We start from the raw sequence: 57,671 nt of genomic DNA on the forward strand, positions 1-57,671 counted from the left end.
CGGGACGGGAAATCTGTTATTCCAAGGCGCCGCTATAGGAATACACCTCAAGAAAGAGTCGATTGGTGCTTATATCGGTATCGACATTTAGTGGAGAATGCTTTTGGAAGAATTAAGCACTATCGAGCAATATCAACAAGATATGACAAGCTAGCAAGAAATTACGCCAGTATGGTGTCACTGGCGTTTATGTTAATGTGGCTGCCGATGTATTGCTGAACAACATTTGTACAGCAAAGATCAACAGACCCTAGTAACACTGAAAAATTGTGCTCATCAGAATCTAAAGTCATTACCTCATTTTTGATAAATCCGAGTGATTCAGGAATCGTTTTACCATTGATTGATAAAGCGACATTGATAACTGCGCTGGGAAACACATCGGGCTGTACAAAGGAATCTACTAAATATTGCCCTTCAATAATCACAGCGGCGCCGTGTTTAGATTTAGGGTCCCATTTAGATGACACTATCGCGGGCACCTCAGGCATAAAAGGCGTGCCCGTAATAATAAACTGGTTAGATATTTCAAGATTTTCGGTAGCACTAACAATGCTCAGGGGAGTATCAATATCACCAGTTTTAGATGAGCAATAAACATGTTGTGAATCATATATTAAAGCCGAGCGAAAGTAGGGTTGGAACAACATTTAGTTGTATAACTCTTGACACTCAGAATCCTTCAATGCCAATGCATAATGGCTGATTTCATTAGCATGGGACACCAAAGTATCAATATGACTCACATAAATAGCCCCCACACCTTTGACTTTATCTTCAACAAAATACTGTGCAGAGAGATAACTTGCGACAGCAGCAATTCCAATTGGAAACAATATGACTGCCAGCCATTGCCATAATGACAGATTTAATTTTGCTAACTTTTTTCGCATATATCCTTAACTCGCACAGCGCTCGGTTAAAAATGGTATCAAAATCTATGGAGCAAGACGTGTGTACATTTGTATCTCAGCGAATGTTTGCTTGATATAAACACACTGAATCGAGTTCTATTTTAGTCTAAAAAACCATCACACCTTCTATTAATTTAGTCTATTCCCACATCACCAAAATAGCGGCGATAGCGATCAAGACTAACCCTAGCATATCTTTTATCTTTACTTTTTCCTTCAGCCAAAAGGTGGCAATCAAGATCATAAAGAAAACTTCAACTTGACCTAAGGTTTTAACATAGGGCACAGCCTGCAACGACATAGCACTAAACCAACCGATAGAACCTAAACAACTGGCGATGCTTGTCAGTAAAGTCAACTTAGGTCGTTGCCATAATGCTATCAGCGTAAATTTATCCTTAAGCAACAAATAACTGACTAACAGCAAAGTTTGTAGGCCTATCACAAATAGCAACACCCAAGCTGCGCTATGGGGGAAACCAATATTCAAACATAAACTCGCTTCTCGTACCCAAAGCGATGTCAGCGCAAACGAAGTACCACAGGCTAAACCAATCAATACCGTATTGAGCGACAGACTTCGCAGGCCTTGTTTGGCACTCATGAGAAAAATTGCCACACCACCCAACAACACTCCCGACCAACCTAAAAGGGATAAATGCGTCCCAAAAAACACTGTGCCTAAGATCGCCGCGACCACAGCTTCACTCTTGGCTAGCCCAGCACCAACGGCAAAGTTCTGTTGCTTGAACAGTTTCACCATCAAGCCCGTCGCGAGGATTTGCATCGCCGATGCTCCAAGAATAAAACCGATAAAACGGTCGCTAAAATCGGGGATTCCGACATCCTGCCAAAGATATAAGCTCGCCAGATACACGGCGGCAATCGGCCCAGCCCAAATAAAACGCGCTAAGGTCACGCCCGCAACACTCACTTCTTTACTCAGCTGGCTTTGAAACGCATTACGCCAAGCCTGCATAAATGCCGCCAGCAAAGTGAGTAAGATCCACATAAAGGTATTCCGTAAAGAATCTAGTCGGCTATAAAAACAAGATCGTTAGGCAAAGCCCATCATAAAACATTAATGTTTCAGATAGCTACGGGGCTATACCAATCACATTCCTCGACTGAAAAACAAAAACCCCGAACGAGTCGAGGCTTTGGGATTAAGTCACTAATTCATTAAGTCTTAGCTTGCGATTACTTACTGGTATCGATTGGCTCGAAGGATTTCACCAAATCGTCAATTGCTTTCATTTGCTTCAGATAATTTTCTAACTGATGCAAAGGCAGCGCACATGGGCCATCACACTTAGCGTTATCAGGATCGGGGTGCGCCTCAATAAATAGACCAGCTAAACCCAGCGCCATACCACTGCGCGCTAACTCGGTTGCCTGTGCGCGACGTCCACCCGCTGAATCTGCACGACCACCAGGGCGTTGCAGCGCATGGGTCGCATCGAAAATCACCGGATAGCCAGATTGCTTCATCTCGTCCATACCCAACATATCAACGACTAAGTTGTTATATCCAAAGCTTGAACCACGTTCACACAGGATGATCTCGTCATTACCCGCTTCGTTAAACTTAGTGATGATATGGCGCATTTCATGTGGTGCTAAAAACTGTGGCTTTTTCACATTGATGATAGCGCCAGTTTTTGCCATCGCGACAACCAAATCTGTCTGGCGGGCTAGAAATGCAGGTAACTGAATAATATCAACTACTTCTGCCACTGGCGCACACTGATGCACTTCATGCACATCGGTGATCAAAGGTAAATTAAAGGTCTTTTTAATCTCTTCAAAAATCTTTAAGCCTTCCTCCATACCTGGACCGCGGTAAGAGTTGATCGAAGAACGATTCGCCTTATCAAAAGACGCCTTAAATATATAAGGGATCCCCAGCTTTTGAGTCACTTCGGCATAGGTTTCAGCAATCGACATAGCGAGATCGCGAGACTCAAGCACGTTCATGCCACCAAACAACACGAAAGGTTTATCGTTGGCAATCTCGATTGAACCTAGGTTTATGATTTTATTACTCATCGCAACTTCTCTCTAAAATGCTGGAACCTTTCCCAGCGGTGAATAGGAGCTAAGGCGGTTATACCGCAACTAACTGTAAAATTTGACCACAAATCCATGCCATATAGGTTCCTAACGCATAACCTAATACGGCTAACAGTACGCCCACGGGTGCTAAAGCGGGGTGAAATGCCGCCGCAACTACAGGGGCTGACGCAGCGCCACCCACATTCGCTTGGCTGCCTACGGCCATATAAAATAACGGGGCTTTAATCAGCTTAGCCACCAATAACATAAAGCTTGCGTGAACTATCATCCACACAATACCAATTAAAAAGTACAGTGGCGTATCGAGCACCTTACTCACATCCATATGTAGACCAATGGTCGCAACTAAGATGTAAAGGAAGGCTGAAGCCACTTTTGATGCCCCCGCCGCCTCTAAATGACGCACTGGGCTGAATGACATCGCCAAACCAATCGTTGTGACTATCACCACTAACCAGAAGAATTTAGAGGTTAAACTGTAATCTGCGGTCCAAGGATAGTTCACTTCAAAAAATGGCCCCAGAAAATCAGCGGCAATATGAGCAATACCTGTGATACCAAAGCCTACAGCGACAATCAGCATAAGATCGCGCAGATTAGGAATGCGTGCATTTTCAGCGTGATACTTTTCAACTTTATCTTTTAACGCTTCAATAGCAGAAGTATCCGCACCGGTTTTAGCATCGATCTCTTTCGCTTTTGAGGCCAGAAACAGCAGTACTGCCATCCAAATATTGGCGACTATCACATCGACTGTCACCATCACAGAGAAAATATTACCGCCTACGTCATAAATCTCTTTCATTGCAGCTTGGTTTGCGCCGCCACCAATCCAGCTCCCCGCTAAGGTCGTCATACCACGCCATACCGCATCGGGGCCATCGACCCCAATTAAAGAAGGTTCAATAACCGACACCAGCAACAAGGCGATAGGGCCGCCGATAACGATACCGACAGTGCCGGTTAAAAACATGATCAAAGCTTTCGGCCCTAAACTTAAAATAGCTTTTAAATCAACACTTAAAATCAATAAGACTAAACAAGCTGGCAGCAAATAACGGGATGCCACAAAATACAGTTGTGAGGTATTACCATCGATTACCCCAAAGGTATTCAATAACGATGGCAAGAAATAGCACAATAAAAGGGCGGGAATAAAACGATAAAACTTCTGCCAAAAAGGATGACTACTGCTACTGGTATAAAATACAAAACCTAGAATTGTCGCGAGTATTCCTAACGCCGTGGCATCGTTCGTCACTAAAGCCGTGCTTGTCATGCTAATTTCTCCCTGTTGATACAGTTATTATTTTTATTAGAGACTTAACTTTTAAGTCCCTGGGTCAAACTTCCATCTGCCCAGTGTTATTATTTTTTGCGGATTGAATTCGTTAATAAAAGTTGAATAAATAAGAAGAGCCCCGAAAGGCTCTGCTTTAGTGATAAACCTCGGCGTGTTCGTTTAATTCTTTGAGCTGCATCTTCACTATCTCGATCACGGGATCGTGAGGACTATTATCAACAAAATGCTGCAGATCGGCGGCAGCCACATTAATACAACCCAACTGTTGTGCAATAAACGCCCGCTCACGATTCAAATGCACATCGTCAACATGCCATTGCAACAGCAGACTGCAACACTCCATCGCTGCCTCAAATTGATGCGACACTATGCAACCCGCCTTAAGCTCATGCAGCATACGCGTCAGCAGTTTTTTCACCGTTGCAGGCTTTAAGTAACTTGCCTTAAGTTCAGCAGCATTACCTAACTCGCCGCGCACTAACACGTGCAACTGGTGACGGGTGAGTTCCTTGCCCGTTAAAGGATCCAAATAACTCACTTCACCGCTAATCTTACAACGCAGAACCGTATTGCCAGGTAGCAATATGGGTTCGAATTCAAGATCTAACTGCTTCGCCAGCAACATCAATACCGTCGCCAGCGTTGTACTATTACCTTGGCGACTAATTAAGCAAGTACCTAAATCTGCCGCCTCTGTACTGAAGTAGTTCTCACGAACACAAAAACCTAAATCCTCGTAAAACCAGTGCAACAGCGCATTAAAACGCTGTTGTTGATCAACCAAGTAATGACTTAATACGGCTCCCGCCATTTCAAACCAAGCCCATTTAGCGGCTTCAAGTTTAGAAAATCCAAGGTGCGCACCTACATCCAATGCCGACTCGGGCAATGAAATGCCATCTTGCAGAGTGTAGTTACCCATTAACCCAATAATACCGCTTGTTTAAAATGAGCCAATTTAGCAGCATAAACCAACCAACCTATCGCGCCTAAGTAAGCAAACACTTTGAACAATTTGTTTCTGTTCGCTTTTATGGCAATGGCGCCTAGGACAATGTAAGCAACTACAGCACCGATTTTTTCGGTCATCCAAGGATCCACAAAAGGAAATTGCTGGATCATAAAACACAAAGTTAAGCCCGACAGCAGTAGGAAAGTGTCGATAACATGGGGCGCTATCTTGAGCAGTTTCTTCTCCATCAGAGCCGATTGGCGCAGATGCAGAACAAAGCGCACGGTAAGCAGCAACACGCTCAACGCGATAAAGGTAAAATGCAGATGTTTAACCGCAGGATATAGACTGTAAAAAGTTTCCATTACGATACTTATGGCCAGTGACAAAGGCGCTAGTTTACCCTAATCCTTGACGGCATACCAATGCCTATCAGCCTAGATATTCAGAGCTAACATCATAAAAAATCAAACGAGAAGTGACGATGAATTTAAGCTTAATTAATGATGAATCAACCGAGTTCTCCGACGCTGTAAAACAAAAAATTGTCGAGTTCAACCAAGTCCAATGGCAGGGGCTTAGCCGTAAAAATCTCGGACTCAAACTACAGGACTCCGAAGGTAAACTGTTAGCAGGGATCAGCGGTAAAACCTTCGGCAATTGGTTGTTAATCGATTATCTGTGGGTCGATGATTCTTTAAGACACCAAAAAATCGGCACGCACTTGCTATTAGAAGCAGAAAGCCAAGCAAAAGCGCGCGGCTGCCAATTTGCTCTACTCGATACCTTAGATTTTCAAGCTAAGCCCTTTTATGAGCGCCACGACTATCGCGTGCAGTGGATACAACAAGCCTATCCAGAAACCGGCAGTAAATTTTTTATGGTAAAAGTGTTGTGATGTTTAAGGTTTAGGATCTTCACCTTACACCAACTTAAGGTCGCCCTATAGAAGACAAAAACGCCATTGGCAATAACCAATGGCGTTCGATAAATCGGCATAACTAGGTAAATATCTTCACTTAAAGCAGAGTTATTACTCCGCCCATTTACCCATAGTGCATCTGTCATTACTGCCAAAGTCTCGCACTGTGGCGACATTCTCATAGCCCAGTTCAATAAGCTTAGCTCTGAGTTTTACAGCTTGCTCAAAACGCTACAGTTTTACGGGTAATTCCGAGGAGAGCTCTTACCTGAATAAGGCCCAGCATGAAATCGCCCCCCCATCTTTTACGCAACTGATTATAAAATGGTTTATAAGCCACGCCAGCCTCAGTATTCATATGAATACCATTGAAGTTTCTATGTAGATCAGCTATGGCATCTACTTTGCCATCCCCCATGGCAGAGACCAGACAGGAGTGAGTGCCAGAGTACTAATATCGCAAAGTCGCTGGCAGAACCCTTGTTGCTTGGCAGTTTTATCCAACCAGATCTCATTGAAAAATCGCCTAATTTGTTAACCTGCGGTAACAATCGTTATAACTTGTGGATAGTGGTTAGTTTGTGTTTGGCGACTTAATCAGCTCACACCCAAAGCTTTTCTATCTATTTCTTATGCCTGCGCTAAAGATCCTGTCTATGGCATAATAGCATTACTAATTGTAAACTTATATTTTGAAATGCGTTTAATTTAACAATTACACTTAAGATAAAACAATCCTATCTCTTCTTGATAAAAATTAGTTTCAATCGCTAACGTTGCCACTTTGCACCTGATTATATAATAAACAAAATCTAATTCAGTCAACTTAAAACACTACGCATAAAAAGTATTAAGAACAATATCTACGATCTATTCATTCAACATCACAATAAATTATCACGGTGAAATATCGTAATAAAATCATTTAACTTGACTATACAGTTCTATATAGCAGCAAATTATCAGGCTTGCATACCAATTAAAGTAAGAGCGAGACATTTACAACATCAACTCAAACCTGTTACATTGTACATTCAAAGGATTAATGTGATTACAGGAAGTACAATGAAACGCTTATTTATACTTTTAGCTTTACTCATTTCCACTACAGCATCTAGCGCAGACGAAACCCATGGTTTCTCTGCAGGCTTGGGTTTAGGCTTAACAGAAGACTATGGGGGGATTACCCATTATGACTTTGCCTATCGCTATCAATTCACCCCAGATTGGGGAGTTGAAGTAGGTTACACACCATTTCAAAGTGAGCCTTTTACCGCAGCAATACATGGTGTTTTTGACGATTACATTTTGGAGAACTCTTATTCCTCTCGGCTTACTGGCACATATACATACCAAATATCAGCAAGACATAATGCGATATTTAAGGCCGGATTATCTCAATCTAAAGCTAATTATCAATTGAATGACTACGGAAATAGTGGTGATGATGTTATTACTATAGATGAGTATTCAGACGATGGATATGGCTTATATGCCGCATTAGGTTGGCGTTGTCGTTTTTATAATGGCTTCGAAATTATGACAACATTAGCCTACCAGGATTCTGGAGTATTTGAAATGACGAGCTTCACTGTAGGAATAGGCTACAGCTTCTAAGGCTATAAATTTAAAACCTTAATGCCAGTAAATACTGGCATTATGTTTCCAATAAAAATTTAATTTAGAATTCTAGAAAAAATCCATTTTCATCATAATTAATTACGTTATTTCTATTAACGCTATATAAAATTTATAGCAAATGCTGAAGAAAAACTTCCCATTCCACAGCTGATTAAACTATATCCTATAACTATATCTCCTAAGAATAGTCATATTATATTCACTGAAGACACTATTTTAAGAAAATACCTACACATAAAAAACGCTATTGCAGATTGGCAATAGCGTTATATTTAAGATGACAAGTTAATAAGTCTAAAGTCTCATCATTATTCTCTGGGTCATCGAATTTATTTTTAGTAACTTACTCCGCCCATTTGCCCATAGTGCATCTATCATTACTGCCAAAGTCTCGCACTGTGGCGACATTCTCATAGCCCAGTTCAATAAGCTTAGCTCTGAGTTTCACAGCCTGCTCAAAACCATGTTCGAGCAGGATATAGCCGTTAGGCTTTAAGTAATCTCGAGCTGTGTTGGCAATATAATAAAGATCGGCAAAGCCTTCCTCGGCGGCGGTTAACGCGCTTTGGGGCTCGAAACGCACGTCACCTTGGTGCAAGTGTTCGTCAGCTTCATCAATATAAGGCGGATTTGAAACGATTAAATCAAAGTCCCGCGACTTTACGGCACTGAACCAGTCACTCTGGAGAATTTCGACCTGTGGCAGCTTTAAGTTCTCGCGATTCGCGATAGCCAAAGCCACGGCATCATCGACTTTATCGACCGCGGTGATTTGCCATGACTCACGCTCAGAGGCCAATGCCAGCGCAATTGCCCCAGTGCCAGTGCCTAAATCGAGCACTTTGGCGTAGGTGGAAAGCGGCATGTTCAAGGCGGTTTCAACCAGAATTTCCGTATCAGGACGCGGGATCAAAGTGGTGTCGTTGACGATAAAAGGCAACGACCAAAATTCGCGCTCACCGACAATATGTGCCACAGGCACGCCCTTTTGGCGTTTCTGCACCATTTGCTGGAAGCGTTTCCACTGTTCAACCGTTAGGGATTTTTCAGGCCAAGTATACAAATAGCTGCGGCTTTTATTGAGGCAATATAACAACAAAACCTCTGCATCCAAATGAGCGGATTCAGAGGTTGATGCTAACTGCACATAAGCCCATTGCAGGGCTTCGGCTATGCTAGATTGATCTGACAAAATTACCCCTGCTCGTCAGCCAGTGCGGCTAACTGATCGGCTTGATGCTCTTGCATCAGAGGCAATAAAATAGCATCGAGATCGCCTTCCATTACTTCGTTCAAGCGATATAAGGTCAAGTTGATGCGGTGTTCGCTCACGCGGCCTTGCGGGAAGTTGTAAGTACGTACACGTTCGGAGCGATCGCCACTGGCAACCAGACTACGACGGGTCGATTCTTCGGCGCTGCGGCGTTTTTCGTCTTCAACAGCTTGAATACGTGCGGCCAGTACACTCATGGCTTGGGCACGGTTCTTGTGTTGCGAACGTTGATCTTGGCATTCCACCACGATCCCAGTAGGAATATGGGTGATTCGAATAGCTGAGTCAGTTTTGTTAACGTGCTGACCACCCGCGCCCGATGAACGATAAGTATCGACTTTCAGATCGGCTGGATTGATTGAAATCGCTTCCGCTTCAGGCACTTCGTGGAGTACCACAACAGTAACCGCTGAAGTATGCACACGTCCTTGGGATTCGGTTTCTGGCACACGCTGTACACGGTGGCCGCCGGATTCAAACTTAAGTTTGCCGTATACGCCGTCACCGCTGACCTTCATGATCACTTCTTTAAAGCCACCATGTTCACCTTCGTTACAGCTCATGATTTCGATCTGCCAGCGATTCGCTTCAGCATAACGGCTGTACATGCGGAATAAATCACCGGCAAAAATAGCCGCTTCATCGCCACCTGCACCAGCGCGGATCTCAACGAAGGCGTTTTTATCATCGTCAGGATCTTTTGGCAGTAATAGAATTTGCAATTCGTCTTCGAGCTGCTCGAGTTTGGCCTTAGCGGCTTTCATCTCTTCCTGCGCCATTTCACGCATTTCAGCATCGTCTTCTTCCAGCATTTCTTTGGCAGAATCGAGATCGGCCTGCGCTTGCTGATAGGCTTTAAAGCCAGCAACAACGTCTTCTAACTGGGCATATTCTTTCGATAACGCACGAAACCTGTCTTGATCAGAAATGACGCTAGCATCACCCAGCAAAGCCATGACTTCTTCATTGCGCTCGAGCAAGCCTTCCAGCTTGCGGATAACGGATTCCTTCATTTAACTCGCTAACCTTAGTTTTTATCTAATCCAAGCGCTGATCTTAACTGACCGAGAGTATTCAAATCGCCCTGACGACTCGCTGCCGTGAGGGCCTGTGTCGGTGCGTGGATAAGTTTGTTGGTCAGGCGATTGGCTAGTTCAATCAATACCTGCTCAGTGTCTGAGCCCTGAGCTAATTTATTCAAGGCGCGTTCCACTAACTCATCTTTTACCGCCATGCTCTGGCTGCGATACTCGCGAATACTGTCGACCGACTCTAAAGAACGGATCCAATCCATAAATAGGAAAGATTGTTCTTCAGTAATTACTTCAGCTTGCTCGGCGGCTTCTTTTCGAGAAGCCATATTCTGTTCAATAATGCTATGCAGGTCGTCCACTGTATACAGAAACGCGTCATCCAAATCGGCGACTTCCGGCTCAATATCCCGGGGAACTGCTATATCAACCAATAACATAGGTTGATGGCGACGCTGCTTTAGCGCTTTTTCGACCATGCCTTTACCTAGGATAGGCAGAGGGCTGGCGGTAGAGGATATCACGATATCGGCTTTTGGGAGATAATCTGGTATCTGCGCCAGTGTAATTGCTGTTGCGCCAAACTCCTCACACATGCCTTGGGCACGTTCTAACGTTCGATTTGCTACGACCATTGAAGCCACGCCGTTGTCTTTAAGATGCTTCGCAACCAATTCTATGGTTTCACCTGCGCCAATCAACAGTACTTTAGTGGTCGATATTGATGAGAAAATATGTTTCGCCATGCTTACCGCGGCAAATGCCACAGAAACTGCGGCGGCGCCAATTTCAGTGTCAGTGCGGACTTTCTTAGCGACTGAAAAAGTATTCTGAAAAAGTCTATCTATGGTTAGTGCAACCGTACCAGCCTCTTTAGCCTTAACGAACGCTTGCTTTACTTGACCGAGAATCTGCGGCTCACCAAGGATCAAAGAATCGAGCCCAGAGGCTACGCGCATCAAATGCCTGACGGCATCTTGACCGTGATAGTTATAGAGACAAGGTGCTACATCCTCATGATCTAGGCCGTGATACTCTTCAAGCCACGCAATAATGTCGGCCTCATCGCCATTGTTGCAATACAACTCAGTGCGATTACAGGTCGAGACAATAACGGCTTCACCCGAGCGTGTACGACTGGCCAGACTCTTCATAGCGTCATGAATTTTGTCCGGAGAGAAGGCTACTTTCTCACGCAGGTCTACCGTGGCTGTTTTATGGTTAATACCGATTGCTACAAGGCTCATCTGACTCTTTCTAGATTCTTGGCGACTCTCTTAATAAGGGCATTCTACTGAATTGGCCCAACTAAAAACAGAATACGCTTAACAAAACCGAATAAAGGTCTAACTTCTTACCTAAATTTTCTATCAATAATAGGTAAGGCAAAATTTGTCCCAAGGGAGCAAATCTAAGTGACCGCCGATGGAAATTTTACGTTTGGCATTGGTATTCTTTCCAAGCCCTCGTATCATAAGGACTTTGGTATATCAGTCATAGATGAATAATTTGAAGCGCCTCACAAAAACCATTTTCTCTTGTTTTACCTTAAGCGCCCTACTCTTACTGGCGGGGTGTGAAACCTTGCCGCCGATGACTGACTTAAGCCCAATCACAGTCAATAATGCGCGCCAAGCCAAAGCTTGGGAATTACAGGGAAAACTAGCGATAAAAACTCCCGACGATAAACTCAGTGCCAATATCTACTGGCGCCACAGTGAAGATCGCGATGAACTAACACTCACGACTATGCTAGGTACAACGGTGTTGACGCTTAATTCAACCTCGAACTCTGCTCATTTACATATCGATGGCAAAGATTTTCGCGACGATAATGCCCAGCGTTTACTCGAGCGCGTCAGCGGTTGGTCCATCCCCTTGGCCGATTTACCTTTATGGATCACCGGCCAAGTTGGCCCGAATGACCAAGTACTGGAAAGCGATAGCCAAGGCAAACCCAAACAGCTCACGAACACTCAAACCCCACCGCCTTGGCAGGTCACATTTTTAAGTTGGCAATCCCAGAGCGGCGCCAACGTGCCCCATCAATTAAAGCTTGAGCGTGGTGAGTTACAACTCAAACTACAATTGAATCAATGGCAAGCCCTCGGTAAGCCTGCAATCATACTCGAAGAGAAACCTTAGCATGCCCGCAGCAATTTCACGCCATTGGCCAGCACCAGCAAAGCTTAACTTATTCTTACACGTGAATGGTCGCCGCGCAGATGGTTATCATGAACTGCAAACCTTGTTTCAGTTTATTGATTACTGTGACATGCTCGATTTTAAGGTCACTGAAACCGCAGAACTGATTTTGCACTCCAATATCTCTAATGTTGTCGCCGATAGCGATAACTTAATTCTGCGAGCCGCAAAATCATTACAACAAACCACAGGCTTTACTGGCGGCGCCGAAATCTGGTTGGATAAACGTCTACCCATGGGCGGAGGTTTAGGTGGCGGCTCGTCAGATGCTGCCACCACCTTAGTGGCACTGAACACGTTATGGAACACCCAATTATCGACCGAAGAACTGGCTAAAATCGGCCTTAAATTGGGTGCCGATATTCCTGTTTTTATTCATGGTTTCGCCGCTTTTGCCGAAGGTGTAGGTGAACGCTTACAAGCGGTAAATCCGAGTGAGCCTTGGTACTTAATCATCGCACCCGATGCCCATGTTTCCACCGCTGAAGTATTCCAAGATCCACTTTTACCACGTGATACCCCGAAACTGGCCATAGATACCCTAATGAACCAACCTTGGGCAAATGATTGTCAAAAACTAGTCGTTTCTAAATACCCTCAAGTTGCCAAGGCATTAGGCTGGCTGCTAGAATATGCGCCGTCGAGAATGACAGGAACAGGCGCATGCGTGTTCGGGGAATTCACACAAAAGCAACAAGCTCTCGCAGCCTTGGCGAAATTACCGTCTGAAATGCAAGGATTTGTTGCACAAGGGATGAATCTTTCGCCGCTCATCACGCGACTCAGTCACCCTTAAACTACTTTCTTCTAGAGTAACCACTTAACGATAACGCCTCGGGTTCCTCCCGTCCCTACATCGTCGTTACTCTAGCCACTAAAATATAAAGCAAACGCCTGAGGTTCATACAGTGCCCGACATCAAGCTCTTTGCTGGGAACGCCACCCCCAGTCTCGCTAAAAAGATAGCCGATCGTCTATTTTGCAAACTCGGAGACGCAGTGGTTGGTCGTTTCAGCGATGGTGAAATCAGTGTCCAAATTAACGAAAATGTACGTGGGGCCGATGTGTTCATCATCCAATCCACTTGTGCGCCGACAAACGACAACCTGATGGAACTCATCGTGATGGTTGACGCGCTGCGCCGTGCATCTGCTGGCCGTATCACAGCGGTTATTCCTTACTTTGGTTATGCTCGTCAAGACCGTCGCGTTCGTAGCGCCCGTGTACCTATTACTGCAAAAGTGGTTGCCGATTTCCTGTCTAGCGTGGGTGTTGACCGCGTTCTGACCTGTGACCTGCACGCTGAGCAAATCCAAGGTTTCTTCGACGTTCCTGTTGATAACGTATTCGGTAGCCCAGTGCTGCTAGAAGATATGTTAGCGAAGAACTTAGATAATCCAGTCGTTGTTTCTCCAGACATCGGTGGTGTTGTTCGCGCTCGCGCAGTAGCAAAACTATTGGATGATTCTGATTTAGCGATCATTGATAAACGTCGCCCACAAGCGAACGTTGCGCAAGTTATGCACATCATTGGTGATGTTCAAGGTCGTGACTGCATTATCGTTGACGATATGATCGACACAGGCGGCACTCTGTGTAAAGCGGCTGAAGCCTTAAAAGAACATGGTGCGAACCGCGTATTTGCTTACGCAACTCACCCAGTCTTCTCTGGCAAAGCGGCTGAAAATATCGCTAACTCAGTGATTGATGAAGTGATTGTGACTGACACTGTTCCTTTAAGCCCAGAAATGTTGAAAGTGGCTAAAGTGACTCAGTTAACTATGTCTGCGGTACTGGCTGAGGCAATTCGTCGCGTAAGCAACGAAGAGTCTATTTCTGCCATGTTCCGTCACTAATAGTTCCGTCACTTATAGTTCTGTTACTGAACGTTCTGACTAATCTGAGTTGTACAATGCACAGTTTGCTGTTTTAACGAATCACTAAGCTTGCAGAGCTCATCACTCAGACATAAAAACGCACTCCTCGGAGTGCGTTTTTGTTAATGTATTTTTTAAGCTAGCTTTTGCTCATCAGATTAGAGTTGGCTTTTAAATATTAGATTTTAAAATTACTGACCGCACGGAATAAGAATTCAGCCTGCGCCTTAAGCTCATCCGATGCCGACGCATTTGCATCTGCCGCATGGGATGACTCCTCAGCGATATCGCGGATCACCACCACGTTCTTGTTCACTTCAGCCGCCACCATACTTTGCTCTTCAATAGCCGCCGCAATTTGAGTGCTCATGTCCATAATATTACGCACGTCGTTATTGATAAGCTTCAATAAAGCGCCAGCACTTGCCGCTTGTTCAGCGCTTTCAACGCCTTGTTTTTGGCTAGATTCCATCAATTGCACAATCGATCGGGTACGCGTCTGCAGGGTTTGAATGATGTTAGCAATCTCTTGGGTTGACGATTGCGTCCGCATCGCTAAGTTACGCACTTCATCGGCAACTACAGCAAAACCACGGCCCTGCTCACCCGCACGCGCCGCTTCAATCGCGGCGTTCAAGGCTAAAAGATTGGTCTGCTCAGCAATGCCGCGGATCACATCTAACACGCTACCGATAGTCTCGCTGTCACGTTCCAATTCATTAACGACCGCTGCTGAGCTATTCAACTGCTCAGCAAGTGACTGGATTTTATGTATCGTTTGCTCAACCTCTAATTGACCACTTTGGGCATTATCGTGGGTCTGACCCGCTTTTGATGCCGCTAATTCGGTTGTTTTAGCGATTTCCTCAATCGTTGCGCCCATCTCAGTGATTGCTGTTGCGACCATGTCGGTCTCATTAAGTTGTTGGCCCACACCTTCGGAGGCGAGCATGGCATTTTCTGAAACACGTTTACAGGAAGTGTTAATCGTTGCGACCGACTCAATCACTTGTTCAATCAGTTGTTGGAAGCTACTCACCATGCTATTGAAATGCTGTGCAATTTCACCAAGTTCATCTTGGGTGGAGGCATCGCACCTCAATGTCAGATCTTTACTCACCTCAATGCGAGAAATGATCTGCGTGATACGCTCAACAGGCGCGATAATACTGCGGATAATCAAGTAGGTAATAGTTGACAGCAGTAACGCAATAAAGATAAACACCGCAATACCGACATTAACGCTACGACTCTCAGCATCATCAATCGCCTTAAGAGCCAAGTTTTTCAAGTCACTCGTACTGCTCTCAGTTTGCTGGTTTGCAGCCAAAACTCGCGCCATAGTGCCATCCTTCTCTGTCAAACCGAGTTGCTGCTCTTTATTAATTAAGCTTTTAAAATCTTTATGATACTGAGTAATAAGCTCTTCAATTTTTCGTTGAGTATCAATATCGATACTCGAGGCATGAAGCTTGTCATTAAACTTACCAATATTAATATCGAAGGTTTCGACATAACTTAGCTCACGACGCAGCATAAAATCCTTTTCGTTACGCCTAAGTTGCAGCATTGCGGCTTCGAGTGCGGGCTGATCAAATTCCTTGAGTAGCGTTTCAACGTTATGCACCGCAGCTCGTAACGTACCGTACAAACCTGTTTTAGGTGTTAAGCCAATCTCTTGTTGTAGCTGCACCACTTCAGAAAAAGCGGCTTGATACTGATTTAAATTACGGTCAAAACTTTCAAGTGAGGCAGTCGACACCCCATATTCTTTAAAGACTTTCTCTAACTCAGGGACAATACTGTCGATTGCCATGTGGCTTTGCTTATGCAGCTCGACATATTTCAAATCCTTGCGAGCGAAAAAGTCCTTTTCATTTTTACGCAAAATTAAGACGTCGCGCTCTAAATCAAGCACACTTTGAGCCGCGTTAGAAAGTTCCGATTTCACCGAATTTGAATAGAGTTGTAATCCAAACATGGCAATTAGTGCCGAAATAGACACTGCAGCACTGAGTAACAACTTTGAGCGGATAAACATAGAAAGTCCCCGAATATGTAATCTATCTTAAAAAGATAGCTGGAAATTAAGCCTTTAACAGCGCAAACATAGCAATACATTAAAAGTTCACATCAAATACTTTGATAGCTTGTCGATTTAAGCTCCCATACTGTGAGTAGCGCATTATTTTTAACTTATTTTTAGCTTGGTGCTTCAGGGTGATACCCTACCGTTACTACAAAGTATTTCGTTTTAATTACGTTAAATATACCGTCTCAAAGCAGATGTAATTACCATAATATCAATTAGTATAAAATGAATTACTTCATTAGCTTAGTAGTAATTTTTCGGGCGAATTCTACTACAAATTACAAAAATATTACGCTGGATCATTGTTCTAAATAAAATATATTTTTTAAGGTTCCAAACCTTTTGTAGCGCCCACTGCGTCAAAACTACAACACTCAATCATTATGGCAGGAAATTACAGTGACAGCAGGGATCCTCCCACTCAATGGCTCAATGTCTGACTTTGAACTGGTCACCTTAGCGAGCCAAGGAGACAGAACTGCCTTCAAGTTGCTTTATCAAAGCCATTACCAACGTATTTACGCCCTATCACTGCGCCTTTGCGGCCATAGCGCTATGGCCGAAGAAATTACCCAAGAGTGTTTTATTTTAGTGTGGCAGAAGTTGCCACAATTTCGAGGTGAGAGTCAGTTTTCCACTTGGTTACACAGTATTTGTGTCAATCAAGCATTGAGCAGCATTCGTAAACAAAAGTCCTTTTGGTCACGATTTATTCCGCTGGAACAAGAAACTGAACCCTTAAGCTCTGATAGCAGCTATAGCGGATTAGATAAGTTAATTTTCAAACTGCCAGAACGCGCTCGCATGGTTTTCGTACTCTGTGCAATCGAAGGTTATCAACATGATGAAATCGCTGACTTACTCGGCATTGCCGTCGGCACCAGCAAGACCCAATACCATAGAGCTAAGCAACTACTACAGGAGATGCTGTAATGACGTTAACGCCGCTTTCCCGTGAACAACAGCTTGAGCAATTGCTCAATAGCGCGCCCAAAGAGATGTCGCCTACACATGATCTGTGGCAAGGCATTGAAAAGCGTATGGACAAACCGCTGGTTTCCCAAACACGCCAATCCCAGAGCGGCCGACAGTGGGCGATAGCCGCCTCCTTTATCATGCTAGTGGCATTGGGATATACCCAATTGCCCTATTTCAACTCATTCATAATGCAGCAGACAGAGCTTGCCCAGAACCAAGCTATGCCAGAGCAACCAGAGGATGTGGCCTTACATTTATTACTCACCCAAATTGCAACATCACACCAAGCGCAAGTGGACAACCTAGAACAGGCGCCAAATGCGCTAATGTGGCAAACGAGCAGCTTCAGCGCACCCGTTGAGCAAGGTTTAACTGAGCTAAGGCTCGCAGCAACACAGATTTACCAAGCTTTACAAGCGAATCCAACCGATAAACAACTTTGGCAACTGTGGCTTTGGGTGCAGCAGCGTGAGCTCGACCTATTACAACAGGGCCAAAAATTACCCATTAGAAACTCGACACAAGGAAACACCCTATGAGTAACCTCAATCTCACTAAAGCTAGCCTATTGGTTTCGACACTCTGTTTAGGCTTAATGGGCAATGTGTTAGCAGCACAAAGCGTTGATAAACAGTTAAGTGTCAGCAGCGACACTCAACTGCAGATCAAAGTCCAACGCGGTGATGTGACCATTCAAACATGGGATAAGAGTGAAGTGAGTGTCACTGGCACATTAGATGAATTGAGCGAAGGCTTTGTGTTTGAGCAACAGGGAAATAGTCTCAATATCGAAGACAAGATGCCTCGCCACTACAATGGCAATAATGACAAAGGATCACAGCTCACCATTAAAGTCCCAAAAACGGTTAAACTCAGTGCAGATACCATATCTGCCAATCTGCAAGTTGCCGAAACTCAAGGTGAACTAGATTTGAATACGGTAAGCGGCAATATCAACGCCAACAACTTAAGTGGTAAACCTGAGTTACATACAGTCTCTGGTGATATCACGACCAAAGCTCTTGATGGAAAAATCAAATTAGAAACCGTATCCGGCACGATTCAGGACACTGACAGTAAAGGAGAAATGAATTATCGCCTCGTTAGCGGTGACTTAAAAAGCCACACTCAAGCAGAAAAAGTCACGATTGAACAAGTCTCAGGTGAAGTGAATGCTAACTTTAGTGTCACCAAGGAAATCGAGCTCAGAACCGTCAGCGGAGATTCACAAGTGTCACTCGCTAAAAACTTCAACAAAGCGAATTTAGAAAGTGTGAGTGGCGATATTACCGTGATCTTTAATGATGTTCCCGATGCAAGCTTCAACTTAGATGGTGGTCCTGGTGGAAAAATCAACAACGGTTTAACCCAAGATGTACCGCAAAAACAAAAATATGTACCAAGCACAGAGTTATCATTCCAAACAGGCTCTGGTGCAGCCAACGTGAAGATGAATACCATCAGCGGTCATCTGATTTTAAAGAAACAGTAATAAAAGCTATTTAGCACAAATAAAAATGCCGCCAAAGTAAAACTCGGGCGGCATTTTTTATATCAAACTCATCAGACTGAAGCTATCTCTTCAGCCGTCAAATATCGCCATTCACCCAGTGCTAAGGTGGGGTCTAATTCAATTTGCCCTACACTTTCACGATGCAACCCTTGCACATGGTTGCCCACAGCGGCAAACATACGCTTCACTTGATGATACTTACCTTCGGTGATGGTTAATCGCACTAATTGTGGATCAATAATCTCCAGTAACGCTGGCTTAGTTAGACCATCTTCACCGCGCAATTCAACGCCAGCGGCAAATACCGCAATCAAACTAGCATCCACAGGCTCAGCGAGTTGCACTAAATAGCGTTTGCCACATTCTTTCTTCGGTGAGGTGATCTTATGCGACCATTGGCCATCACTGGTAATCAACACGAGACCTGTAGTATCGGCATCTAAACGACCAGCAATGTGCAAAGTTTCTGGCTTAGGCACATCCACTAAGCTCAATACCGAAGGGTAGGTTTCATCTATCGTCGAGCAAATAGTGTCTACCGGTTTGTTAAGCATTAAATAACGCTCGCCCACTAAGACAATCGGCTCGCCTTCAAGGCAAACACACATACCTTCAGTCACTTTAAAACCCGAGTCTTTAACGACTAAGCCATCACAAGTAATATCACCGCGGTGCAGGGCTTTTTTCGCTAATGAGCGAGTCAGCGAGGTACTCTCACAGATAAATTTGTCTAAACGCACGTTAATACTCAACTTCAATAAAGAAAACTGCCGTATTATGAAGCCGACCAGTTCAAAGGGCAAAGAATTGCTGCTCAACGCGAGCTGTGTTTCTATATTAGCCCTTACGCATTGACAGCAATCACCATAGGGAAAGATGCTATGACTGAATTCCAAAAGATGATCACAGGCCAAGAATATGATTGTCTTGACAGCGAACTCTTAAGTTTAAGAGCACAACAGCAGCGACTGAATCGACAATTAAATCAAACGATTGCTCAAAATAGCACTGAGTACACACAACTCTGCCAACAACTTCTGCCCCTTAAATCGCCAGTCGCAACTATCTCCACGCCGATTTTTATCAGTTATGGCATCAATCTTACTCTTGCTGACAGAGTGTTCATCAATGTCAATGTCACCTTGCAGGATAATGCCCCCATTTTTATTGATGAACAGACTATGATTGGCCCCAATGTACAGTTTTATACCTCAAGTCACCCACTTGATGCCGAGCTACGTTGCTCAGGTTTGGAAACCGCTAAAGCGATTCACATCGGTAAACGGGTATGGATTGGCGGCGGCGCAATCATAATGCCAGGAATCAATATTGGTGATGATGCCGTCATCGGTGCTGGCGCCGTAGTGACTAAAAATGTCGCAGCCAAAACAGTGGTTGCAGGTAACCCTGCAAAACTAATTAGGCAACTGAATTAACCCTATTTTAAAATGATAAATCGAAGTGCTCGCTTACCTGAAAAGGCCTGCATACGGTAACTTTACAGCTACTGACTTAAATATGCTAACTGGTAACCTTTAGTTACATATCACTCAAGATAAATCCACGATAAACACTGTAATGACCTTGTTTCGATTCCTAGTAAGGCATTAACATAGTTCATTGCGCCTGAAGCAATCCCATTTTGCCAAAATAACAGCCCCAATAATGGGCACAATAATAAACTCGAAGGAAACAACATGAGAAAAGTACTCATTGGGGGACTGTGTGCCTCACTTATCGCAGGCCTGACTGCCTGTAATGACAAGGCTGCCGAAGTTAAAGCACCTGAAACTGCTAAAACAGCCACCGCAGCGGCAGTGACTCAAGCACTAGGTTCTGGAATTGAATTTGCTAATTTTGATAAAGCGATTCGTCCACAAGACGATTTCTACAAATACGTTAACGGCACTTGGCTAAAAAACACTGAAATCCCAGCCGATCGCACTAGCATTGGCGCTTTCTACGATTTACGTGAAAAATCACGTGACGACGTAAAAGCCATTATCGAAGAAGTGGCTGCAACACCCAACCTCGCAGTTGGTACAGATGAGCAAAAAGTGGCCGATTTATATCGTTCATTTATGGATACTGAGACACTCAATAAACTGGGAGTCACACCAATCCAAGGCGAATTCGATGCTATTAATGCCTTAAAAGATAAGAATGAATTAGTGAAGTACTTCGCCCACAGCCAAATCGCTGGCGCGGGTACCCCAATAGCATTTTATATCGATATCGATGCGAAAAACTCTAGCCGTTACGCAACACATCTCTATCAATATGGTCTAAGCCTGCCAGAGAAAGACTACTACTTTAACGAATCAGAACGCTTCGTTAATATCCGTAAGGCATATGTCGCCCATATCGAAAAAATGTTTACCCTTGCGGGTCTTGCTAACCCTAAAGCCAGTGCTGAAGCTATTTTAGCCTTAGAAACGGCGATTGCTGCTAAGCATTGGGATGTGGTTGAAAATCGCGACAGCACTAAAACCTACAATCTATATCAAGTCAAAGATCTGCCAACACTGGCACCAGATATCGATTGGGCAGGCTACTTAGCCGCTCTTGGCGCTGACAAGCAAACCGATATCATAGTTAACCAACCTAGCTATATCCAAGGGTTAAACGAAGTTTTAAAAACGACTGAGTTAGCCACTTGGAAAACCTATATGCAATGGCAAGTGCTGACGCACGCGGCGAGCAATCTAAGTGAAGCGTTAGACAATGAAAACTTCGCTTTCTTCTCTAAAACCTTAAATGGTCAAGAAGAACAAGAACCTCGTTGGAAGCGTGGCGTTGCAGCCGTCAATGGCGTTCTTGGTGAAGTTGTGGGTAAAGTGTATGTCAAACGTCACTTCACTCCAGAAGCCAAAGACCGTATGCAAGCACTGGTTGAAAACCTGCGTGGTGCTTACGGCGACAGCATCAAAGAATTAACTTGGATGAGCGACAGCACTAAAGTGGCTGCGGCGGATAAATTAGCAAAATTCAACCCGAAAATCGGTTACCCGAACAAATGGGAAGATTACAGTAAGCTGACCATCAAGGCAGACGACTTAGTCGGTAACGCTATGCGTGCCAGTGAAGTTGAACATGCTAAATCATTAGCCAAACTGGGCGCGCCAATCGATAAAGACGAATGGCACATGACGCCACAAACGGTTAACGCTTACTACAACCCAACCATGAATGAAATCGTATTCCCTGCTGCAATTCTGCAACCACCCTTCTTCAATTTGGCGGCTGACGATGCAGTCAACTACGGTGGTATTGGTGCGGTAATCGGCCACGAAATGGGCCATGGTTTTGACGACCAAGGCGCTAAATTCGATGGCGAAGGCAATATGCGTGATTGGTGGACAGAGCAAGACTTGAAAGAGTTCTCTGCTCGCGGCAAAGCGCTAATCGCACAGTACGATGGTTACGCAGTGTTTGATGATCTGCATGTCAACGGCAGCTTAACCTTAGGCGAAAACATTGGTGACTTGTCAGGTGTGACTATCGCTTATCGTGCTTATAAGAAATCGCTTAACGGTAAAGATGCACCCGTTATCGATGGCTTAACGGGCGATCAACGTTTCTTCATCGGCTTCACGCAAATTTGGCGCGCAAAAGCCAAAGAAGAAGCCATGCGTAACCGCGTAGCGACCGATCCACACTCACCTGCGGAATTCCGCGCACTGGGTGCACTATCTAACATGCCTGAGTTCTACACTACATATGATGTAAAACCTGGCGATGCTATGTATATCGCACCAGAGAAACGCGTAAAAATTTGGTAAGCCAAATTTAAATCACTGTTCAGCGGCATAAGCTGGCCAACAATGGCGCTCACTGTTACAGGTGGCGCCATTTTTATTTCCTTAAACCACTGAGTTATGAATGTGAACCCATGCGCAAGATGAACAAGTCTTCATGGTTGGTTCAGCTTTAATTAAGCAATAGAAGCCTATGGTGGATGCGTGACCTGAATAACTCACCCATAAGGAAGTAGGCCGCATGACTAAGTTATTTCGTACCTTTTTTATTTTTCTACTCTTATTATCGAGCCGCGCTGGTGTAGCAAATCCTCTCGACATCAGTGACAGTAAAGCAGAACGTGGTAATTACAGTGCAAGACAGGCATCAAGCCATGACCTACAAGGTCTATATGCACTCAGCAGTCAGACCTTCGATGCGCCTCATCAATCCTCGAATGACTTATCCGTGCTCCATCACCAAGCCTATGATGCACAAGCTGAGCTCGCCCAATTACTCACCAAAATTGCCCATTATTCACAGGCACAAGTGATTGTTCCGCCAGTAAAGAGTTACCAAAGAGCAGCCGATAAAGTGGCCACAAAATTTAACGGTGATGCCAGCCAAATTACCGACCTTGCAAGGGCAAGTATTGTGACCGACAGCATTCAAGATCTGATGCAGGCCTACCAAACTTTGAATGAGCACACCCAAGTTGTGAAACAAAAAAACCGCTTTGCCGAACCTAAAGCCTCCGGCTATCGCGATCTCAATCTACTGGTACGCTTACCCCAATCAGGCATGATTGCTGAAGTGCAATTACACCTACAGGATATCGCTGATATCAAAAATGGTCCTGAACATAAGGTATATGAAAAAGTACAGAGGATTGAGGCCAATGCTCGTAAACAACAACGTTCACTAAGTGAGTTTGAACTCGCGCAGATTGCCCAATTACGTCAAGAATCACATAAGTTGTACCACAAGGCATGGCTTAACTATAAACGGGTTGATGAAGCCAGTTTATTAAGAGCATCAGTCGCTTAACTAAAAAGCTTCCACTCTTGCGCTGGTTATCTGTAAAGGTACCAGCGCCTTTTTTTATATTTTACAACGCCTGAAACATCATCTTAATAAGGTGTAAAAAAGCACTCTCTCGCATCAAAGTGCCATTTGAGTATATAATCCCGCGCCATAGCCCTATCAGCAGGAAATGCCATGCACGACATTATTGAGCAACTCCAAGAACGCAGCGAAACTGTTCCTGTACCACTCGAATTACCCACATTTGAGCAGCTCGTCGAAGTCGAAGAGCAAATCCTGATTTCATTGCCAAGGGAGCTAAAAGAATACCTGCTGTATGCCAGTGATGTGATTTACGGCACGATAGAGCCAGTAACAGCATCGGATCCCTACTCGCACACCTACCTGCCCGAAGTGACTTGCTATGCGTGGTCCATCGGTATGCCAAGGGACATGATTGCCATTTGTCAGCAGGGTGATGCTTTTTACTGTATCGACCAAGATGGTCAAGTACATTTCTGGAAAAACGGCGACTTTACCGATATCTATTGGGAGTCGTTTTGGGAATGGGTTGAAGAAATCTGGTTAAAGATCAAATACTAATTTTACTTTTATTGCATTGAGAACACGATTATGTCTAAGAACATTGGCTTGAATGCCATCGAAATGAGCTACTTACGCCAGTCACTCAGCTTAAGCGCGGCTCAAGTTGGTGCTCTGACTAACCATAGCGAAGCCGATGTCCTCGCCTGGGAAAGCGGTGAACAACTGCCACCTGAGCTGGCGCAAAAGAAACTGCTTGATATTGATGACATCATTGAGATGCAAGTGCTCAACACCTGCGATGGTATCGAAGAACTATTTAAGAAAGAACCTAAGCGTCACTTAGCCTTCGTGGTCTACCCCACTCAAGCGGTTTACACACAATACAACCCAGAATTCTTAAGTTCACTGCCTTTTACTGAGCTGTACAACACGGCCGCTTGGCGCATCAAGAAAGAGTGCAAACTGGTCCTAGAAGTCGACGTCAGCCTAGTGGCTCTCGACGTGGAGGCCTACAAAGCCTTCCGTGAACCGACCAAAATGAGTGAAAGCCGCGAAAGTCGTGCAAAGTGGGCAGCGACGCAGTTATAAACTCAACCGTCACAAGTTTAACCCTATAAAAATAAAGGCCAATATCATTATTGGCCTTTTTTATTAGAGATCACACCACCCATCATAAATGACGCACCATTCCGAATGAAATGACGCTAAGCGGTAGTTAGAAGTTCATCGTGAATTTAGTGTAAATGTAGCGGCCCATAGGATTATGTACTGAAATAACATAGCCGTAGAGATCCGTATCACCGTCACCGATAGCAAATGGTGGCTCTTCATCAAATACGTTGTTCACGCCTAGTGTCAGCTTGAACATTTCATTGAAGCGATAAGTACCAGACATGTCGACCAATAATTGAGAGTCGATCATACGAGACTTATTACTTTCAAAATCAAGTACACCATCGAAATTGATATCTGGGGTATCTTCAAATTCACCGATGTAACTCAAATTAATATTGGCGGCAAAATTATCCATAGTCCAGTTAGTGGTGAGTAACCAGCGATGTTGAGGAAACTTATACTCACCCGTGTAATCCAGACCATCTTTCTCAAAATTATGTAAGTAGCTGTACTCTAAGCCAAACTTCAAATCCCCATAGCTATCTAACTCAAAACCATAATGACTAGAGACATCCATCCCTTGTACATCTTGAGAGCTTAAGTTGATAAAGCTTGAATGGATAATACTGATCGGACCTAAAGTTTGACCTAGCTGTGGCGCTAAGCGCTCGCACACAGTGCTATTTTGATCGTTACAATTTGCAGTATAGATATCGCCTAATGGCTGTTTATCAATTTTGTTGTCTTGCGTGATGCTAAAGATATCAAAACCCACATCAAACGTCTGACTCGGCGCCCAGATCATACCGACGTTCCAAGTTTCGGATTCTTCAGCATCCAGCTCAGAGTTACCTTCAAATTCAGTGTTGTAATCTAAGGCTTCACAATCAACATTATCGGCAGCGCAACGGTAAGTATCGACAAAGAAACTACTTTCGCGAGATGGACCAAGACCGATTTGCGCTAACGAGGGAGCACGGAAGCCCGTAGACCAAGACGCGCGCGCCGTTAGCTCGTCAGTCACTCCCCATTGAAAGGCGACTTTAGGGTTAGTCGTTGAACCAAAATCGCTGTAATGATCATATCGACCAGCGAGTTGCAACTCGAAGTTATCCGTGACTGGAATAGATAATTCCATATAAGCGGCATATTGCTCACGGGATGCCGCCGCAGAGACAGCTTCAGTACCAAAAATCAATCCACGTTGGAATTGCTCATCGGGCACATCACTGACATCTTCTTCGCGATATTCAGCTCCCGCTGCCATCATGATGTCGCGACCGGCCAAGGTAAATGCTTGACCAGATATGTTAGCCGCATAAGATATCATGTTTGACAAACCTTGGCGTACTAAACTGGTGGTAATAGCGTCAATGACCTCTTGTGAGTTCATCGTGCCGCCGAAAGGATTGTAACGACCCGCATCAATTTCACGTTGCAAATAATCGGTTCTTACCCAGCCTTGGCTGCGATCACCCGTTTGAGTCGACTCACTGCGACCTTTTTGAACAGAAGCTTCCCAATCCCACTCTTTTACTACACCGCGTAAACCAGCAACTAAACGTAAACTATCTGATTCAATATCCCAACGTCGTGCGCCCGCATCAACCGTACGGAAGCGACCAATTTCAATATCTTTCCCCCAAGGATTATTCGGGTGAGATCCAGGTACAGTTAAACCAGCATCCTCGTCAAGTGGTGTCGGTGCTCCACCTGCGATTGAGGTATTGTGCTGCGCCGCTAACTCTAAAAATGCTGTTAAATCATCATTAAAATGATAGTCAAATTGGCCAATAGCCCCTACGCGCTCCGCAGCCGGCGCAACAAAATTGTATGAACCGTATTCAAATAAACAACTTCCACTCGCGGTTGCACTATCAGCAGGACAAGCAGGGTCGATAGTTTTAACACCATCAACATAGAAATACCCAGGAAAACCACGGGAAGAACGAAAATCTTCACCACCATAAGGTGATTGATTTGAAACACCAAAACGTCCTAAATCAGTCGCAGCTAAAGTGTCATTTTTGAAATAGTCGAGGATAACGGAAGCACTGCCCTTATCGGACTTCATCCCCCACACCATATTCGCTGTAGTTTCATCGTAGCCAGTGCCTGAAGCATCACCGTAGCCAAGATTGACCTCAATGCCTTCAATATCTTTTTTCAGAACTATGTTAACCACACCCGCGATCGCATCAGAACCATAAATAGCCGATGCACCGTCCTTCAGTATGTCGATACGTTCAATAGCTGATACCGGAATATTATTAATATCAACAAAGGAATTAGTGATACCTTCGGCAAAAGCACTCGCCGCAACACGACGACCGTTAATTAACACTAAGGTCGCGTCTGGGCCTAAACCACGTAGGCTGATAGATGCGCCGCCGTTGGCGGTTGAATCTTGACTGTTTCCTCGGGTAGAAAACGCGCCAGCACCATTGGCAGGCATGCGTTCAAGTAATTGCTGCAGGTTATCAAATCCCATATTGGCAATATCGTCTTTACTGATCGATTGAATAGGGGAAGGGCCTTCAATATCGGTACGTTTAATACGGGAACCCGTTACTTCAATACGTTCAACTTTTTCTGCACCTTTATCGGCAGCATGGGCCACTGTTGGCGCACATGCCATAGCAATTGCGATTGCACAAGCACTGGGTAGAATCTGAGGTCTGTTCATACATTTCCCTTGTTTTATTTATCTCATTAAAATTATTTTAACAATAAGAAAACCCTAAATTAACAATACACAAGGTAATGAGTTACAAACCAAAGTCAATGGCAGAGAAATAAAAGTTAAACTTTTGTTACATTTGAGGCAGTGTATTTTCCTCATACGAGAATCAAAGAAGGTCTAAGCACTAAAAATTCAACCTACAAGACAAGTCGCAGTATTTGAATATCAGAATTTAAGGAAGAAAGATGGAAGACAAGATTATTTATCAAGCAGAGTTTGAAACCCATTTAGGTTGGTATTGGTTGCTTTCAGGCGCCGCCTATTTCAGCCTAAGCATAATAGGTATTCCCTTGTTATTACTTTGGTTTCCAATCGGGCTCTGGGGGACTCGCCGCTATATTCGCAATATGAGTGCCGAGCTCACCAGCAATAAACTTATTGTCAGGAGGGGCATATTAACTCGTACTGAAAACACAGTGCCTTTGGACAAAATTACCGATATGGCATTGATCCAAGGCCCAATTATGCGCCTATTTGGTCTGCATAAACTCACGGTAGAAACCGCAGGGCAATCGGGTGCAGGCGCATTGATAAGCTTAGTCGGCATAGTCGATGCGCCTCGATTTAGAGCCCGCGTATTAGAACAAAAAGAACGGCTTACCCAACCCTTGCACCCAACAATCCCATCGGCACAGCCAGATAATACGCTGTTACAAATCGTAGTCGAAATGGCTGCAAGCTTAAAACGCATTGAAACTTTACTCAGCCAAAAATTAAACGGATAAATTGAATAAAACAACTTTTAGTTCAATCACTTTACCTTTAATGTTGAGCCACTCACTTAGCGTTAGCGCAGCCTTAGCATGAGGGAGTGTTCGATTCCCCAGATTAATTTTCAACAGGCATTTTTAATAACGACATGACAGAATCTTCAGTAACTTCTCCTTCATCCTCTTGGATGACACACCTAACTCTCGGCATTAAAGCCATGGGCCCAGGTGTTCTTATGGCCGCCGCGGCGATTGGCGCATCCCATTTAGTCGCCTCGACTCGGGCGGGCGCCGAATTTGGTTGGCAACTGGCTTGGGTTATTCTTGGGGTAAATTTACTTAAGTATCCCTTCTTTGCAGCTGGCGCACGCTACACAGCTGCCACAGGGGAGAGTCTACTGCACGGCTACCAAAAACAGGGCCGAGGTTACTTACTGCTGTTTACTGGGCTCAATGTGATCGCCGCCATTGCCAGTACAGCAGGGGTGTGCATGTTAACCGCCGCTATGTTGACCCAATTTATTCCGCTCCCCATCGATTGGTTAGCCCTACTGGTATTGCTGAGTTCATTGGCTTTACTGATTTTAGGCCATTATCAACTGCTTGATAGACTCACTAAGATCATCATGTTCGCCCTAACCTTAACCACCTTAATTGCCGTGGCCTTGGCTTGGGATCACGCTCAACCATTAGCGAGCAATTTTGTCTCTCCTTCACCTTGGCAATGGGCCCATGTGGGATTTTTGGTCGCCATGATGGGTTGGATGCCAGCACCGATTGAAGTCAGCGCTTGGAATTCCCTCTGGTTGCTCGAAAAACAAAAAAGCCAGACGGTCACGAAAGCGCAAGCGCTGCTCGACTTTAATTTAGGCTACATCATCACCGCGATCCTCGCGATCGTGTTTCTGTCCTTGGGCGCCTTAGTGATGCACGGCAGTGGTGAGCACTTTTCTGATTCAGGCGCACAATTTGCTAATCAATTGATCAACCTTTACAGCCAAGTGATGGGTGGTGAAAGTCGTTATCTTATTGGGATTGTGGCTTTTCTCTGTATTTTTAGCACCACAGTAACCGTTATCGATGGCTACAGCCGCACCTTAGATATGGGCTGGCAATTACTCACCTCAAAGGCCTGTTCAGACAAACGCCTCACAGGGATCATGCTCGCCATCAGTGCCTTTGGCTTATTGCTGATCCTCTTCTTTAAAGGCGCACTGTTGCCGCTACTTGAGTTTGTGATGATTTTGGCCTTTATGACCACTGTCATTTTTGCTTGGTTAAACTACCGCTTAATGACCAGCAAACAGCTCCCCGAAGCCGATAGGTATGGCACTAAGATGAAGCTACTCTCTTGGTTTGGCATAAGTTATCTGCTGATTTTCGCGGCACTGTTTATCTATTGGTACAACGTCATTAAAGGTTGATTGCTAAGATGTCATGACAGTTATTTATGCCAGAATCATAAATAGCATTCGCTACGCTGCGTTAAATTCCGGCTAAATTCTGCTTTTGAGGCGGTTTGGGTATATAATACCGCCTCTTAAACCAGACAGCGCAGCCGCGCCAAGAGATGACCATGATTAATAATGATATTTTGCGCCGTTTGCGCTTCGTGTTTGATTTCAACAATGCCAAAATGATTAAAATTTTTGCCAAAGCTGGAAGAGAAGTGCCGACAGAAGAGATCATTGCTCTACTGCACAAAGAAGAGGAAGAAGGTTACAAAGCCTGTAATGACACCACTTTATGTCAGTTCCTAGACGGCCTTATCATCGAAAAGCGTGGCCTACGTGAAGGTGCAGAAATCCCTGCGCCAGTATCGCGTTTAAACAATAACTTAATCTTCAAAAAGCTCAGAGTGGCCCTCGAAATGCGTGAAGAAGACATAGTTGCAGCCTTGGCTCTAGCCGAAGTGCAAATGTCAAAATCAGAACTGAGCGCGCTGTTCCGCAATCCGGATCATAAGAATTTTAAAGAGTGTGGCGATCAAATCCTGCGTAACTTTATTCGCGGCTTATCACTTAAGTATCGCGGTGAATAACGCAAAACCTAAGTTTGTCACATCAAACGCAGCTTAGGCTGCGTTTTTTTTATATCCAATTTAAGCTATGCCTAAAGTTGCTTAGGCATAAACAACAGCATAACAATTCCATCTGAAGTACCTCATAAATCCTGTTTAAAACAGCTGACTTTTTTACTGCTGCAAAAAAAACCACAAATACCTCGTTCCACGGACAACAAAGATCACATTTCATGATAACCTTACGTGACTTACAGCACGTATTGACCACTTAAACAATAACTCAAAAGGTTACCCATGGACGATAATAAACGCCCCCTCTATCTTCCGTTTGCAGGACCTGCCATTCTTGAAGCCCCACTGATTAACAAGGGCAGTGCATTTTCTGAAGAAGAGCGTATTTTCTTTAACCTCGAAGGCTTAGTTCCCTATGCCATTGAAACGATTGAGGAGCAGGCTTCCCGCGCCTACGATCAATTTAGAAGTTTCAACAACGACTTAGACAAGCATATTTACCTACGTAATATCCAAGACACTAACGAGACCTTATTTTATCGTTTAGTGCAAAATAACATCAGCGAGATGATGCCTATCATCTATACGCCGACGGTAGGTTTGGCTTGTGAACGTTTCTCGAAAAACTATCGCCGCAACCGTGGTTTGTTTATCTCTTATCCGAACAAAGATAGGATCGATGACATTCTCAATAACTCGACTCGCCAAAAAGTTAAAATCATCGTTGTTACCGACGGTGAACGTATTTTAGGTCTTGGCGATCAAGGTATTGGCGGCATGGGGATCCCTATCGGTAAGTTGTCACTCTACACTAGCTGTGGTGGCATCAGTCCGGCTTATACTCTGCCTATCACTTTAGACGTAGGCACAGATAATCCGCAGTTATTAGAAGATCCTATGTATATGGGCTGGCGCCATCCGCGCATCGGTGGCGAAGAATACGCCGAGTTTATCGAAGCCTTTATGCAAGCTGTACATGTTCGTTGGCCAGACACTTTGATCCAATTCGAAGACTTTGCCCAAAAGAACGCCATGCCGATCTTAGAGCGTTATAAAGATCGCTATTGCTGCTTTAACGATGATATTCAAGGTACCGCTGCCGTTGCCGTCGGTTCATTGCTGGCCGCTTGTAAAGCTGCGGGTACTGAATTAAATCAACAACGTATTGCCTTCCTTGGTGCGGGTAGCGCGGGTTGCGGTATCGCCGAAGCTATCGTGGCGCAAATGGTGTCTGAAGGGATCAGCGACGAGCAAGCTCGCACTCAAGTGTGTATGGTTGACCGTTGGGGCTTATTGCTCGACAACATGCCTAACCTGTTGCCATTCCAGCAAAAATTGGCGCAGAAATGCACCAACATCCAAAATTGGAGTAATTTCAGCGACAATATTTCACTGCTCGATGTGGTTAACAACGCCAAGCCGACAGTGCTGATTGGGGTATCTGGCGTTCCGGGTCTCTTCACCGAAGAAATTATCCGTGCTATGCACAGCCATTGTGCTCGGCCGATTATTTTCCCTATGTCGAACCCCACCAGCCGCGTAGAAGCGACACCGAAGGACATTTTGCATTGGACCTCAGGTCAAGCACTCGTCGCTACGGGCAGCCCGTTCGAGCCTGTGGTTGTCGATGGTGAAACCTATGAGATTGCCCAGTGTAACAACAGCTTTATCTTCCCAGGTATTGGCTTAGGTGTTTTAGCCTCTGGTGCCCGCCACGTTTCCGATGCCATGTTAATGGCCTCAAGCCGCGCACTTGCAGAATGCTCGCCACTGGCAATCGACGGTAGCGGCCCATTGTTACCTAAACTCGAAGATATCCACGCGGTCAGTAAACACATCGCTTTCGCCGTAGGTAAAGTCGCAGTTGAACAAGGGTTAACGCTGCCAATGAGCGATGAAATCTTACAACAATCAATTGAAGGCAATTTCTGGAGTCCAGAATATCGCCGCTACAAACGCACTTCGTTCTAAGCAATAACGTTGCCGCGACTTAAGTCGTGGCAACGCAGCTTTAGCTAAGGGTTTGTGCCAGCAAAAAGTCCGTCACTGCAAAGTGACGGGCTTTTTGATTTTCAGACTCAGCGCTTATTTCAATAAAAACTAAGGTGCCATCACCTGTTTAAAGCTATTGAGCAAAGCACGATCGGTACGCGCCTTCTTCAACTTACGTAGGCTTTCTTTGAGCGATTCATCGGCTAAGCGCGTAAAAATGCCATTATATTCTTGCTCTTGGATTGCACTATCGGTATCGGCTTGCTCAGAAATTTCTTGGGCGACACGACTCAATTGCAACCAAGCATTCGCGATATAGAAACCGTGGAATGCGGCTTGTTCCATTAGATTACGCGCACTGGCAGGTAAAGATGCCCAAGCTTGGCTAAATTTACCTTCCCTGTCTTCCAACAGTTCGGCACACAAACCTTGGTACGCTGCTAATAAGTCACCCGGTAATTTCGCCATTGGTAACACTTTATTCGCAACATTGTAAGAAATCTGCTCGGCAGTTTCACGGTAAATAGCTGATAATTCGCTCATAAAAATCTCGATTCGCATCCCAAAAATAGAGTTAAAACTGGCCACTCACATATAAACCATAAACGCCGTTACCCGCAATCGGCGTAACTGTAATCCCCTCATAGGGTTGAGTAAAATACCACCCCGCCAGCGCTCCAATCGCCGCGCCAGCTAACACATCCTCGAGGTAATGCTGGTCGCTCGCCACTCGAGTGTAGCCCACATAAGATGCGGCAACATAGGCAGGTAAACCATATTGCCAACCATAGCGCTGCTGAATAAACGTCGCCGCCATAAAGCTGTCAGAGGTATGACCCGATGGAAACGAATCATCGCCACTATCGTCTGGCCTGTCTTTACTCACACCATACTTAAGACCTTCAACAATTAACCGACTCGACACCGCTGCCTGAATTAACTGCCAACTACCGTCATAACCCTCTTCATAAAACAAGGTCGCGCCCATCGCAGTAGCGGGTAATAATAAATGTAATACATCGCCAGAGGTTTCTAAATCTGAGCCTGCCCAGCTAGTGCCGCTCATCATGAATAATGCAGCACAGAGTAATTTCTTCAAGGGTGATTCCTTTGTGGGATAATAACCAAGGCGGAGTTTATACCTTGATCATTAACCGAATGCAAAATTGCTATACATCTATATTAAAAATGAACAAACAAGTTATGCTAAGCTAATAATTAGCTATTGATTTTAATTCGAACAGGAATCTTTTTTGCTACATCAACTTAGGTATTTATCATTCTCCTTATTGCTGCTTCTACTGCCGCTCAGCAACGCTATGGCAGAAGAAAAGACTCAGGTTGATAAAATATTTGCAAGATTTGAAAGCGGCGTCCCTATGACCCGTGAAGAAATCGAAAGCAATCTAGTGTTATTAAGCAAACTAATTTCGACTGACGATGTCACCCGTCATGAAAAGCTGCAACTGCTTAAATGCTGGGATCAGAATACAGAAAACGACACAGCTATTGCACTGGCACTTAAAAATACTAACCAAGCACTGAGCAATATTCCGCCAACCGCCTCCCCCCATTTCATTACCGACCTCACGCTCTGCCGCTCTTGGTTTCTGCAATTAAGTGGTGACATGGATGGCGCGATGGAAGGCTATAATCTCAGTGTTAAACGTGCCTATGAGCATGAAGACCTTAAGCTAATCGCCGACTCGCGCAGCATTCGCGGCGCACTTTACTCTTATATTGGCGATTTTTCTGCGGCATTAGACGATCTCGTCACAGCGCAAGATCTCTATGAATCACTCAATTTAAGCGGTTGGGCTAACATTAACCTTGCCGATGTTGCTACCAGTTTTAGACGTTATGGCGATCCCCAAAGTGCAATCCGCTATTACACCAAACTCAAAGCTCTCTATCTAAAAAACAATAACCAAGAACAGGCAATGTATGTCAACTCGGACATTGGCCTTGCCTTAGATGAACTCGGTGAACATCAACAGGCCGTAGATAATTTCTTAGTAAGTTATCAATACTTCAAGGAACATCAGCAGGAAAAAGTGGCAGCAACGATGGCAACGAATATTGCCTACAGCTTAATCAAACTCAATCGTCTAAACGAAGCCGAAAAGTATTTAATCGAAGCCGATACTGTTATTAATGAAAAAGATCTGACCGATTACAGCTTCATGAAGCTTTTTATGGCCGATATAAAGTTTCAACAATCTCGCTATAAAGAGGCGCTTACCGAACTTGAGCAAGGGGAAAAAGCCTTTCGCACTCTGCAGAATAATCGGGGACTCACTCAACTGCTGCAGCTTAAAAGTAACATATATGTGGCTATGAATGATTTATCTGCTGCCTACGGAGCGCTGCAAGAATTTGTTACCCTAACAAAAAAAGTCGATGGCAATTCTCTCTCCCATCATACGACAGAATTAAAGGTCAAGTTTGATACCAGTCGGATTGAATCTGAAAATCAACGCTTGATTGAAAACCAAAACCTTAAAGAACAAGAGCTCGCGCTACTCGAAAAGAACAAATCACTGCAACACATTATCCTATTACTAGCGGGCTTTATCCTGACGATAGTGTCTATATTCGCTTATAAACAAGTACATAGAAATCGCCAACTGCAAGTTATTGCCCTCACGGATTACCTTACCAAACTCCCTAATCGTCGGCATATTTATGCCCAAGCCGCGAAATATTTTCAGCAAGCCTTAAAACATCAAAGCCCTTTTTCAGTGATTATTTTTGATGCGGATCACTTCAAAAAAATCAACGATAACTTCGGCCATGAATTAGGCGATCGCGCCCTTATGACCATTGCAAATGCAGGCCGAGCCTTATCGGGTAATAAAGACCTCGTTGGCCGCATCGGTGGTGAAGAGTTTTTAATCCTATTGCCTAACACTGATGCCACACGTGCGTTGGCGCTGGCGCATCAATTGCAGAACCATATTAGCTGCCTTAGCGCACAGAATTTACCAGCAGAACTCAAATTGACCGTTAGTGCTGGTGTCGCCACTTTAGAACCACAAAATAATACGGAAGATGCATATCAAGATAAAGATTTTGCCACCTTGCTAAAGCGGGCCGACAATGCTCTTTATGAGGCTAAAAATGCGGGCAGAAATTGTGTGAAATCAGCCAAGAATGAGGCTTTAAGAGAGAATTAAACGGCCTTATGCCAAAACACTTGATGTTGTAATGGCGGTGGCAAAGTGCCAAACCATGTCTGATACAAACGACTAAATTCACCTGAATCTTTCATTTTCTCAAGCTCTGTTTGCCAACTGATAACGGTTGCCGCCGACGTCCCTTTAGAAAAAGCTAAATAGAGATTAATCTCCGATACTACAAACACTTGGCGGATATCTGTCTCACTCGCACCCACTTCTTCGAGTATCTGCTTTACCGCAAGATCCGCCTGGCACCAAAAACGAATTCGAGAAAACAGCAACTGCTTCGCCGATTGCTGCGGAAAACTCGCCACCAGCAAATTATCCACGCCCGCTTGTTGTAGCAACTGCGCTCCCGCCGATTCCCGATAAACCCCTACAATATCTGTCGATTGAAGTTCAGCAATTTGATCGAGAGCGATGGGATCTGCCGCCCTTGCGTACAATGCAATTTTGCTGGTCGCAATAGGACCGATAAAATCAAACTGCTCAGCTCGCTCATCATTAATTGACGTAGCAAAAAGTAAAACGTTCGCTGAGGTATTGGCAATCGAATACGCCCGAGCCCAAGGTAACACATCGATTTTTTCACTCTGACCCAGTCTTGATTGCAAGGTATTGACTAAGTCCACCGCAAAACCTTGCGGCACACCATTTTGCTCGTAACTCATGGGAGGCCAAGCTTCAGTCACCAATTTCAACTTGTCAGGCGCCGCAAAAACAAGATTAGGCATCAGGCCTAATAAGCTCATCGCAAGAAAACACGCCCTAAGGGGAAACGCACTTAGCATACGAATACCAAACGATAAACATTAGACCTAATCATAGACTCAATCCCAACTGCAAATAAACAAATACCCCAAAGAAAATATCGCCTCATGCCCCCTTCTGAGTAAACTCGTCCTCAATAAGTGAAAACTGCTATCATATTGCCACCTAGCCAAGAGCCTCGCTGCAATCAATTCATGTCAACTTTAGCCAATCAAACCCCAAGCCAATCCTATGCCAGCATGCTGTCGCGGCTCGCTCTGCAAATTAAAACGTGGGGAAAAGCACTCGGATTTGCGCAGGTTGGCATTTGCGATACGGATTTAACCGCTGAAGAAGCCAAACTTCAAGCATGGCTAGACAAAGGTTTTCATGGCGAAATGGCCTATATGGCTACCCATGGCATGATGCGCGCTCGCCCGCAAGAACTGCATCCGGGCACAGTGCGGGTGATCTCCGTACGGATGGACTATTTGCCACCCGAAGCTGGCTTTGCAACGAATCTCACCGATCCCAACTTAGGTTATATTTCCCGTTATGCCGGAGGTCGCGACTATCACAAGTTGATCCGCGCTCGACTTAAAAAGCTCGGAGATCAAATCAGTGCAGAGTTAGTTGCTCTCGGTTTCGATGCCGCTGACTTTCGCCCCTTTGTTGACTCAGCCCCTGTACTTGAGCGCCCCTTAGCAGAAAAAGCCGGTATAGGCTGGACAGGTAAACACTCACTCATACTCAACCATGAGGCTGGCAGTTGGTTCTTTTTAGGTGAGCTACTGATCAATTTGCCTCTACCTGTGGATATTCCCATTCAAGAAGGCTGTAACACTTGTGTCGCCTGCATTACCTCCTGCCCAACGGGTGCAATCGTAGAACCTTATGTGGTCGATGGCAGACGCTGTATTTCCTATCTCACCATTGAACTGCAGGGCGCTATTCCCGAAGAATTTAGGCCACTCATGGGCAATCGCATCTATGGCTGCGATGATTGCCAACTCGCGTGTCCCATCAATCGCCAAGCGCCGCTGACTGAAGAAACTGACTTTCATATTCGTCCGCAGTTAAAGCAACCTGACCTTCTCAGCCTTTTTGCTTGGAGCGAGGCCGAGTTTCTTAAACAAACTGAAGGCAGCGCCATTCGTCGCATTGGACATAAACGTTGGCTACGTAATATTGCAGTAGCACTGGGTAACGCTCCCGCGAGCCCAAGCATTATTGCCGCACTTAACGCCCGCAATCACAGCGAAGATATCGATGAGATAGTGAGTGAGCATATTGAATGGGCGCTTAATGCCCAGCAATCGCGCCTTGCTGAAAGCGCAGCAACTGAACAACAAAAAGCCCGCCGCAAAACCGAGCGCATGGTGCGCATTATCGAAAAAGGCTTACCGCGAGATGCTTAAGTCAATCGGCAAGCAATAAACAACGGATGCATAAGCATCCGCTGTTACTAATTCAATAAGCTCAGTAAAAAAATATTTCACTCAAGCATAATATTAACCAAGGCGGCGACGTAGTTCTCGCGTGGCATCGACCATGTTTTTCAGTGCGGGTTCAACTTCATCCCAAGTACGGGTTTTTAGGCCGCAATCTGGATTAACCCATAGCTGACGTACGGGCACTTTTTGCGCCGCTTTCTCGATTAAGTGCACCATGGCCTCCACACTTGGAGTGTTTGGCGAATGAATGTCATACACACCGGGGCCAATTTCATTTGGATATTCAAAATCTTCAAAGGCGTTGAGTAACTCCATCCGTGAACGCGAAGTCTCGATAGTAATCACATCGGCATCCATGGCGGCAATCGCGGCAATGGTGTCATTAAACTCGCTGTAACACATGTGGGTGTGGATTTGAGTCTCATCAGTCACGCCAGCAGCGCTGAGTTTAAAGGCATTCACCGCCCAATCTAAGTAGGCTTGCCATTCACTTTGTTTCAATGGCAGACCTTCACGGAAGGCGGGCTCATCGATTTGTATAATGCCAATACCGGCATTTTGTAAATCCACCACTTCATCACGGATCGCCAGCGCCAGCTGAGTCGCAATCACATCGCGGCCGATATCTTCACGGGCGAATGACCAATGCAGAATCGTCACCGGGCCAGTCAGCATGCCTTTTACAGGCTTGTCGGTGAGACTTTGGGCAAACTCGGCCCAATCAACCGTCATCGCCTTTGGACGGCTAACATCACCATAGATCAACGGCGGCTTAACACAGCGTGAACCATAACTTTGCACCCAACCATTTTTGGTAAAGCCAACACCCGCAAGCTGCTCACCAAAGTATTCCACCATATCGTTGCGCTCGGCCTCACCATGAACCAGTACATCGATACCGAGTTTAAGCTGGCGGTCGATTGTATCGCGGGTGACTTGCTGCAATTGCTCTGTATATTGTGCATCACTCAGATCGCCCTTGCGCCAACGACTGCGTAGTCCACGGATTGCTGGTGTTTGTGGGAAGGAGCCAATGGTGGTGGTCGGCAACAGAGGTAAACGGTATTTCTGCTGCTGCACTGCTTGGCGTACGCTGAAATCACTGACGCGCTCATAATCGGCAGATGTCAACGCGGCAACGCGGGCAATCACTTGACTGTCGGCGGCCTGCGCTTTCGCCTCACGGCGCGCCAAACAGGTTTGCACAATCTCTTTTGCCGCGGCCGATTCAGGTGCCAGTAGCAATTGGCGCACATTGGCCAGTTCGAGTAATTTTTGCTTCGCAAACGCGAGTTGTTGACGCAGCGCAGGCTCAAGCGTGGCTTCCACCTCTAAATCCACAGGGCTGTGCAGGAGTGAGCAAGAAGTACCGATCCACAAGCGATCTCCGAGATCACGGGCAACCGCGCCTATGCGTTCGGCAATTAAATCCGCCTCTGCCGCCCACACGTTGCGGCCATTGACCACACCCGCCGACAAAATTTGATCTTGACCAAGCGCATTGGCAAAGACTGCCAATTGATCCGGCGCTGTGACTAAATCGACATGCAACCCCGCGACCGGCAAGGCCGATACCAGCACTTGATGGTGTGCGATACCGCCGTAATAACTGGTAAGAAGGATCTTCACCTTCGCAGTGCTGAGTGCTTGATACGCCTCAATGATCGCCGTTTGCCATTCGCCATCCAATTCCAATGCGAGAATGGGCTCATCGAGCTGTACCCAATGCACTCCCTGAGCAGCAAAACGCGCCAAAATGTCAGCATAAGCAGCTAATAAATTGGGTAATAAGCTTAACTTATCAAACTCTTGGCCCACGGTTTTAGCAAGGAACAAGTAGCTAACAGGGCCGAGTAGCACAGGTTTTACTTTATAGCCTAAGGACTGCGCTTCACTGACTTCATCGAAAAATTGCTCATAGGCAATCGAAAACACTTGGTTTTGGCTGAGCTCAGGTACCAGATAGTGATAGTTAGTATTGAAATACTTGGTCATTTCAGAGGCTGGCGCATCTTGGCCCGTTGGCGCTCTGCCGCGGGCAACACGGAATAAAGTATCGAGATCGATTGTCCCTTCACCACGATGACGCTCAGGAATGGCATTTAAAGTCGCGCTTAAGGTCAGCACTTGATCATAAAAGGCAAAATCACCTACGGGAACTTGCTCAATGCCCGCAGCAGCTTGCCACTGCCAATGGGTGCGGCGAAGTTCACTCGCCACTTCACGTAATTCCACCTGAGTGCTCTCACCACGCCAGTATTTTTCTAAGGCAAATTTCAATTCACGACGACGCCCAATACGGGGAAACCCAAGACTATTTAATTGCATACTCTATCTTCCTTTATTTGAGATAAGCCACATTCGGCACTTGCACCCACCAGATTGTTTTCTCTTGGCACTTTTCAGCACTTCAGCCTTGATAAATAACAATGGGCGTCTGGACGTCTAGAAGTTTATTGTGTTAGTCTCTATGCCAGCAACCGAATTGATTTCAAGCACAACATGAGCGAAATTCACTTGGAGTGAACATGATCGAACTAAGACACCTGCGAACCTTAATGGCCCTGAAAGAAAGCGGCAGTTTGGCGGGCGCAGCCAAAAAACGTTTTGTCACTCAATCCGCCCTCTCCCACCAGATTAAGGAGTTGGAGCAAAGGATTAACTCGCCCATTTTTGTGCGTAAGAGTAAGCCACTGTCATTCACCCAAGAAGGTGCACGCCTGTTGCATCTGGCCGAAGAGATTTTGCCTAAGGTGTTAGAAACCGAGACAGATTTGAAGAATGGGCTGGAAACCGAAACTAATCAGTTGCGAGTCGGCATTGAGTGCCATAGCTGTTTTCGCTGGTTAATGCCTGTAATGGAACAATTTAGGCAAGATCATCCAACTGCCGAGTTAGACTTGTCGAGCCGCCACTTGTTCGACTCGCTCAATGCCTTAGAAATGGGTGAACTGGATATTGTATTAACCTCAGATCCTGTGCCTGGGCATTCACTCGCCTACCAGCATTTGTTTGATTTTGAAGTGAAGTTAGTGGTTGCTAAGGATCATCCTTTAGCGAAAGAAGCCTATGTCACTCCTAAGCAATTAGCACACTTGCCTATTATCAGTTATCCAGTGCCGTTGACACGTTTAGATATTTATCGCCACTTTTTAGAACCTGCGGGCATAGAGGCGGGCGAGCAAAAAACCTGTGATTTAACCATGATGTTATTGCAACGCATTGCCTGTAAAGACGGCATAGCCGCACTGCCAAGCTGGTCGATTAATGAAGGACATGGACTGAGTCTCGCTACGGTAAAACTCGGCCAAGAAGGTCTGAAACGACCGCTATTTGGTGCCTATCGCCGCCACAGTGCTAACTCTGCATTGATCCAAAATTGGTTACAACTGGTGGCGAGGGAAGGTTTATCCCGCCAGCAGAAGACGAATTAATGCGGGTGACATAGAGTAAAAAAGCCTGCGAATGCAGGCTTTTTTATTGAGTCAAATGACTACTTCATAGCATCGACAAATTACAGCGGATTCATCAACAATCCACGCATAGACAAGACACGGCGCAGTATCAACCCTGATGAATTAGGATTACGGGTCTGACGCAAATTATGGGCGATCATAAATTCTTGACGCAGATCCTGATCGAGATCTAACGCCTCGAACGCTTCTATGGTTAAGGTCTGTTGTTGATTATCAATCAATGACTTAATCACACTTAAAGGAAATGACTGTTCGGCATTAGCATTTAAATAGGCAAATGCGGTCAGTGCGATAATTTGGCCGAACACACTGAACAGAGCTAAGGTTTGCACTTCGTCAGCATCAACCTCCACACCTTCCATATCCGCTAAGCTATCTACCGCATCCGTTGCAATATCTTCAGTCAGCTTCCAATAACCTTGGACCAACTTTTTATAGGGCTGTGGCAGTTCATCGAGGCGTTCTTTTAAATAGAACGTAAAGGCGTAGCGATAGATATTAACTTGACCTAAGCGGATCAAAGCTTCTTTCAACGAACGAGTTTTGTGATTTTCCACTACAGCAGCCTGTGCGGAATTACTGCGCATAAGCATGTGCGCTGCCAATGCGGGATCGCTCGAGATAATGTCAATCACATTACGAATGTCGCCTTCAGCAAGGATCGCTTTTTTGAGTGGAATTAGAATTCCTCGGCGGCCAATCACTTGCTCTTCGTTCGCTATGATAGCTCTAACTTGAGTAAAAACCTGTTGCTCAAGATCAGTCATAAGACACTTTACACCTGTTTATTAACAATAAGATGATTCGGTTACAGCTCACATCATACCTAAAATACTAAGAATTTCAGCCATAAACAGCAGAGTAAAATATAAATTACTCCTATTTAGTAATGACTGCCCGCTAACACTATAGATAACGACAATTAAACCACTCTACTAAAACGATATTCAAGACTATACCTATTTTAAGATTTATTCTTTGAACTCAGCGTAAAAAATAAAAAGCCAGACTGAGTCTGGCTTTGTTAGTTAGATAGCTCATTAATATTTAGAAGCGGTAGCCCACAGTGAAACGAATATCGCGACCTCGACCAGAATAGTAACTATCCCCCCAATCGCCACCGTAATAACCTGCGCTAACATAATCTTTATCGAATACATTATCGATACGCAGACTGGCAAGCCAAGCATCACGATTATAATTCAAGGCTAAATTACCAAGCACGTAACTTGCTAGCTTATCACCTTGATTAGCGTTATCGCCTTCGATAAAACGATCCCCCGTGTAGATAGCTTCGGCAAATACTTGGAAATGCTCAGCAAAATCCATGCTGACATAACCGCGTCCCGTGTGTTTTGCCACCCAAGACAGCTCTTTGCCATCGTTAGCACCATCGGTAAATTCGGCGTCGGTGTAGTTATATTCCAGCCCGAGTTGCAGCGCTTTAGTCACCTGCCAATCCCAATCGGCACCCGCGCCATAACGACGAGAAGCGTCGGCATTAACGTTTGCGCCGTTGAAATTTCCACCTATGGGTTTAACTGCACTCGAGTCATAAACAATTTCATCCTCTAAATCGAGACGATATAGGCTGACTCGCAGGGTTTGACTAGCGACAGCCCAATCCCAACCCGCCTCATAGGAACGGCCTGTTTGCGGCTTTAAGCCAAATACGCCCGGCGATGTATAAGCTTGCTCATCCACTTTGGCAAAACGGAAGTTATCATCAGCGCGCACATAGAGTCTGTGCTCCGCAGTTGGGCGGTAATTTAAACCCAGTTCGAATGCGTGGGCATTTTCGTCTAAATCCATGCCATTAGGATAGACATTGCCATCGACTAACTCGTCGGTCACCCGCGCATAACGGCCACCCACAACGTAACTTAAAGTATGGCTTAAAGGCACTGTAGCTTGTAGATAGGCGCTTTGCATTTGCTGCACATTACTGCGCGCCATAGTGTCAAAATCAGCCTTGCCACGGCTGATGTCTAAACCTGTGACTAGGCTTAGCTCGCCTTGACGCGTGCTGTAATTCGCTAACGCTTTAGGGCTAAACATTAACAGTGAGCGTGTGTTATGGCTGTTCGCCCCCCAATTAAGAGAAGACACTAAGGTATCGCTGTAATCTAAATCCGCCGCCAGCGCCCAGTTTTGATTAAGCTGATGCTGGTAACCCGTTCGCGCCGCAGTGGTCATCTCGTGGGCATACTCTACCTTATTTGATGAAGCACGGGGATCGTCTTTAAATTGCTTTTCAGTAAGCGAGCCCGGATTTTCACGATCGTTATCGTAGTAGCTGGTTTCAACAAAGAACGAGTCTGTGGCTGTTTTATATTGAATGCGGCCAAGAATAGAGCCGGTTTCGTTGGCATTATGCTGGCGATAGTTGTCACCTTGGTTATAACTACCTGTGAAAAAGTAACGCCAATCTTTGTTGATCGCGCCAGACACATCACCACGACCTTCATAGGTATCAAAGCTACCGCCAGATAACTGTACGCTACCACCTGTATTTTCAGGGGATTTAGTGACAATATTGATCACGCCACCTACCGCTTGATCGCCATAAAGCACACCCGCACTACCCGATAAAATTTCAATACGATCCACTTGATTAAGCGGAATGGCATTAAGGCTAGGCGCTGCGATATCGATATTATTGAGACGACGACCATCAAGTAAAATCAGCGTGTTATTAACGGCAGTGCTGGCGCTAAAACCACGCATAGCAAAGCTAGTTCCAATATTGTTATCCGAAATTTGAATACCGCTTTGACCACGTAAGACGTCGGTCAAATTAGTCGCGCCACTCATTTCAATCGCCGCGGCATCAATCACATTCACATTGGCGGCAATATTTAACGGGGTCTTATCAGAGCGGCCGATCACGACAAGATGCTCGTCGACTTTAGCTGTGCTGGTATCGTCAGCCGCCATAACGGGCGCGATAATTGAAAAACTGCATAGGCTGCCGATCAGCAGCGCGATTTTTGTTGGATTTGTTCCCATTTTACCTTTAACTCCTGCAAGGAAAACGGGGCATTGACGCCACGATACCGTTAATTCAGTCGTAAATACTGACGGTGATTATCGCATTTTGAGATCTGCCCACCGAAATCTCAAAAACACCTTTAGGGCCGGTCTCCGGACTTAGGCTATGTTAATCCATTAAAGTTGGATTAACGCGAGACTGACCTTTCACATTCTGACTTTCGGGTTCTGTCTTGAACACACCAATCAAACGCGGTCGTCTCTCACCTTTTACCGTTGCGGGGGCAGTGCCAGAATTTCACTGGCTTCCCGATTATCTCACGGCTTTCGCACGCAAGCACCACAGAAGGTTGACTCAAAATTAGGTTCAAAGGGCGTACAACCTGTTAACGCCCAACAAGGCTCAGAGCATATCAGACCTGAGCGCGCGCATTATAGACGTCTATACGGATGAAAGTCCATTAATCTCAAGTTAGCGAGAAAACTCACATGAGCTAGAAAACACCATCCCAGTTTTTTGCCGCAGGTTTTGGTCTGTCTTTGCTCAAAATCACCTGACGCTGCTTAGAGGTTTCACATTGGGCAACGGGGGTAAAATCCAGCGGTTTAATCACTAACGAGTCAGCAGGTTGCACTGGCGACTTGTCGAACATTGGCAAATTCATCGACCAAGAGACCAGTTCCCCCTTTTCGCTGATGCCAACATAACCGTCATTTGCGCCATCTAACCAAGTAAGGCGCGGAATACGTGCAATCAACTTCTCCACATTTTCACGGTTGGCGCGATAACCAACAGGCACCACTTTGCCATCGGGACGTGTAAACACAAAGGAGGCAGGCCCTTGGGTAATGATGCTGCCTTCCTGCCAATATTTATCAAGAATCTCTTGGGCATAATGAAACCCAAACATATGAGCGTAATCAGTATCGTCGGCCACTATTTGCGGCACGGCCTTATCCTGCAGTAATAAAAAGCCTGAGCCAATGCTGATAATCTCTTTTACCCCTGTGATATCGGTTTTTTTAATCCAATCGATACCACAGTTAATCCCATCGCCCCAAAAATGTGCATCCCCCGTAGGGCTTAAAATCGCAAAGGCACAATTGTTTGCCGTCATACTCGCCACATCCTTTAAGGCGCTGCGGATCGAGTAAGCATCACTGCGCCAGCCCCAACTCACCACAGTGCCGTCCTTTTTCAAGGCGGCATAGGTGTGTTGAAAATATTCGATCTTCGCTACATCCGTAAGCTGCGGGAGTAACTTTTTCATATTGGTCGACTCTTCAACCTGCCCCCAAATCACCGCGCTACCTTCTTTTTTGAGGGCGACAAAACTGCGTCCTCTGGCGAAGATATCAACAACATCAACTAATTGATCCTGCACATGTAAGCTATTGCCGCCGTAGGGGCCATAACCCCAAGTATGCACCTTGCCATTGGCATCAAGGGCGGCAATGGCCTCTTGATTGGCGAACAATTTGGTAATATTGGTCATGCGGTTTTGTAGGGCTTTGTCGAGGCTATATTTCCCCGCATTGCCCCAGTACACCACAGTGCCATCTTGACGTAGCGCGGCAAACCCGTCCTTAACTGGGACGATTTGCTTAACTTGCTTAAGCTGCTCCGTCACCTCGCGGCTATCACCGCCAGCATAACTGTCACCCCAAGTGATCACCTCACCAGATTGTGTTAACGCCGCAAAGGCCGAACTGTTGTTGACCACAGTCTCGACTGCGGGTAAATCACAGGGAATATGGCGATACTGTGGACTCGGATTTTCCTTAAGTTGGAGCAGTTTGCCGTTATCAAACTGTAGCAATGACTCGTTATTACTTTCCACAACGGCCATAGGTTGAGGATCGCTACAGCCAGAGATCTGCATGGCAACCATGCCCACGAGTAAAACCTTAGGCCAAGTGATTCGATGAGTGAGCATTACTTATTTCCTTATATTTGCTTGGAGATGTCATTCAATGTTGTGCAGCGGACAGAGCGAGAATGGATTTACCTAACATCGCCTAGTGTCAAAAATGGGCAGAATTCTAGCAGCTTGTTGATAAAAAGACGAAAATGCTCACAGTTTACTCTGCAAGTCCCCTCCACAGGCTAGCGCCTAACTGATGGCATGCTATTCTAAGCCCCCATCACCACTGTTTAAAGGAGTAACAGTATGACTCGCCCTATTATTCTGGATTGCGATCCCGGCCATGACGACGCTATTGCGCTCATTTTAGCTCTCGCCCATCCAGAGCTGGTTCCACTTGCCGTCACCACCAGCGCCGGTAACCAAACGCCGGATAAAACGCTCAATAATGCCCTGCGGATCTTAACCTTATTAAATCGCAGTGATATTCCTGTCGCTGGCGGCGCAGTCAAGCCATTAGCTCGCGAATTAATCATTGCCGACAATGTCCATGGTGAAACCGGACTCGACGGCCCTGCATTGCCTAATCCAAGTTTTAGTCCTCAAGCCATTACCGCAGTTGAATTAATGGCGCAGCAAATTCGCCAAAGTCATCAGCCAGTAACCTTAATTCCCACAGGACCGCTGACTAACATCGCCCTTTTACTGGCGAGTCATAGCGAGTTACACGATAAAATTGAGCGCATAGTGCTAATGGGCGGCGCAGCTGGTGTCGGTAATTGGACCCCAGCCGCCGAATTTAATATTTTTGTCGACCCCGAAGCCGCCGATATTGTCTTTAAGTCAGGTATTCCCATCACTATGTGTGGGCTCGATGTGACTCATCAGGCGCAAATCATGGATGAAGACATAGAACGCATTCGCGCGATTCAAAATCCAATTGCTCAGTGCGTCGCCGAATTATTGGATTTCTTTATGATTTACCACAGAGATCCTAAATGGGGCTTTATTGGTGCGCCATTGCACGACCCCTGCACTATCGCTTGGTTGCTTAAACCTGAGCTATTTGAGGCGCAAGATTGCTGGGTAAGTATTGAAACCCAAAGTGAGTTGACCTTAGGCATGACAGTGGTCGATCGCTATCAGCTAACAGGTAAAGCCGCCAATGCGACTGTGCTGTTTGGGATCGATAGGCAAGGCTTTGTCGATTTACTGGTAGACAGTTTACGCGTCTATGATGCAACTTATCTCAATCGCAGATAAAAATAACAGTGAGTCTTCTATGAGCCAGATACTCGTTATCGGCAGTGCAAATGCCGACCATGTGATGAAATTTGAGTACCTGCCCGCTGCAGGGCAAACCTTAATGAGCCGAGATTATCGCCTCGAACTGGGCGGTAAGGGGGCCAATCAAGCCGTCGCCTGCGCGCGCTTAGCCAAATCAGGTTCACGCACTGATTTTATCTGCCATCTCGGCCAAGACAGTATCGGCGATGATATGCGTCAAAGCTGGATGAAAGATGGCATCAGCGCGGAAGGGATCCGCCAAATAGCCGGACTGAGCACAGGCACTGCCATGATTTTTATCGGTGATAACGGTGAGAATACGATTGGCGTTGCCGCAGGTGCCAACGCCAGCCTTTCACCCGATGACTTAGAAGCTCATTACGCCCTGTTTGCTAATGCGGAGTACTTGTTAGCACAATTGGAAACGCCCGCTGCCACAGTGGCAAAGGCGCTGCAAATAGCCAAGAATCTTGGCGTGACGACTGTACTAAATCCTGCTCCAGCGACGGCACTTGGCCAAGATGTACTCAAGTGGGTAGATATTATTACCCCCAATGAAACCGAAGCAGAAGCCTTAACGGGAGTTGAGATCAACCATCTTGATGATGCACAAATGGCAGCGCAACTTCTCCACCAGCAGGGAGTAAAGATTGTGGTCATTACCTTAGGTAGCCGTGGCGCATTTATCAGCAGCCCAGGTTTTAATGGGCTAATACCTGCGTTTGAAGTGCAGGCCATAGACACAGTCGCCGCAGGGGATACCTTCAATGGCGCCTTAGTTGTGGGCTTAAGCGAGGGCATGTCAATTGCTGCAGCCGTGGGATTTGCCAATGCAGCCAGTGCCATTACTGTCACTCGCCCAGGCGCACAACGTGCGATTCCCTATCGACAGGAGCTTTCGTACTAAAACGTAAGACGTTCTGAATTAGACGCCCTGCGTTAGAATCAATAAATTATCATTTATAAATCAAACACATAAATAATAGCTCCTGAGTACTTAGTTCACTAAAGCTAAGTACTCACCTATGTTTACCGCTAACAATTTTGCCGCCAATAACGATGCAAGCTTTCAACCTAAAGTTGCATATACATAATTTACACGCTGATTTCATTCCCATTTAATGAAGATTGCTTATGCTGGCAGGTGCATGTCCGAGTCAAAACGGCTCGGCTACCCTTGTTCAAATAAGGAAGTACCAGATGAAAGCAAAAAGCACAGCTTTACGTAACGTGACCAGCACTAGCCTAATCGGCCTAGGATTATTATTCGCTAGCCAAGCGAGTGCCAACGAATGTGAACTGAAAATTGCCGCCACTGATGCAATGCAATTTGACACTAAAGAGCTGTCTGTACCTGCAAGCTGTAAAGAAGTGACCTTAACCTTAACCCACTCAGGAACCTTGCCAAAAGCAGCCATGGGCCATAACTGGGTATTAACTAAGGCAGCCGATATGTCAGCAGTAGCAACTGAAGGCATGAGTGCCGGTCCTGATGCAGCCTATGTCAAAGCCGGTGATACGCGCGTTATCGCACACACAGATTTAGTGGGCGGTGGCGAATCAACGTCTATCACCTTTAGCACTGCCGGTATGAGCGCCACCGAAGCCTACCAATTCTTCTGCAGCTTCCCAGGTCACTGGGCGATTATGCAAGGCAGTTTCAAGTTAAAAGCTTAAAGGAATGGCTTAGCCTCACCTTAAGTTAGCCAATAAAAAGCGGATCTTAGGATCCGCTTTTACATTTCAGCCATTGCATTTAGCCGCACTAATCCATCATGGCCTTGGTTGGATGACTAATGGCGCAAAGCTCGTCATCGCATTACCGTTAGCTCCGTTCAAGTTAGGATATTCAACCCCTTCCTGTAAGGTGTAATACACATCGACAAAGTCATCGTCATTGGTGAACCAAGCATCCGGCATTACACTTAAAATACCATTGGTGATTTGCGGGATCAGCGCATAACCCTGAGCTTCAGGATCGGGGATCGACTTTAAGATCTGCTCCGCCGCTTCCAACAGCTTAGTGGCCAACACTTTATAGTTAGTACCATCGTCATGCTCCATTAAGATCATGTCCGCAGCCGCCCAACGATAACGCTCCCAATGGATGATGATTTGATTCGGATAATAGGTCGTATCCGCATAATCTAAATAGGGCATTTCGACGATATCGAGCACAGGCTCTTCACGGCTTGGATCAACCCCAGTCACTATGCCGTAAATTTCGGCACGACCAGAAATCCACGGCTCATGGTCATCCTTCAAGGATATTTGTTTGATCACTGTGGTTGAAATCGGCTTGTCTGCCACCGCCTGTGTTTGCGCACGGCTCAGTAGTGCGCCCTCTTTTTTCGCTGACTGCGCCTCGGCAAATGTCGCCCGCATCACCTCTAAGCCAGCCACAAAGGCTTTTTTGCTATCGATACCGACCACAAACACCGGCTGCTGCGGCAAGTTATACACGTCTAATTGATGCACTTGTCCATGAATATCAAAGGCTTCAATATAATCCCACTGACGCTCGTCACCATCGGGCTCATAGGCAAATAAAGGAGACTCACCTTGCTGCCATGAGGTCAGCATGGCTTCATCCGCTAGACGCACTTGCACCAGAGAATCCGCTTTGGCACTTAAGCCCTTCACTCGGCGAATTGATGCATCGGCTTTGGTGATCACATTATCATTGAGCCTATGCTGAGACAGAATGTCATCGGCATTTACTGCCAACTGATACTGGTTTATTTCAGTCTGTAAGATAGGCGCGAGCTGCGCATATTGATGGCTTAAATCTAACGCCAATGCCCGTTTAGTATTGGTTAACTGTGCTTGTGCATCCAAAGTCGAATCCTTTAGCGACGCTTGTAGTAAGCGTAACGCCTCTCCATCTAAGGCTTGGCCATAACTCAGGGTTGCCGAAGCCGACAAACACAGCAATAAACTGGATTGAAGTAGTTTCATAGGAGTTCCCTTACCTTGATAAAGTTAAACGTGCGTTCGAATTACTTACATATGAGCACAGAGCAGCATCTAAGTAAATCAAATGATAATAGTTATCGTTAATTATTAATGGTATAGAGTACGTAATCTCGGCTAAATACGATAAAAACATGCTAATGACAGCATCAACAGATCAGTCCAGCCGAACAGTGTGTATGAAGATAAACGAGGAAATAGGATGAAATAAATTGATATGCACAGTTTCGCGAGCGACAAAAACACAAAAGGCAGATCTTAAGATCTGCCTTTTGCTGTTCATCGCCAGAGTGACGTTTCAGAACGCTTTGAACGCTCCCTTACGATCACACTGGCTTGATAAGACAAGGTTAAACGAATGAGTGTTACTCTTCGTCGAAATCATCTTCATCAAGATCTTCGGCATCAGTAGCCGCTTCAGCCGCTAATGCTGCGGCTAATTTTGCTTTAGCTTGTTTCTCTGAGCGACGTTTATTGCGCTCAGTTAACGTGCCTAAAAACACTTGTAATTCAGTTAAGCCCCAAGCTTGCGCTTCGGCTTCAGTCGCAAAGCCATCATGGCTCTTAGACACAACTGTTTTAGTTGATGTCATGCGACGAGTGATTTCAGTTTTCCAACCGTTGTCGCCCTGTGTCACGCGAAAATCGTATTTTTTGCCCTTGCTCATTCTGCTCTATTTCCTAAATGATGCTTGTCACGTTTGTCTTATCAAGCGAACCAAACGCTCATCATAAAACAAAAGGAGCGCAGTGTACTTGATTTCGGCCCAGAAAGATCGCCCAGATGAAAATATTCATGCCAGTTTCATCGACTCGCCCAGTGGAGTCAATTCTCAAGTCTAAAACAACACTGCGCATATATCCCGCTCATCCTCTATCTATGGATGTTTATCGCGAGCTAGCGCAAACACACACGCCTTAGATAATCGTCGTGCAAACGGTATATATTCTTGTTTATGTCATACAAATAGGCTTTTTCAGTCACATTAACACTTTAGAGTTTCTGATTAATATTAATTATTTACATCATTACTCATAGGTAAATCTGATGAAACTACACCCTATTTCGTCGCTCTCACTCGGCCTGTTAATTGCCACGGGCGCTTTATTAGCCGGTTGCAATAATGACGATGATAACGACGCAGTCACGCCACCCACCAGCAAACCCGTTCCTGCTCAAGTGGGAGAAAGACCCTTATTCCTCGTACGTCAGATGCAAGACAGCACACTTAAAACCCGCTTAGAACAATGCACCACTGACAGTTTTTATCGCAGCGAATTTTCCATAGGTCACCGTGGCGCGCCAATGAAATTCCCTGAGCATACAAAGGAATCCTACCAAGCGGCTATCGATTCGGGCGCAGGCATAGTCGAATGTGATGTCACCTTCACCGCCGATAAAGCTTTAGTTTGCCGCCACTCACAGTGCGATCTTGCCAGCACGACCAACATTTTAGCCATACCCGAACTTGCCAATAAATGTTCAAGCCCATTCACTCCTGCCGATCCCGCCAATGGCGTCAGCGCATCGGCAACCTGTTGCACTAGCGATATCACCCTCGCCGAATTTAAAACTCTCAAGGGTAAGATGGAAGGCAACAATCCGAAAGCGACCACTGCGGCCGAATTCATCAATGGTACCCCAAGCTGGCGCACCGATCTTTATGCTGGCAATGGCACCTTGATGACCCACGCTGAAAGTATTGAAATGTTTAAAAAAGCCGGTGTGAAGATGACGCCTGAGCTAAAAGCGGCGAGCGTATCTATGCCCTTCGATGGTTTTACTCAGCAGGATTACGCGCAAAAAATGTTGGATGAATACACGGCGGCGGGCGTCAATGTTTCGCAAGTATTCCCCCAGTCATTTATTTTAGATGACATCAAATATTGGGTCGCCAACGCACCTGAATTTGCGAAGCAAGCTGTGTTTCTCGATGACAGATACGATTATAACAGCACCTTTGATCCGCAGAACTCTGCCACTTGGTCACCATCAATGGCGGATTTAAAGACCCAAGGCGTCGAAATTATTGCGCCGCCACTCTGGGTATTAGTCGCCTTAGATGTGGATAAGAAAATCATTCCTTCGGAATACGCTAAGGCCGCTAAAGGCGCTGGGCTTAAGATCATCACTTGGTCGCTAGAACGTTCTGGTTTATTAAAAAATGGCGGCGGCTTTTACTATCAAAGCATTACCGAAGCGATAGATAACGAAGGCGATACCTTTGAATTACTTGATGTACTGGCGAAAGATGTCGGCGTGATTGGAGTGTTCTCCGACTGGCCCGCCACAGTGACTTACTATGCTAACTGTATGGATTTATAAGTCATCGATATAGAAAAAAAAATGCGTTAACGATTAATCGTTAACGCATTTTTTTATTGCGAAAATAATCTATATCTCGCCGCGAGCTATTTAAACAGGTGCTGGATATTCTTTAAATCGCCCTTACCTTCGGCAATTTCTTCAGGCGTTAAACCTGTGACTTCGTGCGGGAAAACTAACCAGTCTTCAGAGGCATGAATGTAATAGTCGGGTTTTAAAGGCACTGCGGTATTTTTTGGCTTGTAATAAGGGCAAGCGATACGGATATCGGTTGGCATATTCAAGCGCATCAGTTGGCTGAGTTTTTCTTTTAATGCATGAATACTACGGCCAGAGTCAAACACGTCATCCACAATCAACAAACCGTCACTCGCGTTCGCATTTTCAACGATGTAATGCAGGCCATGAACTTTGATTTCTTTGCTTTGTTTGTCAGTGCCAATCCCATAATAAGAAGAGGTACGCACGGCAATGTGATCGGTTTCAACTTGTTTAAAATCGAAAAACTCCTGTACCGCGATCCCGATTGGAGCACCGCCACGCCAAATACCCACGATAAATTGCGGACGAAAGCCACTCTCATACACTTGCGAAGCTAATAAAAATGAATCTTCCAGCAATTGCTGCGCGGTAACAAAATACTTTTCTGACATGACACAGTCCCCATCACATTGATTTTATTCTTAGGTCGTTAAAGCTTATGACCCCAGTAAGGTCTGTTCGGCGGGTAAAGGTTCCCAAAACACTAGAACAGCTTTGCCTTAGCAAGTGTAGGCAGCCGCCGAATTTTGGGAGCGAATTTTATACCAAAAAAATGCGATGTGCTGCAGTAATAGTAAGAACTTGCGTGACAACAGACATTTATTTTGCCTTTTAAAGCCAAAAGCAACAAAAAGGCCACCCTAAGGTGGCCGATAAACAAGCGAACAATACCGCATTAAACGATAGGCGTAATCACATGCTCGCCTACTTTTGTCTTGGCACTATAACCACGGGCCGTTGCGACTTGGAAATCCTTCGACAAAATGGTATCCACATAATGCCAGTCGCTGCGCACCTCATCAGCGGTAAAGGTGAGCGTCATAAAGCCTCGGTCTTTTAAGTTAGCGTACTTAAGATCTGGCACTAACTCGACGATTGCCGCCTCGGTCGCGGGGATCTGTTCCGCTGGCAGATTCAAGTAATATTCAAGGCCTGGCGATGATACTGAGCTAGTCGCAAACTCAACACCCACTGTATCGCCTTGCACGTCTTTAAGCTCGTTTGCCCATGCATTATGGGTGTCACCCGCGATCACAACTAGGTTGAGATTTTTCGATTTAGCCGTACCTAAAATCACTTCACGCTCATAGGCATAACCATCCCAAGCATCTAAGTTGTACGGGATTGCAGGTAATTGCATCAGTGCGATAACTTCTGGCGTGAGTAAAGCTTGATTGGCTTGAAGATATTGCAGCTCTTGGGCAGTCAGCGTGGGATCATTTGCCGCCGCACGGGCCGCTAACTTAGCTAAAGCCCCTAACATGGCAAATTGGGGAATGCTCATCTGCTGAGTGGCAATCGCCGCCGGCAATGACATCTTACCCATTAATACCTGCTGTCCCAGTACCTGCCACTTGCCTGTCGACTGTAGCAATGTGCCCTGTAGCCATAATAATTGCGTCAGCCCCAGCATAGTTCGAGTGGTCGAAGTGACATCGGCAAGGAAACGCTCTCCCGCAAACGAGCCCGTTGTCGGATCCATATAATCGGCATAATCGAGTTGTTTATCACGGGCTAATACGCGAGTATCCAGCATATGCATATCGACGAGATTGCCGTAACTGAAGCTGCGGTAAATCTCTTCATGGTTCCCTTCACGCCATGGGCGAATCGGCAACCACTCGAAATAAGCTTGTAGTGCCGCTTCTTTACGAACGGCAAAATCCCCTTCGCCTTCGTTGTGATTCTCGGCACTATCACGCCAAGTATCATTGGCCACTTCATGATCATCCCACACTGTAATAAAAGGCACTTTCGCGTGTAACTTTTGCAGACTCGCATCGGTATGGTACTGACCATGGCGAGTGCGGTAATCGCTCAACGTCAGCAACTCATTGGCCGGTAACACTTCACGGCCCAATTCGGCAGCATACTCACTGGCATAACCACCGCGGGCATATTCATAGATGTAATCGCCTAAATGCACCACAGCATCTAAATCATCCTGCGCCGCCGCTAACTCATAGACGTTAAAATAACCGGCAGGAAAGTTAGCACAAGACATCACGGCTAATTTGACTGAGCTAACATCACCCTCAGGCAGAGTGCGGGTTTTACCCACAACTGAGGTTTTATCACCCGTCATAAAGCGATAAAAGTAGGTTTGCCCGGCACGTAAACCACGGGCATCAATCTTAACCGTGTAGTCACGGCTCGCATTAGTGACAGTCTCACCTGTAGTCACTAATTGACTAAAGGCCGCATCGCTTGCCACTTGCCAACTCACTTTTACATCGCCCTCAGACTCAGGCGTGACACGAGTCCATAGGATCACGGCATCGACTGCCGGATCGCCACTGGCAATTCCATGTAAAAATTGAGCGGGTACAGAATTATCATCATTACTATCACTACAGCCCATCAAGCCGTAAGAGATTACAGCAACACCAACACCTTTGGCCGACATAGCCAAAAAATCACGACGAGTTACGGTACGATTCATTATTATTCCTTGTTAGATAAGGCTTCACTGGTATGAGGTCTAATAAGACCACGATTGTGAGATATCACTGTTACATATTTGTGACATCTTTGTCAGCCTTTTATGATATCTATCAATTCAAACACTTATACTGGATAGCGTACTTTATTTGTGCAGGACTGGCGTAGCTTACAGAGAAGCTGCTAACATCGGTGCAGGCTAACGCAGCGTGTGAAATGCACGCCAGAGAATGGCAAGAAAAGGAATTTATACAATGAAAGTCAGCGATATTATGAGTGATCAAGTCATCTGCATCAGCGATGGCGCCAGCTTGAAAGATGCCCACCATCTGATGCAAACCCGTGGCGTACGCCACTTACCTGTGATATCTGAAATTGATGGCACCCTCGTTGGCGTACTCACCCATAAAAAGATGATCGCCAGCGTGATGACTATGTTGAATAAGTACGGCCAAGGCGCGCTCGAGCGCAAAGAACGATACACGCCAATCACAACTGTGATGGACCAAGACTTTCAGCATCTTACTGCCGACGAGCCCTTAACTGTGGTGGTGGAATATTTTATCGAAAACAAACTCGGCTGCTTGCCCGTCGTCGATGTCGATAAAAAGGTGCTCGGTATCGTCACATCATCGGACTTTATCAAGCTGTGCCGTACCCTGCTGCAACAGCAAGCGTAACGTTTTACGCTCCTTTTCTTCGATGTCAGCCTTTTACTACGTAAAGGCTGGCGTTGTATTTTTTATAAACTGTGTTTTCTATAAAAAGAAAGGATTCCCTTGGCTAAATTACTCTCACAAGAACAATTTATTCGCGCCTATGAATGCGCAGAATTAGGCTGTATTGCCAATCAACAACTACTCGCCAAATTACTCGCCGATCCCGATTATGACGCTTTACATGAATACAGCGCCTACTTTGGCAAAGCGGCGGCGCAAATCACCTGTATCAGTGACTTACAAAGTATGGAGGAATTGCATTTTGTCGCGGGGAACTTGAATTGGGACGATCATGACCCAAACATGGTCAGGGCGATTATCGAACATCCACTGTGTGACGCGGGTACCGCCTTATTACTTTACTGGTACGGACAAGGCTTTTATTACTCCACGCCGGAGACGCTCGACACACCTTTTGGACAGCTATTCAAAACCATAACCGATAGATTTGTTGAGCGCGGCTATGCCAGTTATAAAATCCATTTTGACCCGATTAAAGAATGTTTCATGCCCTCATTAGAGGACGTTCTTACTAGAGGATGCCAAATTCCAGGGGCTATTTTTGCCCCTTATAGCACTATGGAAATCGAAACCTATGAAGGGCACCCAAGGTATCTACAATTTAAAAATGAACTACTGAAATCGGGCAAATGGGGCAACCAATAAGCGTTGACCTTTTGATATCAGAACAGTTTAAGCTGGGGTTACTGGCGGAATACGCGTAAAACGCTGCCAGCGACCCGAGCGCCAACGCTGCACCATAATCAATCCACGCACCCACTCATCTGCCGCAACGGCAAGCCAAGCAGCCAAAACGCCATAACCTAAATGCAAGCCAAAGAACCAAGCAAAAAACACCCCAATACCCCACATACTAAAAAGACCTATACGCACAGGGAACGCCACATCACCCGCGCCTTTTAAGGCCGAAATAATCACCAGATTAAACACCCGCCCCGTTTCGAGCGCGATTGAACCTGCCAGTAATAACGCCGTCAGTTGGATAACTTCTTCGTTTTCACTCAACCAGCCGACAATAACGAATCGCTGCCAGTAGAAGACTAATACTATGGTCAGTGAAGCGACAAAGCCCACCAAACAGTAACGCTGCACCCGAGTGGTGATTTCATCGAACCATTGTTTACCTACATAGTATCCGGTCTGAATTTGCGTCGCTTGCCCGAGTGCTACCGCAAAACAATAGATAAAACGGCTAATATTCAAGCCATAGGTGTAGGCCGTGAGCGATAAAGTGCCCATCTGGCTGATAAAGTAGATGATGGTCATCTGAGCCACATTGTAAGACAGCATCTCGCCAGCATTGAGCAGGCCAATACGCATCACACTCCAATAAGTGCTGCGCGGTAAAAGCTTAAGTCTTTGCAGTGGCAGCGGAATTTGCTTATGCCGGATCACCATCAACATGATCACAGCGCCAATGATCTGGCTGGTAACGGTAGAAATTGCCACCCCTGTTACCCCATAAACAGGCAAGTCAAAGGGAGAATACAGGGCAATATAGTTACCGATGACGTTCATCAAGCCTGTGCTTGAGGTAACTAACATGGCCGAGCGGGTAAAACCGTAACTACGCAAAATAGCGGCGAAGGCAATGTTCATCACTAGCCCTATGCTCAAGCTGCCGCAAATCACCAAATAGTCATATCCAAAACCAGCCACATCGTGCTCAAGCGCAAATAAGCCGATAATGCCCTTAGCACCAAAGAACATAGATGCACCCATGACCAAGGCTAATACCAAACTCAATA

Annotated in this window: 52 protein-coding genes, 1 pseudogene and 1 riboswitch (1 of these 54 running past the window's edge); of the genes and pseudogenes, 27 read left to right on the forward strand and 26 right to left on the reverse strand. The window is 45.5% G+C overall.

The genetic code is table 11. The annotated features are described in order from the left end of the window. Positions 1-219, forward strand: a 219-nt coding sequence (locus L5M71_RS19695; protein WP_263220678.1) for a transposase, incomplete at its 5' end; no start/stop codon positions are given. Here L5M71_RS19695 and L5M71_RS19700 read toward each other — a convergent pair. The 7 genes from L5M71_RS19700 to L5M71_RS19730 form a co-directional block, all read right to left on the reverse strand. Further along, complete coding sequence (locus tag L5M71_RS19700; protein WP_263209305.1) at positions 162-650, reverse strand: CSS-motif domain-containing protein; 489 nt, start codon at positions 648-650, stop codon at positions 162-164. The two genes, L5M71_RS19695 and L5M71_RS19700, sit on opposite strands and share 58 nt — an antisense overlap. After that, entirely contained in the window at positions 651-893 is a 243-nt protein-coding gene (locus L5M71_RS19705) for a hypothetical protein (protein ID WP_263209306.1), read from the reverse strand. 160 nt (positions 894-1,053) lie between these two features. Beyond that, positions 1,054-1,926, reverse strand: a complete 873-nt coding sequence (locus L5M71_RS19710; RefSeq protein ID WP_105250143.1) for a DMT family transporter — start codon at positions 1,924-1,926, stop codon at positions 1,054-1,056. Between the two features lie 188 nt (positions 1,927-2,114). Beyond that, entirely contained in the window at positions 2,115-2,963 is an 849-nt protein-coding gene (gene kdsA / locus L5M71_RS19715; protein ID WP_105250144.1) for a 3-deoxy-8-phosphooctulonate synthase, read from the reverse strand. A 58-nt stretch (positions 2,964-3,021) separates the two neighbouring features. Then, positions 3,022-4,269 carry a DUF819 domain-containing protein gene (locus L5M71_RS19720; RefSeq protein WP_105250145.1) on the reverse strand — a complete coding sequence of 416 codons (1,248 nt, stop codon included), beginning with the start codon at positions 4,267-4,269 and terminating at the stop codon, positions 3,022-3,024. Positions 4,270-4,426: 157 nt separating this feature from the next. Continuing rightward, entirely contained in the window at positions 4,427-5,215 is a 789-nt protein-coding gene (locus L5M71_RS19725; RefSeq protein ID WP_263209307.1) for a SirB1 family protein, read from the reverse strand. Beyond that, a complete protein-coding gene (locus tag L5M71_RS19730) occupies positions 5,215-5,610 on the reverse strand; it encodes a SirB2 family protein (RefSeq protein WP_006080263.1) in 396 nt (131 codons plus the stop codon). Before L5M71_RS19730 ends, L5M71_RS19725 begins: the two co-directional genes overlap by 1 nt. 119 nt (positions 5,611-5,729) lie before the next feature. On the opposite strand from L5M71_RS19730, the gene L5M71_RS19735 reads away from it, so the two are divergent. Beyond that, the gene (locus tag L5M71_RS19735; RefSeq protein ID WP_263209308.1) at positions 5,730-6,143 is read left to right on the forward strand and encodes a GNAT family N-acetyltransferase; all 414 of its coding nucleotides are present in this window, start codon (positions 5,730-5,732) and stop codon (positions 6,141-6,143) included. A gap of 135 nt (positions 6,144-6,278) precedes the next feature. On the opposite strand, the pseudogene L5M71_RS19740 reads toward L5M71_RS19735, so the two are convergent. Continuing rightward, positions 6,279-6,395, reverse strand: a pseudogene (locus L5M71_RS19740) (protein-(glutamine-N5) methyltransferase, release factor-specific); the annotation flags it as partial. 837 nt (positions 6,396-7,232) lie between these two features. On the opposite strand from L5M71_RS19740, the gene L5M71_RS19745 reads away from it, so the two are divergent. Continuing rightward, on the forward strand, positions 7,233-7,784 hold the full coding sequence (locus L5M71_RS19745; RefSeq protein WP_263209309.1) for a porin family protein: 552 nt from the start codon (positions 7,233-7,235) through the stop codon (positions 7,782-7,784). Between the two features lie 367 nt (positions 7,785-8,151). On the opposite strand, the gene prmC is transcribed toward L5M71_RS19745, so the two are convergent. From prmC to hemA, 3 genes are read right to left on the reverse strand one after another with little or no spacing between them, the layout of a single operon-like run. Beyond that, positions 8,152-9,000 carry a peptide chain release factor N(5)-glutamine methyltransferase gene (prmC, locus tag L5M71_RS19750; RefSeq protein WP_113939044.1) on the reverse strand — a complete coding sequence of 283 codons (849 nt, stop codon included), beginning with the start codon at positions 8,998-9,000 and terminating at the stop codon, positions 8,152-8,154. A gap of 2 nt (positions 9,001-9,002) precedes the next feature. Continuing rightward, positions 9,003-10,094 (reverse strand): peptide chain release factor 1, encoded by a 1,092-nt coding sequence (gene prfA, locus L5M71_RS19755; RefSeq protein WP_131523734.1) that lies wholly within the window; start codon positions 10,092-10,094, stop codon positions 9,003-9,005. A gap of 14 nt (positions 10,095-10,108) precedes the next feature. Next, the gene (hemA, locus tag L5M71_RS19760; protein WP_028761678.1) at positions 10,109-11,359 is read right to left on the reverse strand and encodes a glutamyl-tRNA reductase; all 1,251 of its coding nucleotides are present in this window, start codon (positions 11,357-11,359) and stop codon (positions 10,109-10,111) included. A gap of 253 nt (positions 11,360-11,612) precedes the next feature. Here hemA and lolB point away from each other — a divergent pair, with 253 nt between their 5' ends. From lolB to L5M71_RS19775, 3 genes are all read left to right on the forward strand, one after another. Then, on the forward strand, positions 11,613-12,257 hold the full coding sequence (gene lolB / locus L5M71_RS19765; RefSeq protein ID WP_263209310.1) for a lipoprotein insertase outer membrane protein LolB: 645 nt from the start codon (positions 11,613-11,615) through the stop codon (positions 12,255-12,257). A gap of 1 nt (position 12,258) precedes the next feature. Beyond that, entirely contained in the window at positions 12,259-13,113 is an 855-nt protein-coding gene (ispE, locus tag L5M71_RS19770; RefSeq protein WP_028761676.1) for a 4-(cytidine 5'-diphospho)-2-C-methyl-D-erythritol kinase, read from the forward strand. A gap of 112 nt (positions 13,114-13,225) precedes the next feature. Next, the gene (locus L5M71_RS19775) at positions 13,226-14,173 is read left to right on the forward strand and encodes a ribose-phosphate pyrophosphokinase (protein ID WP_006080255.1); all 948 of its coding nucleotides are present in this window, start codon (positions 13,226-13,228) and stop codon (positions 14,171-14,173) included. Between the two features lie 199 nt (positions 14,174-14,372). On the opposite strand, the gene L5M71_RS19780 is transcribed toward L5M71_RS19775, so the two are convergent. Continuing rightward, entirely contained in the window at positions 14,373-16,235 is a 1,863-nt protein-coding gene (locus L5M71_RS19780) for a methyl-accepting chemotaxis protein (protein ID WP_263209311.1), read from the reverse strand. A 450-nt stretch (positions 16,236-16,685) separates the two neighbouring features. On the opposite strand from L5M71_RS19780, the gene L5M71_RS19785 reads away from it, so the two are divergent. Genes L5M71_RS19785 through L5M71_RS19795 form a run of 3 tightly spaced genes read left to right on the forward strand, consistent with a single transcriptional unit; the run spans position 16,686 to position 18,756 of the window. Further along, positions 16,686-17,219: an RNA polymerase sigma factor gene (locus L5M71_RS19785; RefSeq protein ID WP_113939254.1), complete on the forward strand. Its 534-nt coding sequence runs from the start codon at positions 16,686-16,688 to the stop codon at positions 17,217-17,219. Continuing rightward, positions 17,219-17,803, forward strand: coding sequence for an anti-sigma factor (locus L5M71_RS19790; protein ID WP_263209312.1), 585 nt, complete (start codon positions 17,219-17,221; stop codon positions 17,801-17,803). The genes L5M71_RS19785 and L5M71_RS19790 overlap by 1 nt, the downstream gene beginning before the upstream one ends. After that, positions 17,800-18,756, forward strand: coding sequence for a DUF4097 family beta strand repeat-containing protein (locus tag L5M71_RS19795; RefSeq protein ID WP_168824756.1), 957 nt, complete (start codon positions 17,800-17,802; stop codon positions 18,754-18,756). Before L5M71_RS19790 ends, L5M71_RS19795 begins: the two co-directional genes overlap by 4 nt. Before the next feature lie 71 nt (positions 18,757-18,827). On the opposite strand, the gene rsuA is transcribed toward L5M71_RS19795, so the two are convergent. Beyond that, positions 18,828-19,580, reverse strand: a complete 753-nt coding sequence (gene rsuA / locus L5M71_RS19800) for a 16S rRNA pseudouridine(516) synthase RsuA (RefSeq protein WP_263171674.1) — start codon at positions 19,578-19,580, stop codon at positions 18,828-18,830. 78 nt (positions 19,581-19,658) lie between these two features. Here rsuA and L5M71_RS19805 point away from each other — a divergent pair, with 78 nt between their 5' ends. The 5 genes from L5M71_RS19805 (at position 19,659) to L5M71_RS19825 (ending at position 24,672) form a co-directional block, all read left to right on the forward strand. Further along, positions 19,659-20,213, forward strand: a complete 555-nt coding sequence (locus L5M71_RS19805; RefSeq protein ID WP_263171678.1) for a sugar O-acetyltransferase — start codon at positions 19,659-19,661, stop codon at positions 20,211-20,213. 261 nt (positions 20,214-20,474) lie between these two features. Continuing rightward, the gene (locus L5M71_RS19810) at positions 20,475-22,559 is read left to right on the forward strand and encodes a M13 family metallopeptidase (protein ID WP_131523741.1); all 2,085 of its coding nucleotides are present in this window, start codon (positions 20,475-20,477) and stop codon (positions 22,557-22,559) included. Positions 22,560-22,776: 217 nt separating this feature from the next. Beyond that, positions 22,777-23,562: a RelA/SpoT domain-containing protein gene (locus tag L5M71_RS19815; RefSeq protein WP_131523742.1), complete on the forward strand. Its 786-nt coding sequence runs from the start codon at positions 22,777-22,779 to the stop codon at positions 23,560-23,562. Positions 23,563-23,733: 171 nt separating this feature from the next. Then, the gene (locus L5M71_RS19820) at positions 23,734-24,141 is read left to right on the forward strand and encodes an SMI1/KNR4 family protein (protein ID WP_113939053.1); all 408 of its coding nucleotides are present in this window, start codon (positions 23,734-23,736) and stop codon (positions 24,139-24,141) included. A gap of 30 nt (positions 24,142-24,171) precedes the next feature. Then, positions 24,172-24,672 (forward strand): DUF4447 family protein, encoded by a 501-nt coding sequence (locus tag L5M71_RS19825; RefSeq protein WP_263169417.1) that lies wholly within the window; start codon positions 24,172-24,174, stop codon positions 24,670-24,672. Positions 24,673-24,799: 127 nt separating this feature from the next. Here the strand turns inward: L5M71_RS19825 and L5M71_RS19830 are convergent, their stop codons facing one another. Further along, complete coding sequence (locus L5M71_RS19830; protein WP_263209313.1) at positions 24,800-27,385, reverse strand: TonB-dependent receptor; 2,586 nt, start codon at positions 27,383-27,385, stop codon at positions 24,800-24,802. A 242-nt stretch (positions 27,386-27,627) separates the two neighbouring features. On the opposite strand from L5M71_RS19830, the gene L5M71_RS19835 reads away from it, so the two are divergent. The 4 genes from L5M71_RS19835 to L5M71_RS19850 all read left to right on the forward strand — a co-directional run bounded on the left by L5M71_RS19835 (position 27,628) and on the right by L5M71_RS19850 (position 32,158). Beyond that, positions 27,628-28,167, forward strand: a complete 540-nt coding sequence (locus L5M71_RS19835) for a PH domain-containing protein (protein WP_263209314.1) — start codon at positions 27,628-27,630, stop codon at positions 28,165-28,167. Between the two features lie 134 nt (positions 28,168-28,301). Then, positions 28,302-29,576 (forward strand): Nramp family divalent metal transporter, encoded by a 1,275-nt coding sequence (locus L5M71_RS19840; protein WP_263209315.1) that lies wholly within the window; start codon positions 28,302-28,304, stop codon positions 29,574-29,576. A 152-nt stretch (positions 29,577-29,728) separates the two neighbouring features. Beyond that, complete coding sequence (locus L5M71_RS19845) at positions 29,729-30,193, forward strand: DUF1456 family protein (RefSeq protein ID WP_006080239.1); 465 nt, start codon at positions 29,729-29,731, stop codon at positions 30,191-30,193. A 276-nt stretch (positions 30,194-30,469) separates the two neighbouring features. Beyond that, entirely contained in the window at positions 30,470-32,158 is a 1,689-nt protein-coding gene (locus tag L5M71_RS19850; protein ID WP_263209316.1) for an NAD-dependent malic enzyme, read from the forward strand. Positions 32,159-32,287: 129 nt separating this feature from the next. On the opposite strand, the gene L5M71_RS19855 is transcribed toward L5M71_RS19850, so the two are convergent. Beyond that, on the reverse strand, positions 32,288-32,722 hold the full coding sequence (locus tag L5M71_RS19855) for a DUF3069 domain-containing protein (protein ID WP_263169429.1): 435 nt from the start codon (positions 32,720-32,722) through the stop codon (positions 32,288-32,290). Between the two features lie 31 nt (positions 32,723-32,753). Next, positions 32,754-33,278, reverse strand: coding sequence for a phosphatase PAP2 family protein (locus L5M71_RS19860; protein WP_113939058.1), 525 nt, complete (start codon positions 33,276-33,278; stop codon positions 32,754-32,756). Between the two features lie 220 nt (positions 33,279-33,498). Here L5M71_RS19860 and L5M71_RS19865 point away from each other — a divergent pair, with 220 nt between their 5' ends. Then, complete coding sequence (locus tag L5M71_RS19865; RefSeq protein ID WP_411569136.1) at positions 33,499-35,355, forward strand: diguanylate cyclase; 1,857 nt, start codon at positions 33,499-33,501, stop codon at positions 35,353-35,355. On the opposite strand, the gene L5M71_RS19870 is transcribed toward L5M71_RS19865, so the two are convergent. Further along, entirely contained in the window at positions 35,352-36,149 is a 798-nt protein-coding gene (locus L5M71_RS19870; protein WP_263209318.1) for a substrate-binding periplasmic protein, read from the reverse strand. The genes L5M71_RS19865 and L5M71_RS19870 overlap by 4 nt on opposite strands. Before the next feature lie 174 nt (positions 36,150-36,323). Here L5M71_RS19870 and queG point away from each other — a divergent pair, with 174 nt between their 5' ends. Then, positions 36,324-37,526, forward strand: a complete 1,203-nt coding sequence (gene queG, locus L5M71_RS19875) for a tRNA epoxyqueuosine(34) reductase QueG (RefSeq protein WP_263209319.1) — start codon at positions 36,324-36,326, stop codon at positions 37,524-37,526. Between the two features lie 93 nt (positions 37,527-37,619). Here queG and metE read toward each other — a convergent pair whose 3' ends face one another. Continuing rightward, complete coding sequence (metE, locus tag L5M71_RS19880; protein WP_173242866.1) at positions 37,620-39,890, reverse strand: 5-methyltetrahydropteroyltriglutamate--homocysteine S-methyltransferase; 2,271 nt, start codon at positions 39,888-39,890, stop codon at positions 37,620-37,622. Positions 39,891-40,090: 200 nt separating this feature from the next. On the opposite strand from metE, the gene L5M71_RS19885 reads away from it, so the two are divergent. After that, positions 40,091-40,996, forward strand: coding sequence for a LysR family transcriptional regulator (locus tag L5M71_RS19885; protein ID WP_028761667.1), 906 nt, complete (start codon positions 40,091-40,093; stop codon positions 40,994-40,996). Positions 40,997-41,076: 80 nt separating this feature from the next. Here the strand turns inward: L5M71_RS19885 and L5M71_RS19890 are convergent, their stop codons facing one another. The 3 genes from L5M71_RS19890 to L5M71_RS19900 all read right to left on the reverse strand — a co-directional run bounded on the left by L5M71_RS19890 (position 41,077) and on the right by L5M71_RS19900 (position 45,966). Further along, on the reverse strand, positions 41,077-41,805 hold the full coding sequence (locus L5M71_RS19890; RefSeq protein WP_105250172.1) for an HDOD domain-containing protein: 729 nt from the start codon (positions 41,803-41,805) through the stop codon (positions 41,077-41,079). A gap of 280 nt (positions 41,806-42,085) precedes the next feature. Next, positions 42,086-44,047 (reverse strand): TonB-dependent receptor, encoded by a 1,962-nt coding sequence (locus L5M71_RS19895; protein WP_263169438.1) that lies wholly within the window; start codon positions 44,045-44,047, stop codon positions 42,086-42,088. Positions 44,048-44,155: 108 nt separating this feature from the next. Next, positions 44,156-44,389, reverse strand: a riboswitch (cobalamin riboswitch). Positions 44,390-44,523: 134 nt separating this feature from the next. Beyond that, entirely contained in the window at positions 44,524-45,966 is a 1,443-nt protein-coding gene (locus L5M71_RS19900) for a hypothetical protein (RefSeq protein ID WP_263169441.1), read from the reverse strand. Between the two features lie 234 nt (positions 45,967-46,200). Here L5M71_RS19900 and rihA point away from each other — a divergent pair, with 234 nt between their 5' ends. The 3 genes from rihA (at position 46,201) to azu (ending at position 48,858) form a co-directional block, all read left to right on the forward strand. Continuing rightward, the gene (rihA, locus tag L5M71_RS19905) at positions 46,201-47,157 is read left to right on the forward strand and encodes a pyrimidine-specific ribonucleoside hydrolase RihA (protein WP_263169443.1); all 957 of its coding nucleotides are present in this window, start codon (positions 46,201-46,203) and stop codon (positions 47,155-47,157) included. 19 nt (positions 47,158-47,176) lie between these two features. Next, on the forward strand, positions 47,177-48,088 hold the full coding sequence (rbsK, locus tag L5M71_RS19910) for a ribokinase (protein ID WP_263169444.1): 912 nt from the start codon (positions 47,177-47,179) through the stop codon (positions 48,086-48,088). A 293-nt stretch (positions 48,089-48,381) separates the two neighbouring features. Beyond that, entirely contained in the window at positions 48,382-48,858 is a 477-nt protein-coding gene (gene azu / locus L5M71_RS19915; RefSeq protein ID WP_028759449.1) for an azurin, read from the forward strand. 96 nt (positions 48,859-48,954) lie between these two features. Here the strand turns inward: azu and L5M71_RS19920 are convergent, their stop codons facing one another. Beyond that, positions 48,955-50,139 (reverse strand): DUF3103 domain-containing protein, encoded by a 1,185-nt coding sequence (locus L5M71_RS19920; RefSeq protein ID WP_263209324.1) that lies wholly within the window; start codon positions 50,137-50,139, stop codon positions 48,955-48,957. A 380-nt stretch (positions 50,140-50,519) separates the two neighbouring features. Continuing rightward, positions 50,520-50,822 carry a DUF3622 domain-containing protein gene (locus L5M71_RS19925; protein ID WP_105250177.1) on the reverse strand — a complete coding sequence of 101 codons (303 nt, stop codon included), beginning with the start codon at positions 50,820-50,822 and terminating at the stop codon, positions 50,520-50,522. Between the two features lie 380 nt (positions 50,823-51,202). On the opposite strand from L5M71_RS19925, the gene L5M71_RS19930 reads away from it, so the two are divergent. Next, on the forward strand, positions 51,203-52,480 hold the full coding sequence (locus tag L5M71_RS19930) for a glycerophosphodiester phosphodiesterase family protein (protein ID WP_263209326.1): 1,278 nt from the start codon (positions 51,203-51,205) through the stop codon (positions 52,478-52,480). 86 nt (positions 52,481-52,566) lie between these two features. Here L5M71_RS19930 and L5M71_RS19935 read toward each other — a convergent pair whose 3' ends face one another. Together L5M71_RS19935 and L5M71_RS19940 are read right to left on the reverse strand one after the other, a co-directional pair. Beyond that, the gene (locus tag L5M71_RS19935; RefSeq protein ID WP_028759331.1) at positions 52,567-53,133 is read right to left on the reverse strand and encodes a phosphoribosyltransferase; all 567 of its coding nucleotides are present in this window, start codon (positions 53,131-53,133) and stop codon (positions 52,567-52,569) included. Positions 53,134-53,417: 284 nt separating this feature from the next. Further along, complete coding sequence (locus tag L5M71_RS19940; protein ID WP_263209328.1) at positions 53,418-55,184, reverse strand: alkaline phosphatase D family protein; 1,767 nt, start codon at positions 55,182-55,184, stop codon at positions 53,418-53,420. Between the two features lie 253 nt (positions 55,185-55,437). Between L5M71_RS19940 and L5M71_RS19945 the strand changes: the two genes are divergently transcribed. Together L5M71_RS19945 and L5M71_RS19950 are read left to right on the forward strand one after the other, a co-directional pair. Beyond that, complete coding sequence (locus tag L5M71_RS19945; RefSeq protein WP_263209330.1) at positions 55,438-55,863, forward strand: HPP family protein; 426 nt, start codon at positions 55,438-55,440, stop codon at positions 55,861-55,863. A gap of 99 nt (positions 55,864-55,962) precedes the next feature. Beyond that, a complete protein-coding gene (locus L5M71_RS19950) occupies positions 55,963-56,568 on the forward strand; it encodes a DUF4274 domain-containing protein (RefSeq protein ID WP_263209333.1) in 606 nt (201 codons plus the stop codon). A gap of 27 nt (positions 56,569-56,595) precedes the next feature. Here L5M71_RS19950 and L5M71_RS19955 read toward each other — a convergent pair whose 3' ends face one another. Then, positions 56,596-57,671: the 3' portion of an MATE family efflux transporter gene (locus tag L5M71_RS19955; RefSeq protein WP_263209335.1), read on the reverse strand. The gene runs 286 nt beyond the window's last position; only the last 1,076 of its 1,362 coding nucleotides appear in the window; the start codon falls outside the window, past its right edge; it ends in the stop codon at positions 56,596-56,598.

It is taken from the genome of Shewanella sp. SW1, assembly GCF_025653545.1.
Taxonomy (GTDB): Bacteria; Pseudomonadota; Gammaproteobacteria; order Enterobacterales; family Shewanellaceae; genus Shewanella; species Shewanella oncorhynchi.

Excerpts from the sequence above, each read along its gene's own strand:
- L5M71_RS19700 (WP_263209305.1), bottom strand. The coding sequence starts at position 650 with ATGTTGTTCCAACCCTACTTTCGCTCGGCTTTAATATATGATTCACAA.
- L5M71_RS19705 (WP_263209306.1), bottom strand. The coding sequence starts at position 893 with ATGCGAAAAAAGTTAGCAAAATTAAATCTGTCATTATGGCAATGGCTG.
- L5M71_RS19710 (WP_105250143.1), bottom strand. The coding sequence starts at position 1,926 with ATGTGGATCTTACTCACTTTGCTGGCGGCATTTATGCAGGCTTGGCGT.
- kdsA (WP_105250144.1), bottom strand. The coding sequence starts at position 2,963 with ATGAGTAATAAAATCATAAACCTAGGTTCAATCGAGATTGCCAACGAT.
- L5M71_RS19720 (WP_105250145.1), bottom strand. The coding sequence starts at position 4,269 with ATGACAAGCACGGCTTTAGTGACGAACGATGCCACGGCGTTAGGAATA.
- L5M71_RS19725 (WP_263209307.1), bottom strand. The coding sequence starts at position 5,215 with ATGGGTAACTACACTCTGCAAGATGGCATTTCATTGCCCGAGTCGGCA.
- L5M71_RS19730 (WP_006080263.1), bottom strand. The coding sequence starts at position 5,610 with ATGGAAACTTTTTACAGTCTATATCCTGCGGTTAAACATCTGCATTTT.
- L5M71_RS19735 (WP_263209308.1), top strand. The coding sequence starts at position 5,730 with ATGAATTTAAGCTTAATTAATGATGAATCAACCGAGTTCTCCGACGCT.
- L5M71_RS19745 (WP_263209309.1), top strand. The coding sequence starts at position 7,233 with ATGAAACGCTTATTTATACTTTTAGCTTTACTCATTTCCACTACAGCA.
- prfA (WP_131523734.1), bottom strand. The coding sequence starts at position 10,094 with ATGAAGGAATCCGTTATCCGCAAGCTGGAAGGCTTGCTCGAGCGCAAT.
- hemA (WP_028761678.1), bottom strand. The coding sequence starts at position 11,359 with ATGAGCCTTGTAGCAATCGGTATTAACCATAAAACAGCCACGGTAGAC.
- lolB (WP_263209310.1), top strand. The coding sequence starts at position 11,613 with ATGAATAATTTGAAGCGCCTCACAAAAACCATTTTCTCTTGTTTTACC.
- ispE (WP_028761676.1), top strand. The coding sequence starts at position 12,259 with ATGCCCGCAGCAATTTCACGCCATTGGCCAGCACCAGCAAAGCTTAAC.
- L5M71_RS19780 (WP_263209311.1), bottom strand. The coding sequence starts at position 16,235 with ATGTTTATCCGCTCAAAGTTGTTACTCAGTGCTGCAGTGTCTATTTCG.
- L5M71_RS19790 (WP_263209312.1), top strand. The coding sequence starts at position 17,219 with ATGACGTTAACGCCGCTTTCCCGTGAACAACAGCTTGAGCAATTGCTC.
- L5M71_RS19795 (WP_168824756.1), top strand. The coding sequence starts at position 17,800 with ATGAGTAACCTCAATCTCACTAAAGCTAGCCTATTGGTTTCGACACTC.
- L5M71_RS19805 (WP_263171678.1), top strand. The coding sequence starts at position 19,659 with ATGACTGAATTCCAAAAGATGATCACAGGCCAAGAATATGATTGTCTT.
- L5M71_RS19810 (WP_131523741.1), top strand. The coding sequence starts at position 20,475 with ATGAGAAAAGTACTCATTGGGGGACTGTGTGCCTCACTTATCGCAGGC.
- L5M71_RS19815 (WP_131523742.1), top strand. The coding sequence starts at position 22,777 with ATGACTAAGTTATTTCGTACCTTTTTTATTTTTCTACTCTTATTATCG.
- L5M71_RS19820 (WP_113939053.1), top strand. The coding sequence starts at position 23,734 with ATGCACGACATTATTGAGCAACTCCAAGAACGCAGCGAAACTGTTCCT.
- L5M71_RS19825 (WP_263169417.1), top strand. The coding sequence starts at position 24,172 with ATGTCTAAGAACATTGGCTTGAATGCCATCGAAATGAGCTACTTACGC.
- L5M71_RS19830 (WP_263209313.1), bottom strand. The coding sequence starts at position 27,385 with ATGAACAGACCTCAGATTCTACCCAGTGCTTGTGCAATCGCAATTGCT.
- L5M71_RS19835 (WP_263209314.1), top strand. The coding sequence starts at position 27,628 with ATGGAAGACAAGATTATTTATCAAGCAGAGTTTGAAACCCATTTAGGT.
- L5M71_RS19840 (WP_263209315.1), top strand. The coding sequence starts at position 28,302 with ATGACAGAATCTTCAGTAACTTCTCCTTCATCCTCTTGGATGACACAC.
- L5M71_RS19845 (WP_006080239.1), top strand. The coding sequence starts at position 29,729 with ATGATTAATAATGATATTTTGCGCCGTTTGCGCTTCGTGTTTGATTTC.
- L5M71_RS19850 (WP_263209316.1), top strand. The coding sequence starts at position 30,470 with ATGGACGATAATAAACGCCCCCTCTATCTTCCGTTTGCAGGACCTGCC.
- L5M71_RS19855 (WP_263169429.1), bottom strand. The coding sequence starts at position 32,722 with ATGAGCGAATTATCAGCTATTTACCGTGAAACTGCCGAGCAGATTTCT.
- L5M71_RS19865 (WP_411569136.1), top strand. The coding sequence starts at position 33,499 with ATGGCAGAAGAAAAGACTCAGGTTGATAAAATATTTGCAAGATTTGAA.
- L5M71_RS19870 (WP_263209318.1), bottom strand. The coding sequence starts at position 36,149 with ATGCTAAGTGCGTTTCCCCTTAGGGCGTGTTTTCTTGCGATGAGCTTA.
- queG (WP_263209319.1), top strand. The coding sequence starts at position 36,324 with ATGTCAACTTTAGCCAATCAAACCCCAAGCCAATCCTATGCCAGCATG.
- metE (WP_173242866.1), bottom strand. The coding sequence starts at position 39,890 with ATGCAATTAAATAGTCTTGGGTTTCCCCGTATTGGGCGTCGTCGTGAA.
- L5M71_RS19885 (WP_028761667.1), top strand. The coding sequence starts at position 40,091 with ATGATCGAACTAAGACACCTGCGAACCTTAATGGCCCTGAAAGAAAGC.
- L5M71_RS19890 (WP_105250172.1), bottom strand. The coding sequence starts at position 41,805 with ATGACTGATCTTGAGCAACAGGTTTTTACTCAAGTTAGAGCTATCATA.
- L5M71_RS19895 (WP_263169438.1), bottom strand. The coding sequence starts at position 44,047 with ATGGGAACAAATCCAACAAAAATCGCGCTGCTGATCGGCAGCCTATGC.
- L5M71_RS19900 (WP_263169441.1), bottom strand. The coding sequence starts at position 45,966 with ATGCTCACTCATCGAATCACTTGGCCTAAGGTTTTACTCGTGGGCATG.
- rihA (WP_263169443.1), top strand. The coding sequence starts at position 46,201 with ATGACTCGCCCTATTATTCTGGATTGCGATCCCGGCCATGACGACGCT.
- rbsK (WP_263169444.1), top strand. The coding sequence starts at position 47,177 with ATGAGCCAGATACTCGTTATCGGCAGTGCAAATGCCGACCATGTGATG.
- azu (WP_028759449.1), top strand. The coding sequence starts at position 48,382 with ATGAAAGCAAAAAGCACAGCTTTACGTAACGTGACCAGCACTAGCCTA.
- L5M71_RS19920 (WP_263209324.1), bottom strand. The coding sequence starts at position 50,139 with ATGAAACTACTTCAATCCAGTTTATTGCTGTGTTTGTCGGCTTCGGCA.
- L5M71_RS19925 (WP_105250177.1), bottom strand. The coding sequence starts at position 50,822 with ATGAGCAAGGGCAAAAAATACGATTTTCGCGTGACACAGGGCGACAAC.
- L5M71_RS19930 (WP_263209326.1), top strand. The coding sequence starts at position 51,203 with ATGAAACTACACCCTATTTCGTCGCTCTCACTCGGCCTGTTAATTGCC.
- L5M71_RS19935 (WP_028759331.1), bottom strand. The coding sequence starts at position 53,133 with ATGTCAGAAAAGTATTTTGTTACCGCGCAGCAATTGCTGGAAGATTCA.
- L5M71_RS19940 (WP_263209328.1), bottom strand. The coding sequence starts at position 55,184 with ATGAATCGTACCGTAACTCGTCGTGATTTTTTGGCTATGTCGGCCAAA.
- L5M71_RS19945 (WP_263209330.1), top strand. The coding sequence starts at position 55,438 with ATGAAAGTCAGCGATATTATGAGTGATCAAGTCATCTGCATCAGCGAT.